This window comes from Burkholderia sp. 28_3 (genome assembly GCF_003253915.1).
GTDB classification, from domain to species: domain Bacteria; phylum Pseudomonadota; class Gammaproteobacteria; order Burkholderiales; family Burkholderiaceae; genus Burkholderia; species Burkholderia cenocepacia.
This window is the reverse complement of record NZ_QKZF01000003.1, coordinates 162,921-219,104: the sequence shown is the minus strand read 5'-3', so window position 1 is coordinate 219,104 and position 56,184 is coordinate 162,921. Positions and strand designations below refer to the sequence as shown.

Genomic DNA, 56,184 nt, shown 5'->3' with positions numbered 1-56,184 from the left:
GGGCCGTCGTGAAGCAGGTTACAGGCGGCCAGCAGCGTCGAGGCGCCGGCGAGTGTCAGCAGCGTATGAAACTTCATGGATATCCGTCGATCGGGTGAACGCCGCGTAGTCTGCAACGTCCCCGGGTCGTGCGCGGTATCCATTTGTAACCAATTGCACGCTGCCCGGCGGCCCGGCGCGATCGTGCGACGCCCTCGCCTACTGCCGCTCCTGCTTCACGCGGCTCACGAGTTGCGTCGGACTGACGAACTGCAGCGCGATCACGACCCATACGAGCGTGATGGCCATGTAGATCATCGCCATCGCGTCGATCGACTGCGGCGCGCGCACGCCGGTCGAGAACACCGCGTAATACAGCGCGACGACGAGCGTCTGCGTGCTCGGGCCCGCGGTGAAGAACGTCAGCTCGAACATCCCGATCGTGCGCACCAGCACGAGCAGCCCGGCCGCGAGCATGCCGGGCACCAGCAGCGGCAGCAGCACGTAGCGGAAATAGCGCCACGTGTTCGCGCCGAAGATGCGCGCGGCGGCTTCGAGGTTCGGATCGATCTGCTCGATGAACGGCGTCATCACGAGGATCACGAACGGCAGCGCCGGCACGAGGTTCGCGAGGATCACGCCCGGCAGCGTGCCCGCGAGTCCGATCTTGTACATCACGGTCGCCATCGGAATCCCGTACGTGACGGGCGGCACCATCAGCGGCAGCAGGAACACCAGCAGCGCGAAGCGCTTGCCGCGGAACTGCACGCGCGCAAGCGCATACGCGGCCGGCACGCCGAGCGCGATCGACAGCAGCACGACCGCGCCGACGACCTCGACGGTCACCCACAGCACGCTCGCGAGCTGGAAGTCTTCCCACGCCTTCGCATACCAGCGCAGCGTGAAGCCCTGCGGCAACGGCGTGCCGAACCAGCGCGTCGCGACCGAGTTCACCGCGACGGTCGCGATCAGCAGCATCACGTTCAGCAGGAAGAACGCCATCAGCCCCCAGACGAGCGCCTTCCATGCGCGGCCGGCAAGGTGGTTGCTCATCCGCTGCGGTTTTCCGGTGTCGACGGGCCGCGCGTCCGGCGCATCGTGTTTCGGCGGCCACGTGCGAGCGGCATGATTGTCGGTCGCCATCAGCCCTTGCCTCCCGTCACCGCGCCCGTATAGAAGAAGCGGCGCGCGCCGAGCATCGACGCGACCACCAGCAACTGCACGAAACCCATCACGATCGCGATCGCCGACGCGAGCGAATAGTCGTAGCTTTCGAACGCGGCTTCGGCGGCCGCGATCGAGATCACGCGGGTCGGCCCGGCGGGCGCGCCGAGCAGCACGGCCGACGGAAACACCGAGAACGCCTGCACGAACGACAGGCACGCGGCCATCGTGAGCCCCGGCACGAGCAGCGGCAGGTAGATCTGCCGGAACTGCTGCCACGGGTTCGCGCCGAGCGTCGCGGCCGCGCGCGCGAGCGTCGGGTCGATGCCGCTGATGTACGACAGCATCAGCAGGAACGCGAACGGAAAACCCGACACGATCAGCGACAGCAGCACGCCCCAGTAGTTGTGCGTGAGGCGCACTTCGTCGGTGTACAGGTGCAGCCCCTGCAGCGCCTGCGGGAACCAGCCGTTCGGCCCGAAATACGTGAGCATCCCGTCCGCGACGAGCACCGTGCCGAGCGTGACGGGAATCACGAGCAGCGTCGTGACGAATTTCTGGTACGGCGAATTGCGGCGCAGCGCGAACGCGACGGGCACCGCGATGCCGACGTTGAGCAGCGTCGCCGGCACCGCGAGCTTCAGCGTGACGAGCACGGTCGGCCACATCGCGGTGTCGGTGAAGAACTGCACGTAGTTCGCGAGCGCGCCGCCGCCGTTCGTCGCGTTCGTCGGCTGGAACGACAGCACGAGGCCGTACGCGAACGGATAGATGAACAGCGCGGCGATGAACGCGAGCGCCGGCGTGACGAGCCAGGCTTTCGCGTCGCGCGGCGCGCCGCCGGTCGCGAGCGTGCTCATGCGGCCTCCGGGCGCGACGTCGCCGCGCATGCCGGTTGGCGCAACCCGGTCATCGGACGTCTCCCGCATAGACCAGCGTGCGCGCCGGCGCGACGCGCAGCCGCAGCGGTTCACCTTCCGTGAACTCGCCGGCCATACGGGCCCAGACCGCACCGAACGGCGTGATCGCGCGGATCAGCGAGTCGCGGCCGCCGTATTCGACCGTCTCGACGGTCGCGTCGAACGTGTTGTCGGCACCGGCTTCCGCGCGCTCGATGTCGTCCGGACGCAGCGCGACCACGACCTCCTTCGCGTCGAAGCCGGCCATCGGCACACCGGTGAGGCGCACGCCGCCCGACGTGACGTTCACGTAATCGCCAGCCATTCCTGCGAGCGTAAACGGCAGCACGTTGCGATAGCCCATGAAGCGCGCGACATGCAGGTTGTGCGGGCGCGTGTAGACGTCCTTCGGCGACGCGACCTGCTGCACGACGCCCTCCTTCATCACGACGATGCGGTCGGCCATCGACAGCGCCTCGTCCTGGTCGTGCGTCACGTAGATCGTCGCGCGTTCGAGCTGCGTGTGGATGCGGCGGATCTCCGCGCGCATCTCGATGCGCAGTTTCGTGTCGAGGTTCGACAACGGCTCGTCCATCAGCACGAGCGGCGGCTCGATCACGATCGCACGCGCGATCGCGACACGCTGCTGCTGCCCGCCCGACAATTGCCCGGGCAGCTTGCCCTCGTGGCCGACGAGTTGCACCAGCTCGAGCGCCTGCTGCGCGCGCCGCCGCGTTTCCTGCTTCGGCACGCCGCGCATCTTGAGGCCGAAGCCGACGTTGTCGAGCACCGACATGTGCGGAAACAACGCGTAGTTCTGGAACACCATCCCGAAACCACGCCGCTCGGGCGGCAGCACGTCGATGCGCACGTCGTCGAGCCAGATGCCGCCGCGCGTGAGCGGCTGCAGCCCGGCGATGCAGTTCAGCGCGGTCGATTTGCCGCAGCCCGACGGGCCGAGCAGCGCGATGAACTCGCCGCGCCGGATCTCGAGGTCGAGCCCGTTCAGCGCGGCGACCTGCGCGCCTTCCGTATTGGTGAAACTGCGGCATACACCGTCGAGCCGCAACCGTTCGAAACTGTGCTTCATTGCGCGAACTCCATCGACGCGGGCGCCGCGGCGCCCGCCGGTTCAGGCGTCATTTCGATTTTTGCGACCCGATCTCGCGATCCCATTTCTGGAACGCGGCGACCATCGCCTGCGCGTTGAGCGGCTGCACGTGCGGACGGTCGGCGAGCAACTTCGCGTATTCGGGGCGGCCGAATTTCCTGATCACTTCCTGGCTGTGGGCGGGCGCCATTTCGAGCGTCACGCCCTTCACCGCCGGGCCCGGATAGAAGTAGCCGTCGTCGTAGGTCATCGCCTGCTGCGCCGGTTCGAGCAGGAAGTTCATCAGCTTGAACAGCACGTCCAGTTTTTCCTTCGGCACCCCCTTCGGGATCACCATGTAGTGCGCGTCGTTTACCCACGTCATGTTGTCGAACGCCTGGATCTTGAATTCGGCCGGCACGATGCCGAGCGCGCGCGGGTTGAGGTCCCAGCCGGTGACGGTCACGGTCATGTCGCGCGTGCCTTCGCCGAGCTCCTTCATCACCGCCGACGTGCCGCCCGGGTAATACGGCACACAATCGTTCAACTGTTTCAGGAACGCCCAGGTCTTGTCCCAGCCGTTGATCGGGTCTTGCGGATTCTTGTCGCCGAGCACGTACGGCAGCCCCATCAGGAACGTGCGGCCGGGGCCCGAATTCGCCGGGCGCGCATAGATCAGCTTGTTCGGGTGCGCCTTGCACCACGCGAGCAACTGGTCGGGCGTCTTCGGCGGGTCGCTGACCTTCGCCGGGTTGTATTCGAGCAGCGGGCCGGCCGGCATGTAGGTGACTTCGAGGCCATAGCCCTGCGCGAGATCCTGCATCTTGCGCGGGCCCGGCGCGTACTTGTCGAGCACGCCGGGGAGCGCCCCCGCGTTGTCGGGCAGGAGCTTTTGCCACAGGTTCTGCTCGATGCCGGCGGCCAGCGCGTCGGTGCCCGTCAGCACGAGGTCGATGTCGGAGCGCCCCGCCGCCTGCATCGCCTTGATCTTGCCCGGCAACTGCGGCGCGGGCGCATTCGTGAACGTGACGTTCGACACGAGGGTCGGGTTCTTCTCCTTGAACGCCTCGATGGCCTTCTGCGTGAGCTGCAGGTTGCCGGCCACGTCGACGATGTTCAGCGATACGGGGGCCGCCACGGCCGCGGCGGCCGACAGCGTGAAGCCCAGGGCGAGTGTGATCCGGCGGACACGGCGAGCGATCGGGGTGGTGTTCATGTCTCCTCACTTCGGTCGGTGGATGGGACCTTTCTTGTCAGGAAATCATGACGGCGTTATACGATGTCGGTCAACAAAAAACCACGGATTGCGGGGCGGGACTTTCCCTGACAAAAACCTTCCGTTTGTTAAGGAATTGTGTGGCGACCGGCTTGCCGGGGACCACGGGGTCGCGTGGTGCGGCGTGTTAAGACGTCGTACCTCAGCGCGTGGCGAAACGGTATCGCGTCGGGTCGCCTGGCGCCCAGGGCGGCCCCCGGCAGGCGCGCGCCGCCCCGGTCGGGCCGGCGCACGGCGGATGGATCTTCCGTCAGGCCGCGCCAAGCGTCGCCACTTCCCCGATCCACCGCTCCGCATCGTGCCACTCGCCGTAGCCGGATGCCGGGTTCAGGTGCCCGACCTCGCCGAGATCGACGAGCCGGCTGCCCCACCCGGCCGCCAGCGTCTCGACGCGTTCGAAGCGCGCGAGCGGATCGTTGCGGCTCGCGGCGACGATGCTCGGAAACGGCAGCGGCCCGGCCGGCACCGGGGTCCAGCCGTGCGCGGCGAGCGCGCCGGGCGTCGGATAGCCTGCGGGCATCGGCGTATCGAGATCGGCCGGCGCCGCGAGCAGCGCCCCGTGAATCGCGCGAGTGGCCTGCCGCGCCCAGTGCACGACGATCATCACGCCCGCGCTGTGTGCGACCAGCATCACCGGCCCGTCGATCGCGGCCAGCACCGCATCGAGTGCCGCGACACGCGCGGCGCGGCTCAGCTTGTCGGTGTCGAGCGGCGCGACGGAGCGTGCGTTCGGCAGACGTCGTTCGAGATGCGTCTGCCAGTGGTCTTCGACGTGATCGCGCAAGCCGGGCACGATCAGGATGGTGGGAGCGGTCGCCAGGGTCATGCAGCCTCCAGGAAGCGGTCAGGAAGAAGGTTCAGGACAGTCGTGTCGCGCGCCGTTCGCGTTCGACGCGCGCGAGATCGGCCGCATAGCTCGCGCGTCCGATCGCGAACAGCACGGCCGCCGCGAGCGGCACGGCCGGAATCCATTGCAGTGCGCCGACGAGCCCGGCGCGATCGGCCGCCCACCCCGTCAGCAGTGGACCCGGCGCCATGCCAAGCAGGTTGTTCGCGAGCGTGAGCGTCGCGAACGCCGACGCGTGGATCGCGGCCGGCGTGAGGTTCGCGACCATCGCGCCCGATGCGCCGGACGCGCCCGCGCCGACCAGCATGCCCGCGCAGATCAGCGCGAGCTGCGGCGGCCCGGGCGGCAACCGGAACGCGACCGCCAGACACACGCCGGTGAGCACGCAATACGCGATCGCGGTCAGCCATTTGCGCGAGCCGTCGGCCCGGCCGACGCGGTCGGTGACGATGCCGCAGCCGACCATCCCGACGCCCGCGAGCAGCACGAAGCCGGCCGCAAGCACGGCCGCGCGGTCGGGCGCCATCGCGTAGTAGCGGTTCAGGTAGCTCGGCAGCCACGCGAACAGCGCGCCCGGCACGAACAGGTGCAGCCCGCTGCCGAGATACGCGCAGATCACCGAGCGCGACGCGAACAGTCCCGACATCAGCGCCCGCACGCTGCCGCGCAGATCGCGCGGCGCGTCGGCCTCGCGCCGGCACGGTTCGACGCGGTACGCGGCGAGCCGCCGCTCGGTCACGACGCAGCGGTACGCGACGAGCAGCACGATGCCGAGCGCGGCCATCACGCCGAACGACCAGCGCCAGCCGAGATGCGCGCCGACCAGCCCGCCGAGCGCCATCCCGAACACCGAACCGAATGCGCCGCCGGCCATGAATGCGCCGGTGAGCGTCGCGCGCAGCCGGGCCGGAAAGATGCTGAGGATCAGCGCGACGCCGACGCTGCCGTACGCGGCTTCGCCGAGCCCGACGAGGCCGCGCGCGACCAGCATTTCCGCGTAGCTGGTCGACAGCGCGCAGCCGAGCGTCGCGACGCTCCACAACGCGGCCATCAGCACGATGCTGCGCACGCGCCCGAAACGGTCGGCGAGCACCGACAGCGGAAACGTCAGCAGCCCGACCAGCAGCGCGACGACGCCGGACAGCGAACCGAGTTGCGTGTCCGACAGCGCCCATGCGTGCTTGAGCAGCGGAAACACCGCGTTGAGCACCTGCCGCGACATGTAGTCCGACAGCAGCAGCCCGACGGTCAGCCCGAACACGAGCCACGCATACGCAGGCGCGCGCCGCTCGGTGGCCGTCCGGTCCTGCAGCGACGGCTCGATGTGATGAATCAACATGCGTGTCTCCTCCGGCACCGGGGCGGCAATGCGCCGGCGCGGCTTGCGCGGCCCCGCTCCGTGTCCCGGAGCTTGCCCTCGCGCGTCGCGCGAGGATGGGTGCCGCGCCACCTCGATCGGCGGGCGGCGCTCGCGGCCGCCCGGGACGCTGCGCGTCAGGCCGCGCGCAGCGGCACGCTCACCTGGCCCGGCCGGCGGTTCGGCGCCATCCCGAGCTGCGCGAGCGTTTGGTCGACGCCGTCGTACTGCACGCCGATCCGGTAGATCGCCTTCGCCTCCTTGCCGGTCGCGATCTCGCGGCCGAGTTCGCGGGCGATCCGCACGCACTGCTCGACCTGCTGCACCGACGTCATCCGCTTGCCCTTCTGGTCGATGATCGTGTCCTCGATGCCGCAGCGCGGATGCAGGCCGAGCGCCATCGCGACCGTGTTGATCGGCAGTACGTTCTTCATCAGCGATTCGAGCGTGATGCAGGCGCCGTCCGGGCAGCGCCGCACGAATTCCATGAAGTTGTACGGATTCGGGCCGTCGAAGCCGCCGCCGATGCCGACCCACGTGACGTTCAGCGGGCCGCGATAGACGCCGCGCCGGATGATCCGTTCGAGCGTTTCGAGCGCATGCATGCCGGTCAGCTGGAAATGCGGCTGGATGCCGGCCGCCTGCAGGCGGCGCAGGTGTTCGTCGACCCAGCCGGGGCCGGCGGGCACCGTCATCTCGCGATAGGCGTCCCACAGCGCGGCCTCGTTCAGCGACGTGCCGGCGATGTCCTTGCGGCTCATCAACTCGGTGATGTTCATCTGCACGGTGTTGATCGCGACCGTCACCTGGTCGGGCTTCGGCGTCAGCTCGGCGAGCATGTGGCGCGTGTCGTCGGACAGCCATTTCGCTTCGGCGCCGTCGCCTTCCGGCGCGAACGAGATCGAGCCGCCGACCTGCAGGATCATGTCCGGCACCGCTTCGCGCAGCCGGCCGAGCAGTTCGTTGAATTTCGACAGCCGCTTGCTGCCCTTGCCGTCGAGTTCGCGCACGTGCAGGTGCAGCACGGTCGCGCCTGCGTTGTAGCAGTCGACGGCCTTCTGCACGTGCTCGTCCATCGTCACCGGAATGTCTTCCGGAAAATCGGCGGGCATCCATTCGGGGCCGTACGGCGCGACCGTGATGACCACCTTGTCCTGGTTTTCCGGGTGCAGCGAATCGTCGAGAAATTGCATGTCGTCCTCCAGTGGGAATCGTTGTGGTTCGGGCGTACGAGGCCGTACCGGCGTGCGTACCCCGCCACGCCGGGCGGCGAGCCCGGCGCGTCGTGTCTCGGGTGGCGAATCGGTCGGCGCGCGGTGGCGCTCAGAACGGCACGTCGCCGACGATGCCCGCGCGCTCCATCCGGCGCACGCACGGCGGGTAGTCCATCACCGCGTAATGCTGCGTGCTGCGGTTGTCCCAGATCGCGACGCTGTTCTTCTTCCAGCGCCAGCGCACCTGGTATTCGGGGATATAAGCCTGGCTGATCAGGTACTGCAGCAACTGGCCGGCGCCGGGGTTCGCGTCCTGCCCGTAGCGCACGCGCGCCGGCGTGTGGAAGTTCGTGAAATGCGTGGCGAACGCATTCACGTACAGCACCTTCTCGCCGGTTTCCGGATGCGTGCGCACGACCGGATGCTCGGCGTCCGGATACTGCGCCTTCAGCGCGAGGCGCTTGTCGACCGGCATCGCCGCGCCGAAGCTCGCCTCGATGCTGTGACGCGCGCGCAAGTCGGCGATCTGCTGCTTCACGTGGTCCGGCAGGCGCTCGTACGCGAGCACCATGTTCGCCCACATCGTGTCGCCGCCAACCGGCGGACCCTCGATACAGCGCAGCACGCAGCCGAACGGCGGCGCCACGCGCCAGCTCGCATCGCTGTGCCACGCATTCTCGTAGCGGTCGTTCGGCTGGTCGGGCGACTTGTAGATCCGCACGAGCCCGGGGTGCTCGGGATCGCTGCCGGCGACCGGATGATCCTCGAGCTCGCCGAAGCGCCGCGCGAACGCGACGTGCTCGGCGCGCGTGATGTCCTGGTCGCGCAGGAACAGCACGCGATGCCGCAGCAACTGCGCGCGGATCTCGGCGAACAGGCCGTCGTCGTGCACGGCGTCGGCGAGGCTCACGTCCAGCAGTTCCGCACCGATCGCGCAGGTCAGGGGTTCGACTCGCATGCGCGCCTCCTCAGACGATGAACACCGACGAGCCGGTCGTCTTGCGCGATTCGAGATCGCGGTGCGCGTGCGCGGCGTCCTGCAGCGCATAGCGCTGGTTGATCTCGATCCTGATGCGACCGGCCGCGACGTGCGCGAACAGTTCGCCGGCCAGGTCGTTCTTCTCGGCCGGATCGGCGATGTAGTCGGCCAGCGCCGGGCGCGTCAGGTACAGCGAGCCCTTCATCGCGAGACGCTGCGGATCGAACGGCGGGATCGGGCCCGACGCGGTGCCGACGCACACCATCAGCCCGCGCCGCTTCAGCGAATCGAGCGAGCCTTCGAAGGTGTCCTTGCCGACGCTGTCGAACACGACGTCGACACCGGCGCCGTCCGTCAGTTCGCGCACGCGCTTCGCGACGTCCTCGCGGCTGTAGTCGATCGTGTGGTCGCAGCCGTGCGCGCGGGCGATCGCGGCCTTGTGTTCGCTGGAGACGGTGCCGATCACGTTGAGCCCGAGCAGCTTCGCCCACTGCGACACGATCAGCCCGACGCCGCCGGCGGCCGCATGCAGCAGGATCGTGTCGCCCGGCGCGAACGCATGGATGCGGCGCAGCAGGTAGGCCGACGTGAGGCCGCGCATCGTCATCGCGGCAGCCGTTTCGCACGCGATGCCGGCCGGCAGCCGGACGAGCGGCGCGGCGGGGATCAACCGTTCGGTGCTGTACGCGCCCAGCGTGTTCAGGAAGCCCGTGTAGGTCACACGGTCGCCGACGGCGACGTTCGTCACGCCGGGGCCGACGGCCTCGACCACGCCGGCCGCCTCGACGCCGATGCCGGCCGGCAGCGGCACCGGATACAGGCCGCTGCGGAAATACGTGTCGGCGAAGTTCAGGCCGACCGCCTCGTGCCGCAGGCGTACCTGGCCGGCGCCCGGATCGCCGACGTCGACCGCCTCCCAGCGCAGCACGTCGGGGCCGCCGGTTTCGTGGAATCGCACTGCATGTGCCATCTTGTTCTCCGTCAATCGTCAGTCCGATGCGCGTCGCGCATCGGCGGGTTCGTTCGTGTCCGGCGGCGTCGCGGGTGCGTTGTCCGCCGGGGGTTCGTCCAGTCCGGTCCAGTCGGCGTCGCCGAGGTAGCGCCGCGCGGCCGGGAAAATCACGCCTTCGATTCGCCCCATCTGCTCGAACGCGCCGTGCGCATAGCGGGCCAGCGCGGCGTCGAACGCGGCCGACGGCAGCCCGTCTTCGGCGAGCCGCGCGAGCGCGCCGAGGGCGTGCGTGTCGCGCTGGCGCTGACGGTCGAGTTCGTCCAGTTCGGCCGCGACGCACTCCGCACGAACGCGCAATGCCGCGAAGAGCCGCGCTTCGGTGGCCGTGCCGAACCGGGCGTTCTGCAGCGCGGCGAGCGCAGCCAGCGCGCGCCGTGCGTCGGCCGCTTGCCGATGCGGCTCGTTCGTCGCGTCGCCAAGCGCCGCCAGCGCGTGCAGCAGCCCCCCGGCCATGCGATGCGCATCGAGGCAGCGCGCGATCACGCGCGCCGCGGCGGGCGCCCGCCGCGACGGGCAGACGAGCACCGGCACGCCGCTCGTCGCGAGCAACTGCCGTCGCTGCGCGCGGGCCACCGCATCGGCGTCGGGCGGCAGCGCCGCGACGCCGATCAGGTCGCAGCCGAGTTTGCCGGCCAGCACGCCCGGCGACGCGTCGCCGGCCCCCGGATGGCCGGCCCCCGGATGGCCGGCCCCCGCGATCCCATGGGACAGGCCCTGCGCCCGCGCGGCGGCTTCCACTTTCGCACCGTGTCCGGGCAGCCGCGCTCCGGATAAACGCGAGTCCGGCGTGGCGGCGGGCAGCACGAACGTGACCCGCGCGCCGACCGCGCGCGCCAGTTCGAGCGCGTCGCCGATCGCGTCGATGCCGCCGGGCGCGTCGTCGACCGTCACGAGCAGATGGCGGTACATCGTGTCGCTCCGCTCAGCCGGCGGTCGGCGCGCTACGCGTCGCGCCGGTCGATACGATCTTCATGGGTGCCCTCCTCGTGGCGTTCGTCATGCATCGGAACCCATGCTATCGACGCCGCGCCGGGGCGGCCCCACTCGTCGCGGGGGGGATTGACGCACGAACGCGGTTCGACCGATCCTTGCCGCACGCCCACCCCGGACGCTGGCCCGCACGGCCCCGCCGGACTCCACTGCTGCCCCGATGGCCCACCCACCCGATCGCGCCGACGCGCCCCCCACCGAACTGGTCCTGAAGACGACCGCGCCGCGCGTGCCGGCGCAGTTGCTCGCGCGCGCACGGCTGAGCCTCGCCGCGCCGGCGTTCGACGGCCGCCCGGTCACGCTGGTGCAGGCGCCGGCCGGTTACGGCAAGACCTCGCTGCTCGCGCAATGGCGCCGCGAAACCGTCGCGCTCGGCCGCGCGGTCGTGTGGCTGTCGGCCGACGAGCGCGACGACGCGCCGCGGCTGCTGCAGGGGCTCGTGCAGGCGGTGCGGACCGGCTGCGCGCGGCCCGGTTTCGGGCGGCTGATCCCGGCCGGCGCGGCGCGTGCGCTCGACGGCCTGACCGCGTGGCTGGCCGAGGTCGCGCAACTGTCGATGGAGGCGCTGCTGATCGTCGACGACGCGGAGCGGCTGCCGCCCGCCGGCCTCGACGCGCTCACCTACGTGCTGCACAACGCGCCGCAGAACCTGCATGTCGTCGTCGCCGCGCGACGCGGGCTCGGTCACGCGGCCGGCGACCTGCTCGCGGGCGGCCAATGCACGCTGGCGGGCGCCGACTGGCTGCGTTTCACGCTCGACGAGACGATCGCGCTGGTCGGCGCGCGCTTCGCGCAACGGGTGGATGCCGACGCGTGCGCGCGGCTGTTCGAGCGCGTCGACGGCTGGCCGCTCGGGCTGCAGCTCGCGATGGCCGCGATGGCGCGCTCGGCCGATCCGCGCCAGGCGGTCGACGCGCTCGCCCAACGGGTGGACGGCACGCGCGACCGGCTCGTCGAGCTGTTGCTCGCGAACCTGTCGGCCGACGACACCGCGTTCCTGACGCGCACGAGCGTCGCCGATCGGCTGCATCCGTCGCTGTGCGCGGCGTTGCTCGACGACGTGCACGCGCCCGAGCGCCTCGCGCGGCTCGCCCGCGACACGCCGCTGTTCACCGCGTCGGACGATTCGGACTGGTGCCGGCTGCACCCGCTCGTGCGCGACACGCTGCGCGATCGGCTGGCTGCGCGTCCCGACGCCGAGCGCAGCACGCTGCACGCCCGCGCGGCCGCCTGGCTCGACGCGCACGGGATGACCGAGGAAGCCGCGCGCCACGCGTACGTGGCCGGCCAGTTCGAGACCGCGTACGCGCTCGCGCAGCGCTGCCTCGAGGATGCGATCAAGCAGGGCCGCATCAACGACGTGCTCGACTGGCTCGCGCTGCTGCCCGATACGGAGCTCGACAAGCGCCCGACGCTGCGGATCGCGGTCGCGTGGGCGCTGGCGCTCGGCGAGCGCCATGTCGAGGCGCAACGTCAGATCGCGGGCATCCTGGCCGACGACGGCACGCCGGCCGCGATGCGCTACGAATGCGCGCTGATCCTCAGTGCGGCCGCGTATTACGCCGACGAGATCGACCGCTTCGTCGCGCTGTTCGAGCCGTGGGCCGACTTCACGCCGCCGGCGGCGACGTGGCTCGCGCAAATGCACGCGAACCGGCTGTCGGCGCGCGCGATCATCGTCGGCGAACCGGCGCAGGCGCGCCGGTTCCAGCAGGCGGCGCCACGCGGCGAGACGGCGGCCGGGTTCGGCTACGTCGCGCGCTGGGGCGAGCTGATCACCGGCCTGAGCTACCTGCGCGAAGGCCAGATCCGGCTCGCGGACGACGTGCTGTCGCCGGCGCTGGCGCGCGCGGAAGCCGATCTCGGGCGGCGCCATCCGCTGACCTGCATGCTCGCGGCGATGTGCGCGGCGCTCGCGTACGAGGCCGATCGCGTCGACCAGGCCGCCGCGTTGCTCGCGAACCGGCTCGACGTGCTCGAACACGCGGGCACGCCCGACACCGTGCTGCTCGGCTATCGCACGGCCGCGCGCATCGCGTTGCTGCGCGGCGTCGAGCATCGCGCGATCGATTTGCTGGAGGCGCTCGACGCGATGGGCGTTGCCCGCCGGCTGCCGCGCCTGTCGGTCGCGAGCCTTGCCGAGCAGGTGCGCATTCACGCGGCGCGTTACCGCGAGGCAACCTGCCATGCGCTGGTCGAGCGGATCGACACGATCGCCGCGGTTGAATTTCCGGCGCACGGGCCGCTGTGGCGGCGCCCCGTCGTGCTGCTGCAGGCGAGCGCGCATGCGTACGCGGCGCTCGCCGCGCGCCGCTGGGACGACGCCTGTGCGGCGCTCGACGAAGCCGCCGTGCTGGCCCGCGAAATGAGCATGGGCCGCGAGCGCATCGAGATCATGGCGCTCAGCGCGTTCGCGCTCGAACAGTCGGGGCGCGGCGGCCGTGCGCTGCTCGACGAGGCGATGAACCTCGCGGACATGTTCGGGCTCACGCGCACGCTCGCCGACGCGCATCCGGCCGTCGCCGACTGGGCGCGCCGCGCCGGCGACGAGGCGGCCGCCGGCGACGGCCCCGCGCGGCACGCGCTGCCGCAGCCGCGCATCGTGCCGCCGGCCCCGCGCGGCGCGGCGAGCCCGCGCGCGGTGCCGAGCGTCGTGCTGACGCCGAAGGAGCGCGCGATCCTCGAGCTGCTCGCGCGCAACCTGTCGAACAAGGAGATCGCGGTCGCGCTCGCCGTCGGCGAGGAAACCGTGAAATGGCACCTGAAGAACCTGTTCGGCAAGCTGGACGCCAGCTCGCGCAAGCATGCGGTGCGCCGCGCGCTGGTGCTCGGGCTGCTCGAAAGCGCGCCCTGATGCCGGCCTGAACCCGTCACCCGCGGCTGCGCAGTCGCCTGTCCATCCCCTTTCGATTCTCCGCAACCCTGCCCCCCGCGCATGGGGGGGAGCGGCCGCCCGTCGTTGCGTAGTCTTTCCGCACGGCTCGCGGCGGCGCGCATGTCGCGCGTTCCCGCCTGCCCCGCTGCTTCCCCGCTTCACCCGGCCGGGCTCGATCCCGTCCGGTCCATGACGATTCTGGAGACTTCGATGAAGACGAAACTGGCCGCGCTCGCGGCGCTTGCCGGCTGTTCGACGCTCGCGCACGCGCAATCCTCCGTCACGCTGTACGGCGTGATCGACACGGGCCTGCTGTACCAGAGCACGTCGGCCGCGTCGTTCAGCCCGAGCGCGCCGAACACCGGCAAGGTGTTCCGCATGAAGGACGGCGGCATCTATTCGAGCTTCTGGGGCATCCGGGGCAGCGAGGACATCGGCGGCGGCTACAAGATCAACTTCAAGCTGCAGGGTTCGTTCGACAGCAGTACCGGCAAGCTGCAGCTGAGCGACACGCCGGGCGCCGTCGCGATCTTCAACCAGGTCGCGTCGCTCGGCGTGTCGGGCCCGTTCGGCACGTTCACGGCCGGCCGCCAGATCGTGCCGATGATCTACGCGATGGCCGACACCGACGTGCGCAATGCGCAGTTCTTCGGCAGCGTGCTGACCGCGTGGCTCGGCCTGAACACGGCCGCCGGCTGGCCGGGCACGAGCACCAACGGCGCGATCGGCGCGCTGTACGACAGCAATGCGCTCGTCTACCAGTCGCCGACGTTCGCGGGTGCGTCGATCGCGCTCGAATACGCGCCGGGCGGCGTCGCCGGGCAGTTTCAGGGCGGCACGCGCGAATCGGTCGTGCTCAGGTATGCGAACGACGGGCTGAACCTGTCGGCCGTCTACTACAACGGTCACGACACGAATCCGGCGCCGGGCGTCGCGCCGACCGGCGTCGACAACAATCGCTTCGTCTACGCCGGCGCGAAATACACGATCCGCGATTTCTCGGTGTCGGCGTCGTACGGCAACGGCAGGAATCCGTCGCATGCGGACAAGGTGAACCTCGACATGCTGTCGGCCGGCGTCGGCTATCGCTTCACGCCCGCGTTGCAGGTCACGTCCGCCGTGTACTACCTGAAGGATCGCAACCGTTCCGAAAACCGCTCGACGGCGGTCGTGCTCGCGGCCGACTACAGCTTGTCGAAACGGACGATGGTCTATGCGCAGGTCGGCCACGTGAACAATCGCGGCACGATGGACCAGATGCTCGTGTACGGGCAGCCGGTCGCACCGGGCGTCGGCACCACGGCCGCGATGGTCGGGCTGCGGCACAACTTCTGACGGCGCCGGGCGAGGCGGCACCGGGCGCGCGTGGTCGAGCCCTGCATCGATTCCGCGGATCGGCTACAGTGGGCGTTTTTCGGCGCGCTCCGGCCCGCCGCCGCGCCGTGGAACGTGTTCGGGCGCGGCAGCGCAACGCTGCGCGGATCATCCACTTCGACGAGCGAACCTTCATGCCCGACCTGTCCGCCTTCCCGATCACGAAAAAATGGCCGGCCCAGCATCCCGACCGTCTCCAGCTCTATTCGCTGCCGACGCCGAACGGCGTCAAGGTGTCGATCATGCTCGAGGAAACCGGCCTGCCGTACGAGCCGCACCTCGTGCGCTTCGACACGAACGACCAGTTTTCGCCCGAATTCCTGTCGCTGAACCCGAACAACAAGATTCCCGCGATCATCGATCCGAACGGCCCCGACGGCCAGCCGCTGCCGCTGTTCGAATCGGGCGCGATCCTGATCTATCTCGCGGACAAGACGGGTCAGCTGATCCCGAAGGATCTCGCGGGCCGCTACGAGACGATCCAGTGGGTGATGTTCCAGATGGGCGGCATCGGGCCGATGTTCGGCCAGGTCGGCTTCTTCCACAAGTTCGCCGGCCGCGATTATGAGGACAAGCGCCCGCGCCAGCGCTACGTCGACGAGTCGAAGCGCCTGCTCGGCGTGCTCGACGCGCATCTCGCGAACCGCCAGTGGGTGATGGGCGATACCTACACGATCGCCGACATCGCGATCTTCCCGTGGGTGCGCAATCTGGTCGGTTTCTATGAGGCGGGCGATCTGGTCGGGTTCAGCGAATTCCGGAACGTCAAGCGGGTGCTCGACGCGTTCGTTGCGCGGCCGGCAGTGGAGCGCGGGCTCAATATTCCGGCGCGCGGCTGAGCAAGCGGGCCGCCGTGTGCGGCCTGCCGTCGGCTCGGGCCCGCCGCGTTACGCGGCGGGCTTTTTTTGCCCGCGTGGTGCGCCGGCGTCACGCGTCCGCCGCTGCGCCTTTCAGCCCCGCCAGCAACTTCCCCAGCAGTTCCGACAACTGCACCTGTTCCGCCTCCGACAGCGCCGCCAGCAGCGCACGCTGGTTGTCGATGTGCGCAACAACCGCTTCATCGATCAGCGCCCGCCCGGCATCCGTCAGCGCGACGAGCGTGCCGCGCCCGTCGGCCGGGTTCGGCCGGCGCTCGACCCAACCCGCCTTCTGCAGCCGATCGATGCGCGCGGTCATCCCGCCCGACGACATCATCAACGCGTCGTACAGCGCGGTCGGCGTCAGCGCGAAAGGCGCACCGCTGCGCCGCAGCGTCGCGAGCACGTCGAATTCGCCCGGCTGCATGCCGTAGCGCGCGAACAGCGGATTGAGACGGTCGCGCGCGATCACGAGCGCGGCTTCCTGCAACCGCCCCATCACCACCATCGACGTTGCGTCGAGGTCCGGACGCTCGGCGCGCCATTGCGCGAGCGCATGCTCGGCTCGATCCATTAACCCTCCTCGGCTTGCCAGTTATCTTGACGTCGAGATAAATCGGCGTTTATCTTGATGTCGAGATACTTTACCTGAAAAACGCGCGGCGCCTCGCTGGCAGCCGCGTACCGATAGAGAGGGCCTTGCAATGAATCGCTTCACTTCCCCCGGATGGCGGCTCGCCGCGATCGTGCTCGTCGGGATGAACCTGCGGCCGGCGCTCGCCGCGGTCGGCCCGTTGCTCGACATGATCCAGCGCGCGACGGGGATCGGCGACGGCGCGGCCAGCCTGCTGACGACGATCCCGATCCTGCTGATGGGGCTCGGCGCACTGAGCGCGCGGCGCCTGCAGCGCCTCACCGGGATCGCGGGCGGCGTGTGGCTCGGTGTCGCGTTGATCGGGCTGGCTTGCGCGTCGCGCGTCGGTGCGCAGCATGCGTGGCTGCTGCTCGCGAGTGCGTGCTGCGCGGGCGTCGGGATCGCGATGGTGCAGGCGCTGTTGCCCGGCTTCGTGAAGGCGCATTTCGCAACCCGTATCGGCGGGGCGATGGGTGTCTACTCGACGTCGATCATGGGCGGTGCGGTGCTCGCGAGCGTCATCGCACCATTTGCCGCGGCGCGCTGGGGCTGGCTCGCCGCGCTTGCAGGCTGGGCGTTGCCGGCGGCGCTCGCCGCGCTGGCCTGGCCGCTGGCCAGCCGCGATGGCGACGCGCTTGCCGCCGGGCCGGCGTCGGTATCGAATGCGCGGCCGTCGCGTTCGCCGCGCGCATGGCGGCTCGCGCTGTTCTTCGGCATCGCGACCGGCGCATACACGCTGGTGCTCGCGTGGCTGCCGCCGTACTACATGCGGCTCGGCTGGTCGCCGACCGCGGCCGGCAGCCTGCTCGGCGGCGTGACGCTCGCGGAAGTCGTCGCGGGGCTGACGATTTCCGCGACGATCGACCGTCTGCCCGATCGCCGGCCCGCGCTGCATGCGGCGATCGCGTCGCTGTTCGTCGGGTTGCTGGTGATGCTGGCCGCACCGGAAGCGCTCGCATTGCCGGCCGCGCTGCTCCTCGGCGCGGGAATCGGCGCGCTGTTTCCGCTGTCGCTGATCGTCACGGTCGACCATGCGGCGACGCCGGCCGATGCCGCGTCGCTGACGGGGTTCGTGCAGGGTATCGGTTACTTGATCGCCGGCTTGTTCCCGTTCGCGGCCGGCATCGTGCGCCAGCATCTCGCCGACCTGACACCCGCATGGATGGCGATGGCGTGCCTCTGTGTCGTGCTGTTCGTGCTCGCGGCCGGGTTCGCGCCGAAACGGGTGCGGCAGATGGCGCGAGCCTGAGCGACATCGCGGACCAGCGGCGCGGGTGTCTGCATGCCCGGTGTCGTCCCGGTCATGCTCGCTCGCGCACCGGCAATATCCTCGCGGCCCGTCCAGATACTCGGCTCCACGGCGCTGGCGTGTTCAGCCTGCGCTCGCGTACAGCGTCGAATCCGCGAACCCTTCGGCGTCGAGCACGCGCCCGATCAGGATCAGCGCGGTGCGCTCGATCTGCGTGCCCTGCACCTTGCCGACGATGTCGGCCAGCGTGCCCGTCACGCGCGCCTCGTCGGGCCAGCTCGCGCGATAGATCACCGCCACCGGGCAATCGGCGCCGTAATGCGGCAGCACTTCGTCGACGATGCGCGCGAGATGGCGCACGCCGAGATGGATCGCGAGCGTCGCGCGGTGCGCGGCCAGCCCGCCGAGCGCTTCGCCTTCCGGCAGTGTCGTCTTGCCCGCGAAGCGCGTGAGGATCACCGTCTGCGCGATGCCGGGCAGCGTCAGCTCGACGCCGAGCGTCGCCGCGCACGCGGCCGTGGCCGTCACGCCCGGCACGATTTCGTACGGAATCCCGAGCGCTTTCAGGCGGCGGATCTGCTCGCCGATCGCGCCGTACAGCGACGGGTCGCCCGAATGCACGCGCGCGACGTCCTGCCCGTTCGCGTGCGCGGCGGCGAGCAGCGCGACGATCGCGTCGAGGTCGAGCTCGGCCGTGTTGACGACCTGCTCCGCGCGATGACCGTCGAGCACGGCAGCCGGCACGAGCGAGCCCGCGTACAGGATCACCGGGCACGTGCGCACGAGGCGCTGGCCCTTCACCGTGATCAGCTCCGGGTCGCCGGGGCCCGCGCCGATGAAATACACCGTCATCGAAATTTCTCCGTCAATTCGTTGAGTGGCCGCTGCGTCGCGTCACGCGCGCGCGGCCGGATCGAGCGCGTCGATGAGCGCTCGGACCGAGTCGAACGCGCGGTCGGCATCGGGCAGCGGCGGCCGGCGCAGCATCACGACCGGCAGCCCGCGTTCGCGCGCGACGTCGAGCTTGGCCTCGGTGGCCGCGCCGCCGCTGTTCTTGCTGACGACGACGTCGATGCCCGCCAGCGCGAACAGCGCGCGTTCGCCGTCGAGCGTGAACGGCCCGCGCGCGGCGACGACCTGCGCACGGGCGTTGCCGGGATGCGCGTCGAGGCAGCGGACGAGCCAGAACTGGTGTGGCGGGATCGCATCGAGATGCGCGAGCGGTTCGCGTCCGAGCGTGAACAGCGGGCGCCGGAACGGCGCGAGCGCGGCCTCGATGCCGGCCCAGTCGTCGACCATCCGCCAGTCGTCGCCCGGCTGCGGCGTCCACGGCGCGCGGCGCAGCGCCCACAGCGGCACGCCCGCGTCGCGCGTCGCCGCCGCGGCGTTCGCGCTGATTTGCGCGGCATACGGATGCGTGGCGTCGATCACGAGGCCGATGCCGGCGTCGCGCAGATACGTGGTGAGCCCGGCTGCGCCGCCGAACCCGCCGACGCGCACGTCGCAGCGCAGATCGTCGGGCGTCTTGCCGAGGCCGGCGAGACTGTAGACATGATGCGGGCCGAGCGCGCGCGCGATTTTCAGCGCGTCGCCAGTGCCGCCGAGCAGCAGGATGCGCGCGCTCATCGCGCCGCCCCGACAAAGCGGCCCTGCCGGTCGATCGCGAACATCTCGACCGCGACCGACGGCGGCACGATGTCGCGCGCCACCTGCAACGCATGCGCGCAGACCAGATCGCCGAGCGGCACGGCGTCGGCCTGCGCGAGTTTCAACGCTTCCTGGCTCGTGTTCGCCGCGCGCATCGCGGCCTGCAGCGCGTCGCTCGCACCGGCTTCGGCCGCCCACTGCGCGAGCAGCGGCAGGTCGATGCTCGAATGGCGGCTGTGCAGATCGAGATGGCCGGCCGCGAGCTTGCTCAGCTTGCCGAAGCCGCCACACATCGACAGGCGCGCGACCGGCGCGCGCCGCAGATGCTTGAGCACCGCGCCCGCGAAATCGCCCATCTCGATCAGCGCCATGTCGGGCAGCTGGTAGTGCGCGCGCATCGCGTCCTCGCTCGCGTTGCCCGTGCAGGCCGCGATGTGCGCGATGCCGTTCGCGCGCGCGACGTCGATGCCCTGATGAATCGACGCGATATAGGCCGAACACGAGAACGGCCGCACGATGCCGGTCGTGCCGAGGATCGACAGCCCGCCGACGATGCCCAGCCGCGGGTTCATCGTCTTCAGCGCGAGCACCTCGCCGCCTTCGACGCCGATCGTCACGTCGAAGCCGCCCGCGTAGCCGTGCTCGGCCGCAAGCGCCTCCAGGTGCGTGGTCATCATCTGGCGCGGCACCGGATTGATCGCCGGTTCGCCGACCGGCAGCGTCAGCCCCGCGCGCGTGACCGTGCCGACGCCCGGCCCGGCATGAAAGCGCACGCCGGGCGCCGCCGCGAGCGCGACGCGCGCGAAGATCAGCGCGCCATGCGTGACGTCCGGATCGTCGCCGGCATCCTTGATCGTGCCGGCTTCGGCGCCGTCGGCGGTCGTGCGGCAGAACTCGAGCCGCATCATCACGCGCTGACCCTTCGGCAGCACGATCTCGACCGCGTCGTCCGCGTGACCCGTGAGCAGCAGCCGCGCGGCCGCGAGCGACGTCGCGGTCGCGCAACTGCCGGTCGTGTAGCCGAAGCGCAGCGGCGCGGGCTGTTCGGGGGTTTCGTCGCGCATCACGCGTCCATTGGGTTCGACGGATGCGACGCGCCGGCCACGGCAGCCGCATCCGCGGCATCGGGCTTGCGCGCGTCGTACAGCGTGACCGGCAGCGGCTGCCGCCACGTGTCGAAGCGGCCGAGCGGTTCGGCATGCGCGAACGATACGCGCGTAAGCGTGCCGCCGTGCACATCGCGCCAGGCGGCGAGCGCCATCTCGCCCTGCAGCGTGACCGCGTTCGCGACCAGCCGCCCGCCGGGTTTCAGCGACGCCCAGCACGCGTCGAGCACGCCGGGCGCCGTCGCGCCGCCGCCGATGAAGATCGCATCGGGCGCGGCGAGCCCCGCAAGCGCTGCAGGCGCACGGCCCGCGACGAGTTGCAGGCCCGGCACGCCGAGCGTATCGCGGTTGTGTTCGATGAAGCGTTGACGCTCGGCATGCGCTTCGATCGCGATCGCCTGGCAGGATGGATGCGCGCGCATCCATTCGATGCCGATCGAGCCGCTGCCGGCGCCGACGTCCCACAGCAGTTCGCCGGGCGCGGGCGCGAGGCGGCCGAGCGTCATCGCGCGCAGGTCGCGCTTGGTGAGCTGGCCGTCGTGGCGGTACGCATCGTCGGGCAGGCCGGGCGTGAGCGCGCGGCGCGGTGCGTCGGGGCCCGCCTGGCAGTCGAGTGCGACGAGATTGAGCGCGGCGGTTTCGTCGACGTGCCAGTCTTGCGCGAGGCCATCGATCCGTCGCTCGAGCGGGCCGCCGAGGTGTTCGAACACGCTGATGCGCGTCGGCCCGAAGCCGCGCGCGGCGAGTTCGGCCGCGACGGCGGCCGGCGTGCGGCCGTCGGCGCTCAGCACGAACAGGCGCCGGCCCGGCAGCAGGTGGCGGGCCAGCGTCGCGAGCGGACGCCCGACCAGCGAGACCGCGCCGACGTCCTGCAGCGCCCAGCCGAGGCGCGCCGCGGCGAGCGACAGCGACGACGGCGCGGGCAGCACGCGCCATTCGTCGGGAGAAAGCTGGCGGGCGAGCGTCGCGCCGACGCCGAACAGCATCGGGTCGCCGCTCGCGAGCACGCACACCGGCGCGCCGCGGCGCGCGAGCAGCCCCGACAGGTCGAACGGCGACGGCCATGCTTCGCGCGTCGCGCGCAGTCGCGCGGGCAGCATGTCGAGCTGCCGCTTCGCGCCGACCACGTGCGCCGCATCGAGCAGCGCGCGCCGCGCGTGGCGTCCGAGCCCCGCGTAACCGTCGTCGCCGATGCCCACTACCGTCAGCCACGCCGTCATGCACCCTTCCCCATCGTTCGATTCCATCGTGTCGCCGCGCGGCCGTGAAAGCGCCGGTGCAGCCGTCCGCGTTGCAAAAAACGGCATGGTACCGTGTTCCACCCCGCGTTTCACCTGCCCGCCCGCGCGCGCGGCCGTTGCCCGCTTCGCTCGCCGCGAACCGCCAGCCGGTCGCGAATCGCGACCGAAATCGGGTATCCTACGGCCGTTCGTTCGCCGGTGCCCTTCGGGGCCGAAGAGGGAACACAGGGCGCCCCGCGCGCCGCTGTGGCTGCCCCCGCAACTGTAGACAGCGAGCCGATCTCCCTCCTCATGCCACTGGTTTCACCGGGAAGGCCGGGAGTCGGCGCCGACCTGTCAGCCAGGAGACCTGCCGGCCAGAAAGTGCGTGCGTGCCAGTCGGCGTCGGGCGGGGTGTACCGATGCGTTGGCCGCGGCGCCACACTGTTCCGGTATCCCGTTGAGTTCCGCCCCCGATTCGATTCCTGCGTCGCCCGTCGTGCGCCCGTCGGCCTGCCCGGGGCTCGTGCGCGTGGTCGCGGCCGCCGACGGCGGGTTGTGCCGGATCAAGCTGCCTGGCGGCCGGCTCGACGCGCGCCAGGCGCGTGCGATCGCCGCCGCCGCGCGCCGGTACGGTTCCGGCGCGATCGATGCGACCAATCGTGCGAATCTCCAGTTGCGCGGCATTCGCGACGGCGCGGCCGATGCGTTGACCCACGCGCTGCTCGAAGCGGGGCTCGGCCCGCGCGCAAACGCCGACGACACCGCCGCCGAGGCGGCCGCGCTCGCGGCGAGCGACGACGTCCGCAACGTGCTGCTCAGCCCGCTCGCCGGGCACGACCCGACCGCGCTCGTCGATAGCCACGCGCTCGCCGTGCCGCTGCTCGACATGCTGGCGAACGAGCCGCGCCGCGGCGAACTGTCGCCGAAATTCTCGATCCAGCTCGATGGTGGCGAAGCGGTCGCGGCGCTCGATCATCCGCACGACATCTGGCTCGCCGCGTGGCGCCGTGCCGACGGCGCGGTACGTCTCGCGGCGGGGCTGGCCGGCTGTCCGCCGGTGGCGCCCGGCGACCGGCCCGCGTCGGTCGACGTGTCGCCCGATCAGGGCGTCGCGCTGGTGCGCGCGCTGCTGCGCGCGTTCCTCGATCTCGCGCCGGCCGACGTCACGCGGATGCGCGCGTTGCTCGCGACGTGCAGCGAACGCACGCTGTTCGAACGCGCCCGGCGCTACCTGCCCTTTCCGCTCGCGGCCGATCCGGCGCTTGCCGGCTGGCGGCGCACGCATGCCGACCCGGCGTTGCGTTTCGGCGCGCAGCCGTCGCGCGACGCGGCCCGCTGCAGCGTCGGCGCGCAATTCGCGCTCGGGCGGCTCGACACGGCGCAACTGGAACGGCTCGCCGCGCTGGCCGAAGCCGACGGCGACGGCACGCTGTCGATGACGCCGTGGCAAGGCGTGTTCATGCACGGCGTGCCGAACGAACGTGCGGTGGCAATGCGCGAAGCACTCAAGTCGCTCGGCCTCGTAGGCGCGGCGTCCGAGCCGCTGGCGGCGCTCGTCGCCTGTACCGGCAGCGCGGGCTGCGCGAAAGCGCACGCCGACACGAAACACGACGCACTCGCGCTCGCCGCGCGCATCGGCCGGCCGCTCGACGTGCACCTGACCGGCTGCGCGCGCCACTGCGCGCTGCCGCATCCCGCGACGCATACGCTCGTCGCGGTGGCGCCCGCGCACTACGACCTTTACCGGCGCGACGCGGCCGCGGGCCTCGGCGCCCCGCTCGCGCGCCATCTGACGATTGACCAGGCCGCGGTCCGACTCATGGACGCGCGGCACAGCCAGGACACCACCGATGCTTGACTATATTCGCGACGGGCAGGAAATCTACCGCCAGTCGTTCGCGACGATCCGCGCCGAGGCCGACCTGTCGCAGGTTCCGCCCGATCTCGAGAAACTCGCGGTGCGCGTGATCCACGCGTGCGGGATGGTCGACGTCGTGTACGACCTGCGCTTCTCGGCCGGCGCCGGCACGGCCGGCCGCACGGCGCTCGCGGCCGGTGCGCCGATCCTGTGCGACGCGAGGATGGTCGCCGAAGGCATCACGCGCGCGCGGCTGCCCGCGGCCAACCGCGTGATCTGCACGCTCGGTGAGCCGGAGGTGCCCGAGCTCGCGCGCCGGCTCGGCAACACGCGTTCGGCCGCCGCGCTCGAACTGTGGCGCCCGCATCTCGCGGGCAGCGTCGTCGTGATCGGCAATGCGCCGACCGCGCTGTTCCACCTGCTCGACATGATCGACGCCGGCGCGCCGCGCCCCGCGCTGATCCTCGGTTTCCCGGTCGGCTTCATCGGCGCGGCTGAATCGAAGGCGATGCTCGACGCCGACAGCCGCGGCGTGCCGTACGTCGCGCTGCTCGGCCGGCGCGGCGGCAGCGCGATGGCGGCCGCCGCGGTCAATGCGCTTGCAACGGAGGTCGAATGACGACCGCGCGCGGACGGCTGTTCGGGGTGGGCGTCGGCCCCGGCGATCCCGAGCTGATGACGATCAAGGCGCTGCGCGTGCTGCAGGCCGCGCCCGTGGTCGCGTATTTCGTCGCGAAGGGCAAGAAAGGCAACGCGTACGGCATCGTCGAAGCGCACCTGCTCGACGGGCAGACGCAACTGCCGCTGGTCTACCCGGTGACGACCGAGGCGCTGCCGCCGCCGCTCTGCTACGAGACGGTGATCGCCGATTTCTACGACACCGCGGCCGAGATCGTCGCGGCGCACCTCGATGCGGGCCGCGACGTCGCGGTGATCTGCGAAGGCGACCCGTTCTTCTACGGCTCGTACATGTACCTGCACGACCGCCTCGCGCCGCGTTACGACACCGAGGTGATCCCCGGCGTGTGCGCGATGCTCGGCGGCACGGCCGTGCTCGGCCAGCCGCTCGTCTATCGCAACCAGAGCCTGTCGGTGCTGTCGGGCGTGCTGCCCGAGCATGAACTGCGCGAGCGGCTCGCGCGGGCCGACGCGGCCGTCGTGATGAAGCTCGGCCGCAATTTCGACAAGGTGCGACGCGTGCTCGACGAACTCGGGCTTGCGAAGCGCGCGCGGTACGTCGAGCGCGCGACGATGGCCAACCAGCGCATCGTACCGCTCGACGAGGTCGATCCGATGGCGTCGCCGTATTTCTCGCTGCTCGTCGTGCCGGGGGAAAAATGGCAAGGATGATGACGCCGCCCGCGATCGTGATCCTCGGCGCGGGCGCGCTCGATACCGCGCGGCGGATCCAGGCGCGTTACCCGGGCGCCCGTGTGCACGGTCTCGCGTCGCGCGTCGACACCGACGTGCCGTTCGACGAGCTCGGCGCGCACCTGCGCGAACTCTATGCACGCGGCTTGCCGATCGTCGCGCTGTGCGCGGCCGGCATCGTGATCCGCTGCCTCGCGCCCGCGCTTGCCGACAAGGGCGTCGAGCCGCCGGTGCTCGCGGTCGCGGAGGACGGCTCGGCCGTCGTGCCGCTGCTCGGCGGGCTGACGGGCGTCAACGTGATCGCGCGCGAGATCGCCGAATGCGTCGGTGTCGCGCCGGCGATCACGACGAGCGGCGAACTGCGCTTCGGCGCGTGCGTGCTCAATCCGCCGGAAGGCTATGCGCTCGCCGATCTCGCGCAGGGCAAGCGCTTCGTGTCCGACCTGCTCGCGGGCGCGTCGACGCGCATCGACGGCGCGGCGCCGTGGCTCGACGACGTCGCGCTGCCCCGTGATGCCGCGGCCGCGCACGCGATTCGCGTGACGCCCGATGCGTGGCGCGGCGCGCGCGACGAGCTTGTGATTCATCCGCGCAGCGTGGTGGTCGGTGTTGCCGCGGATGCCGTGCATGCAGGCGAAGCGCTTGCTGCGCGCATCGACGCCATGCTCGACGCACAGGGCCTCGCGCGGCTGGCGCTCGCGGCCATCGTCGCGCCGGCGTCGGCGATCGGCGACGCCGCGCTGGAAGCCGCGGCGAGCACGCTCGACGTGCCGCTGCGTTTCGTCGATAGCGATCGCGACGGCAACGCGGCAGCCGACGCCGCCACGCTGCTCGGTCGTGCGTTGCGCGTCGCACATACGCTTCGTGGCGAATCGCACGGTCTCGCGTGCGCGGTCGCATCGCATCCGGTCGACCCGGCCACGCTCGGCCGCGCACGCGGCCGCCTGACGGTGCTCGGCCTCGGCCCGGGCGCCGCCGCGTGGCTCACGCCGGCCGCGCGCGCGGCGCTCGCGGACGCGACCGACATTCTCGGCTATACGACCTACGTGAACATGGCCGGCCCGTTTCGGGCGGACCAGCGCGTGCACGGCACCGACAATCGCGAGGAAATGCAGCGCGCGCGCCATGCGTTCGAACTGGCGGCCGAGGGCCGGCGCGTCGCGGTCGTGTCGTCGGGCGACCCGGGCGTGTTCGCGATGGCCGCGGCCGTGCTCGAAGCGCTCGACGAAGCGCGCGACCCGCAATGGGCCGCGGTCGACCTGCGCGTGGAGCCCGGCATCTCGGCGTCGCTCGCGACGGCCGCGCAGGCCGGCGCACCGCTCGGCCACGACTTCTGCGCGATCTCGCTGTCGGACAACCTGAAGCCGTGGGACGTGATCGAGACGCGCCTGCAACACGCGGCGCAAGCCGATCTCGTGATGGCGTTCTACAACCCGATTTCGCGCGCGCGGCCGTGGCAGCTCGACCGTGCGCTCGACATCGTGCGCGCGCATCGCGCGGCCGATACGGTGGTCGTGCTCGGCCGCGACATCGGGCGGCCGGGCGCGACGCTTGCGACGACGACCCTCGGCGCACTGCGCAGCGACCAGGTCGACATGCGCACGATGGTGATCGTCGGCTCGTCGACGACGCGGCGCTTCGCGATCGGCAACGCACGCGAATGGGTCTACACGCCGCGCTGGTATCGCTGAACGTCGCGGCGCGCGTACCGAATCCGGCGGCGCTCGCGTGAATGCGCATGCATGCGAGCCGCTGACCGGCGCGTCGCCGGTTCGCTGGAACCGGTCCATGCACGCGCTGCCTCCCGGTCAGCCGGAAAAAGTGCCCGCTCCGCGTTTCGCAACGCGACCGAATCGGCAAGATCGTTACGTATCGGGAATCGAATAACAAAAAGAAGAACACCTAAATTCCCTATTCGACACGAATCCTCCAAGATAGGCACGCCGCCGACGGGACACGTGCCTGTCCCGCCGGCGGCGATACGCAGGCCAGCGTATCCCTCTTCCACTTGGAGAACACAGAATGAACAACAATGTGTTGCCGCGTTTCGTTCCGCGTGCGTTTGCCGCGGGTTGTCTGCTCGCGATGGCGAGCGTGTCGCACGGTGCCGGCGTCTATGCACCCTATGTCGACGTGACGCTCTATCCGACACCGCTGGTCGACCAGATCGGCGTGCGCCAGGGCATCCAGCAGTTCACGCTCGCATTCGTGGTCGCGGGCAACGGCTGCGTGCCGTCGTGGGGCGGTGTCCAGCCGATCGGCAACGGCGCGAGCGGCGGCCTGCTGACCGCGCTGTCCACGTCGATCGCGAGCTATCGCGCGAAAGGCGGCGAAGTCGCCGTGTCGTTCGGCGGCGCGAACGGCACGCCGCTGATGCAGGCATGCTCGACGGTCCCCGCGCTGAAGAGCGCGTACCAGACGGTGATCGACACGTACGGCCTCACGCACATCGACTTCGACATCGAGGGCGCGTCGCAGCAGGACACGGCTGCGGTCGCGCGCAACTTCCAGGCGGTCGCGCAGCTGCAGGCCGACTACGCGGCGAAGGGCAAGCCGCTGCACGTGACGCTGACGCTGCCGACGATGCCGACCGGGCTCACGCAGGACGGCGTGAACGTCGTCAACGCGGCCATCGCGAACAAGGCCACGTTCGATGCGGTCAACGTGATGGCGATGGATTACGGCCCCGCGAACCTCGATATGGGCGCCGCCGCGATCAGCGCCGCGCAGGCGCTCTACTCGCAGCTCGACACGGCGTTCAAGTCGGCCGGGCAGCCGAAGACCAATGCGCAGCTGTGGCAGATGGTCGGCGTGACGCCGATGATCGGCGTGAACGACGTGCAAGGCGAAACGTTCACGCTCGCGAATGCGCAGACCGTGCTGAACGCGGCAATCGCGAACGGCTGCGGCTTCTTCGGCAACTGGTCGGTCGGCCGCGATCAGGCGTGCCCGTCCGGCGGCACGTATGCGTCGCCGACCTGCTCGGGCGTCGCACAGCAACCGTACGCGTTCGCGACGATCTTCAAGAAGCTCGACGGCAAGTGGGGCGCGGGCGTCACGCAGGACCCGAACTACGGCGGCGGTTCGGACGGCGGCACGCCGCAGCCGGGCGCACCGTGGGCGGCCGGCCAGGTCTATACGGCCGGCGCGACGGTCACCTACCAGGGCACGACGTATCAGGCGCAGTGGTGGACGCAGGGCGACGTGCCCGGCCAGGCGGCCGTGTGGAAGCCGGTCGGCGGCGGCACGCCCGCGTGGTCGGCGACGACCGCCTACCAGGGCGGCACGTGCGTGACGTACCAGGGCGCGAAGTATTGCGCGAAATGGTGGACGCAGGGCGACAACCCGAGCGCGGGCGGCGTGTGGGTGAAGTCGTGACGCTGCGACGCGCTCGCGCGTGACGCGCGGCGGGCCGTTTCCGGCGTGTCAGCACCGAACGCCGGCGACGGCCCGCTGCCTGCGCCGTCGCACGCCGCGGCCCTACCCGCGCGCGTGCTCGGCCAGCAGCCGCGCCTTCGCGTCGACGAGCAGCGCCGCATGCGTGTCGCGATGCTGGCGAATCCGCTCGGTCGGCCCGACGACCGACAGCCCGTACCAGTCGCCGTCGAGCATCAGCGCCACCGCGATCGCCGACAGTTCGGGCGCGCTCTCGCCGAAGTTCTCGGCCCAGCCGAGTTCGCGAAACCGCGCGGTCTGCGCGACGAGCGCCGGCAGGTCGGCCACCGTCGCGTCGGTGAAGCGCTCGAACGGCAGTTGCCCGCCGAGCGCCTGCTGCGCGTCGCCCGCGAGTTCCGCGAAGATCGCCTTGCCGATCGAGTTCGCGTGCAGCGGCCGCAGCTCGCCCGGCTGGCGCGTATAGCGGATCGCCTGCTCCGATTCGACGACGTCGAGATACGTGACCGACGCGCCCTGGATCTTGCCGAGCACGGCGGTTTCGCGGCTCGCGTCGCGCAGTGCGACGAGGTGCGGATGCACGATGTCGACGACCGGATCGGGCGCGTCGATCGCCGCGGCGATCGTCTGCAGGCGCCGCGTCGGATAGTAGCCACCGCGCTTGCGCACTTCGTACAGGTAGCCGCGGCTCACGAGCGTGCGCGCCATCGCGAGGCAGCTCGACGCCGGCACGTTGAGCAGGCGCGCGAGTTCGGTGAGCGGCAGCGGCCGCCGTTCGGCGGCGAACAGCTCGAACAGGTCGAGCGTGCGGGCAACGAGTTTGACGTCCATGACGAGCGCTTGATTCGGAACGGGAAACCGCGCGCCGGGCGGGCCGCCGGGTCGCTACGGTCAGTACGACTTCGGCAGCCCGAGCACCTTCTCCGCGATGTAGCACAGGATCAGTTGCGGACTCACGGGCGCGAGCCTCGGAATCATACACTCGCGCAGGTAGCGCTCGACATGGTATTCCTTCGCGTACCCCATCCCGCCGTGCGTCGCGATTGCCGTCTGGCAGGCCTGGAACGCGGCTTCCGCGCCGAGGTATTTCGCCGCGTTCGCCTCCGCGCCGCACGCCTGGCCCGCGTCGTAGCGCGTCGCGGCCTTCATCACCATCAGCCACGCGGCCTCGAGCTGCATCCACGCCTGCGCGAGCGGATGCTGGATCGACTGGTTCTGCCCGATCGGCCGACCGAACACCACGCGCTCGCACGCATACTGCGTCGCGCGGCGCAGCGCGGCCTGCCCGAGCCCGATCGCCTCCGCGGCGATCAGGATGCGTTCCGGGTTCAGCCCGTGCAGCAGATAGCGAAAGCCGTCGCCTTCGTTGCCGATCAGGTCGTCGCGCGACACGCGCAGGTTGTCGATGAACAGCATGTTCGAATCGACCGCCTTGCGGCCCATCTTCTCGATCTCGCGCACTTCGACGCGCGAACGGTCGAGGTCGGTATAGAACAGGCTCAGCCCGTCGGTCGGCTTCGCGACCTGGTCGAGCGGCGTCGTGCGCGCGATGATCAGCATCTTGTTCGCGACCTGCGCGGTCGAGATCCAGATCTTGCGCCCGCTCAGCACGTAGTGATCGCCGTCGCGGCGCGCCTGCGTGCTCAGGTGCGTGGTGTCGAGCCCGGCGTCGGGTTCGGTCACCGCGAAGCACGCCTTGTCGTGCCCGGCGATCAGCGGCGGCAGGAAGCGCGTCTTCTGCGCGTCGTTGCCGAACACCTGCACCGGGTTCAGCCCGAAGATGTTCATGTGAACGGCCGACGCGCCGGACAGGCCGGCGCCCGACGCGCTGATCGTGCGCATCATCAGCGCCGCCTCGGTCATCCCGAGCCCGGCGCCGCCGTAGGCCGGGTCCATTGCGATGCCGAGCCAGCCGGCCTCGGCGAGCGCCGCGTGGAAATCGGCCGGAAATCCGCCCGCGCGATCGCGTTCGAGCCAGTAGTCGTCGCCGAAGCGCTCGCAGATTTTCTCGATCGCGCTTTCGATCGCGCGCTGGTCGTCGGTCAGGTCGAACTGCATGGACTGCTCTCCCGGGAAGCGTGAACGGCCGCGCCGCTCACAATGGAAACACGCCCGTCGCGACCGCGGCGAAGACCATCAGCACGGTGGCGGCGAACAGGAACGGAATCGTGAATTTCTGGTGCTCGGCGAGCTCGACGCCGGTCAGCCCGACGATCAGGAACGTCGCGGGCGTGAGCGGGCTCACCGGAAAGCCGGTGGTCATCTGGCCGAGCAGCGCGGCCTGCGCCATCTGGATCGGCGGCACGCCGAGCAGCTTGCCGCTTTCCGCGAGCACCGGCAGCACGCCGAAGTAGAACGAATCGGGATCGAACAGCAGGCTGAGCGGCATCGACAGCAGCCCGAGCACGAACGGCATGTGGCGCGCATGCTCGACGGGCACGTGCGCGACGACGACCTCGGCCATCGCCTTCAGCATCCCGGTGCCGGACATGATGCCGGTGAACGCGCCGGCCGCGAGCAGCACGCTCGCCATCATCAGCGCGGCCTTCGCATGCGCGTCGATCCGTTCGCGCTGCGCCTGCACGTCCGGGTAATTGATCACGAGCGCGGCGACCGTGCCGAGCATGAACATCACCATCGGGTCGACGATGCCCGACACCAGCGTGACGAGCACGACGAGCGTCAGCGCGACGTTGATCCCGAAGCGGCCCGGCCGACGCAACGCGCGTTCGGCGTCGGTCAGCTCGCGCGGCGCGATCGCGAGCGAAGCCGCGCCGGCGCGGTCGAGCCCGAGCCGTTTCGCCTCGCGCGCGCCGAGCACGTACGCGGTGCCGAACACGAACGCGAGCCCGACGATCTGCACCGGAATCATCGGCGTGAAGATCGCCGAGCCGGGAATGTGCAGCGCGGCCGACGCGCGCAGCATCGGCCCGACCCACGGCAGGAAGTTGACGCCGGCCGCCATCGACGCGACGCACGCGAGAATGCGTCGATCCATTCCGAGCCGCGTATAGAGCGGCATCATCGCGGGCAGCGTGACGAGAAACGTGACGGCGCCCGAGCCGTCGAGATGGATCAGCAGCGCGAGCAGCGCCGAGCCCATCACGATGCGCGGCGGATGGCAGCCGATCACGCGCAGCACGCCGGCGATGATCGGGTCGAGCATCCCCGCGTCGGTGAGGATTCCGAAAAATAGAATCGCAAAAACGAACATCCCGGCGATCGGGCCGATGTTCTGTACGCCGTGCACGACGAACTTGCCGGTCTGCAGCCCGAAACCGGCCACGAGCGACGCGGCCACCGGCACGACGATCAGCGCGACGAGCGGCGACAACCGCTTCGTGATGATCAGGCCGAACAGCGCGACGATGGCGACCGCGCCGATCCATGCGAGCATGATGCGTCTCCTCTGCAGCCGGTGCGCAGGGCGTGCCGATGCGCGGGCCGGCGTGATGTCCGAATGATGGTGTGCGGCGCGCGCCCGTGCCCCGCGATGCGGCACGGCCGGCGGCCGCGATGCCGGTCAGCGCCGGCGGTGGTCGTGATCGTCGCCGTCCGCGAACACCTGCGCCGCATGTTCGTTCAGTGCGGGCGGCGGCCGCCGGTACGTGGCCGGCGTGCGGCCGAGCTTGATCGGCGACGCGATGCCGCGATGCCGGCCCAGCTCGACCTTCATCTGCCGATGCGCGACATGCGGATGGTCGAGCGCCGCGTCGAGCCCGAGCACGGGCGCGCACGGCACGCCGCGGCGCATCAGTCGTTCGGCGAGCGCGGCGCCGTCGTGCGCGGCCAGCGCCGTTTCGAGCAGCGTGCGCAGTGCGGTGCGATGCTGGCTGCGCGCGCGGTTATCCGCGAAACGCGGATCGTCGAGCCAGTCGCGCGTGCCGAGCACGTCGCACAGCGCGGCGAACTGTCCGTTGTTGCCGACCGCGAGGAAGATGTCGACGCCCGCCGTCGGGAAGCTGTCGTACGGCGTGATGTTCGGATGCGCGTTGCCGGTGCGCACGGGCGCCTTGCCCGAATGAAAGAAGTTCGGCGTATGCGGATGCAGGATCGACAGCGCGCAGTCGAACAGCGTCGACTCGACGAACTGGCCGCGGCCGCTGGCGTCGCGTTCGCGCAGCGCCATCAGCACGCCGAGTGCCGCGTTCAGCCCCGTGACGAGATCGACGATCGGCACGCCCACTCGCAGCGGCGCGCCGCCGGCTTCGCCATTGACGCTCATCAGCCCCGCGAGCGCCTGCACGGCCGCGTCGTAGCCCGGCAGCCCGCCGAGCGGGCCGTCCGCGCCGAAACCCGACACGCGGCAATAGACGAGGCGCGGAAACCGCGCATGCAGCGCGTCGAAGCCGAGCCCCCAGCGCTCCATCGTGCCGATCTTGAAGTTCTCGACGACCGCGTCCGCGTGTTCGAGCAGCCCGAGCAGCCGCTCGCGATCCGCCGGCTGCGTCAGGTCGAGCGCGATGCCGAGCTTGTTGCGGTTCACGCCGAGGAAGTACGACGCGGTGTCGCCGTCGAACGGCGGGCCCCACGTGCGCGTCTCGTCGCCGGACGGCGGTTCGATCTTGATCACCTCCGCGCCGTGATCGGCGAGGATCTGGGTCGCATACGGGCCGCCCAGCACCCGCGACAGATCGATGATGCGCAATCCCGCCAGCGCGCCCTGCTGCTCGTGTTCCGCCATGCGTCTCGCTCCTGGTTTCCGGTTGATCGGACGGCCGGTTCCGGCGGCCCGGCACTGGCGCGGGGCTTCTCCGGGTTCGGCGAATAATTCTTGTATGTGAATTTATATTCACACTCAAGAATTATATTGTCAAGCCCGGATGGGACCCGGCTGCCGCGCGGAGAACGTCGTCGCGCGCAAGGGGGGACGACACCGAACGCGGGCGGTTGCGGGGGCGCCCCGCCGTTCGCTAAGCTGGCGGGCAACGTTCACCCCCATCAGTAACGAGGCGGAATATTCATGAAACGGTTGTGGCTGGCGGCCTTCCTGCTCGCATCGACGCTGGGCATCGCGCACGCGCAAAACCAGACTTTCCACTTCGGCGAGGGACAAACCGGGGTATCGGGCGCGGCGCCGCATGCTGCCGCGCCGGTGTCTCGGCCCGCGCCCGCACGCCGGCACGTCACTGCGCCGTCGCCGCATCACCGGCGTGCCGTTCACAAGCGCCGTCATTCGCGCCACGCGAAGCCTGCGCGCAGCGGGATCCATACGCACGCGTGAGCCGTCGCCCGTGGCGCGACCGCGGTGCACGCAACTGTCACGAACGGCCGGTAACATCGGCGCGGCGGCGTGCATGCCGTGGCAGCCGGCCGCCGACCCTCGCGCGGCCGACGCGCCTTTTTCTCCACGATTCAGTACCTGTTTTGCCGAACATGAGCATCGGGCCGGATACCGTCGCCGTCATCAAGGAACGCGCCACGATCGTGTGCCGCCAGCGCAGCAGCGTGCTGCTGGTCGCCCGCACCGCGGCGCGCTGGTCGCTGCCCGGCGGCACGATCCGGCGCGGCGAGACGCCGCTCGAGGCCGCGCGGCGGGAACTCGCGGAGGAGACGCGGCTGGAGGGGCTCGCGCTCGACTACGCGGTGCAGTTCGGCGGGCTGACGAAGCTGCATCACGTGTTCGTGGCCGACGTGCCGGCACACCTGACGCCGCGGGCGAGCAACGAGATCGCCCGCTGCAAGTGGTTCACCATCGACCGGCTCGACACGCTGCGGGCGAGCGTGCCGACGCGCAAGATCATCGAGCTGCTGCGGCTCGACTGTTTTTCGGCGTTCGCGAGCGGGCCGCTTCGCTGAGGTCGACGCCGGCTCGGGCTCCGATTGCGGCGACTACGCGCGCAGGAACGGGCCGGCCTTGCGTTCGAGCAGCGCGACGAGTTCGGGCTGCATGAACGCGTAGCGATCGGGAATGTCGAGGCAGACGATCTTCCGGTGCTTCAGATGCGCGCCGAATTGCGCCGACAGTCGCGCCTTGTGCGCACGCTCCATCACGAACACGATGTCCGCCCAATCGAGTTGCTCGGCCGAGAGCCGCACGTCCGCATCGGGCGCGAGGCCCGCGGAGTCGGTGTCGATGCCGGGCCACGCGGCGAACACCGCTTCGGCCGTCGGGCTGCGCAGCCGGTTGCGGCTGCAGATGAACAGTGCCCGTGTCATGTCGCTGCGCGGCGCCCGAGGGGGCTCAACCTTGCGGAATCGTGCCCGGCCGCACGTACGCGAGCATGTGCGGCACGTAATCGGCCTTGCCGAGCTCGACACCGTGATGGCGCAGGATCGCGTACGCGGCGATCGCGTGGAAGTAGAACTGCGGCAGCGCCCAGTCGCGCGCGTACTGTTCGCCCGTCATGTCGAACGCGATCCCGTTCGGCAGTTCGAGCGCGATCGGCAGCGCTGCGCCGCCATCGAGCGCATCGGGGGCGAGTTCGCCGAGAAAGGCGAGCGTGCCGGCGATGATCGCCTGCGCATCGGCCGGCGAACCGGGTTGCGCATCCGCATTCCAGCCCGCCTCGCGCAAGGCCAGCAACGCCGCCGGCAGCGGTTCGCCGCGCAGCCGGTGAACCGGCTCCATCGCCTGGAAACACGAGAAGCGCACCTGGGCGGCGAGCGGATACATGTCGGGCGCCAGCCTCAGCGTCATCGCCGCGTCGGGGTCGTCGCCGGCGGCCTGCCGGTGTGCGACGGCCTTGTCGAGCCACGCGGACTGCGCGCGCAGCATCTGGGTGTAGGTCGGAACGAGAAGTTGGGTGGGTGACACGCATGCGCTCCTGTGTTGGGGTTCTCGCCCCACGATAGCAGCGTCGGCGCGAACCTGCATCCTGGCCAGGCGCCGACGTGTGCCGTTACGGCTTGCCGTGCCGCGCCAGGAACCGGTCGAGCTGCGACGCGAACGTCTTGCCGTCGCGCGCGCTGAACGGCGCCGGCCCGCCCGTGTCGATGCCGGCGCTGCGCAACTGGTCCATCATCGCGCGCGTCGACAGGCGCTCCTCGATGTTTTCGCGGCTGAACCAGTTACCGCGCGGGTCGAGCGCATGCGCGCCCTTGTCGAGCACGGCGGCGGCCAGCGGGATGTCGGCGGTGATCACGAGATCGCCGGGCTCCGCCAGCTCGACGATGCGCGCGTCGGCCACGTCGAAGCCGGCCGGCACCTGCACGGCCTTGATGAACGGCGACGGCGGCGTGCGTAGAAACTGGTTCGCGACCAGCGTCACGCAGATCTCGGCACGACGCGCGGCGCGGAACAGCATGTCCTTGATGACGGCGGGACACGCGTCGGCATCGACCAGTACTTGCATGGCGGGGGTTTCCAGTGGGCAAAAGCAGAAGCGGCGATCATAGCGCACCGCCGTGCCGGCCATCAGCCGGCGCGATCCGTGCCAAGCGCGTCGGCCGTCACCCACTGCGCGCCCCACGCCGCGGCGAGCCGCGCGCCCTGCCCGATCCGCACGGCCGCGTCGTCGAAGTCGACGAACACGACGTGATCGGCCGCCGCCGGCCTGGCCGGCATCTCGCGCGTGCGCCCGTCGGACAGCACCCACAGCCAGCGCTGCTTGCCGGGCTCGCGGCGCGCAGCGCTGGCCAGCAAGCGTGCGGCGGCCGCGATGCCGTCCGCGAGCGGCGTGCCGCCGCCGCCGTCGACCGGCTCGAGCCAGCGCGCGTTCCACCAGCGCGGCACGGCCGGGCCGAAGCGCCGCGCGGCGCCTTGACCGCCGAAGCAGATCACCGCGGTTTCGACCCGCGCCCGCGCGGCCTGATCGAAATACGCGACGATCAGCCCCTTCGCGAGCGCGAGCCGCTCGTGCGACAACATCGACGCCGAACAGTCGAGCACGAAGCAATGCAGCGCACGCGGCGTGCCCGCGCGTTTCCCGAACCGCAGATGCTCGCGATGCAGCGGGCCGCCGCGTTTCGCGGCGAGCGTCGCCGGCCACGCGACGGCCGTGCCGGCGCGCACCGTGCCCGGCACGCGTGCGGCTGCGCCTGACTGCCATCGAGGACCGCGAATCGCGTTCGCGGCGGCGCCGGCTCGATGGCTCAGCGTTTTTTTAGCGGCAGCGGCACCACGCTTTTCACGTCGCGCAGCCCGGCCGGTTCGGGCGGCAGGTAGCCCCAGTCGCCCTGCGATGCGGACGCATCGCCTTTCGTGTCGCCGGTCTCGCCCGGCCGGTCGTCGGGCCGCTGGCGCGGGTTCGGCGGCGAACGATCGTCGCGTTCGTCATCGTGCTGCGACGATGGGCGCGACGACTGCTGCGACGACGGCGGCCCCGCATGGCGCCGGTGCCGCAGCACGGCTTCGGCCACGCGCGCCACATGCGACACCGTCACCGCGTCGGCCTGTTCCAGTGCGGCCAGCGCGCGCGCGGCGCGCAGCATCACGAGATCGGCCCGCAACCCGTCGACGGCGGCGTCGATGCACAGCGTGCTGACGCGCGTATGGACCGCATCGTCGAAATCCAGCGCCGGCAGCCGCCCGCGCGCCGCATGAATCCGGTCCGCGAGCGCCCGCTGGGCCGCCGCATGACGCGCGCGAAACGCATCCGGATCGAGATCGAACGCAAGCCGCGCCTTCACGATCCGCTCGCGCTGGGCGGCGTCGAAGCAGTTCTCGAGCTCGACCATCAGCCCGAAGCGGTCGAGCAACTGCGGGCGCAGCTCGCCCTCCTCGGGATTCATCGTGCCGACCAGCACGAAACGCGCATCGTGCGCGTGCGACACGCCATCGCGCTCGACGATGTTCACGCCGCTCGCGGCGACGTCGAGCAGCGTATCGACGAGCCCGTCGGCGAGCAGGTTCACTTCGTCGACGTACAGCACGCCGAGATGCGCGCGCGCCAGCAGGCCGGGCCGGAAGCGCACGCCGTTTTCGGCCAGCGCATGCGCGAGATCGAGCGTGCCCGTCACCTGCTCGTCGCTCGCCGACAGCGGCAGCGTGACGAACTGCCCTTCCGGCAGCAACTCGGCGAGGCCGCGCGCGGCCGTCGATTTCGCGGTGCCACGCGGGCCGCTGACGAGCACGCCGCCGAGCGACGGGTCGATCGCGGCCAGCAGCAGCGCCTGCTGCAACGCGTCCTGCGCGACGAGCGCCGCAAACGGAAAAACCGCGCGGGCGCGGGGCGTCGTCGGATCGGTCATCGCCGTCCTCCTTCCTGGCGTTGTTCGCTGGCGAGCCAGACCGCTTCGATCCGCTCGCGATAGGGGCCCGGCTGCTGCCACAGCCCGCGCTGCATCGCTTCGACGAAGCGTTCGCAGATGCCGTGCAGCGCCTTCGGGTTGTGCCGTTCGAGGAACGCGCGGGTGGCGTCGTCGAACAGGTACGCGTCGGCGACGAGCGCGTACTGGTGATCGGACAGCACGCGCGCGGTCGCGTCATAGCCGTACAGGTAGTCGACGGTCGCCGCGAGTTCGGCCGCGCCCTTGTAGCCGTGACGCTTCACGCCGTCGAGCCATTTCGGGTTGACGACGCGCGAGCGGATCACGCGGGCGATTTCCTCGCGCAGCGTGCGCATCTTCGGCGCGACCGGGTTCGCATGGTCGCCGTGGTAGATACTCGGCTGCTGCCCGGACAGGTGCCGCACGGCCGCCGTCATCCCGCCCTGGAACTGGTAGTAGTCGTTCGAATCGAGGATGTCGTGCTCGCGGCTGTCCTGGTTCTGCACGACGACGTCGATCGTCGCCAGCCGCTCGCCGAACACGTCGGCCGCGGCGTCGCCCGCGCTGTTTTGCGCGTACGCATGGCCGCCCCATTGACGATAGGCGTCCGCGAGATCGGCGTCGGTCTGCCAGCGGCGCTGGTCGATCAGGTCCTGCAGGCCCGCGCCGTAGCTGCCCGGCCGCGCGCCGAACACGCGCCAGCCGGCGCGCCGGCGCGCTTCGTCGGGCGCCACGCCCTGCGCGATCCACTTCCCGCGTTCGCGCTCGATGCGTGCGCGAATCGGGTTCAACGCTTCGGGTTCGTCGAGCGCGGCAACGGCCTGCACGGCCGCGTCGAACAGGTGCATCAGGTTCGGGAACGCGTCGCGGAAGAAGCCCGACACGCGCAGCGTCACGTCGATGCGCGGCCGGTCGAAGATCTCGATCGGCAGGATCTCGAAGTCGGTCACGCGATGGCTGCCGTGCGCCCATTTCGGGCGCACGCCGATCAGCGCGAACGCCTGCGCGATGTCGTCGCCGCCGGTGCGCATCGTCGCCGTCCCCCACACCGACAGCCCGATCGCGCGCGGATAGTCGCCGTGATCCTGCAGATGACGCTCGATCAGCTGCTGCGCGGATTTCAACCCGAGCGACCACGCGGCCTGCGTCGGCACCGCGCGCGTATCGACCGAGTAGAAGTTGCGGCCGGTGGGCAGCACGTCGGGACGGCCACGCGACGGTGAACCGCTCGGCCCCGGCGGCACGAAGCGGCCGTCGAGCCCGCGCAGCAGCTGACGCATTTCCTCGCCGCCGCACGCGTCGAGGGCGGGCAGCAGCATCGTGCGCACGCGTTCGAGCACCGCGAGCGTATGCCGCCATGCGCCGGGCGGCGGCATGTCGATACCGGGTTCGTCGGACGCGGCTCCGCACACGGCGTCGAGCCAATGCTGCGCAAGCCGTTCGAGCCGCTCGCGCGTATCGCCCGCATGCCGCCACGGCGACGCGTCGAGCGTTTGCAGGACGGCCGGCCGCGGCCCGGTCCACGGCGCGGCCCAGTCGGCCGCGAGCGGATCGAAAGCGTCGCCGAGCGCGAGATCGCGCGCGAGTGCGCCGATCAGCCCGGCGCGTTCGCCCTTGCCGTCGCCGACCGGAAAGCGTGCGAGCGCGAGCAGCGTGTCGCGCCGCTGGCGCGCGACCGGCGACGCGCCGAACACGTGCAGCCCGTCGCGAATCTGCGCTTCCTTCAACTCGCACAGCCACGCGTCGACCCGCGTGAGCAGCGCATCCTCGTCGCCCGCATCGCGCGGCGGCGACACGCTCAGTTCGTCGTGCAGGCGATGCTCGGCGATCGTCGCGAGGATCGTCTTGCGCAACAGCTTCGCGCGCCGCGCATCGACCATCAGCGCTTCGTAGTATTCGTCGACCTGCCGTTCGAGATCCTGCAGCGGCCCGTAGTTTTCCGCGCGCGTGAGCGGCGGCATCAGGTGATCGACGATCACCGCCTGCGCACGGCGCTTCGCCTGGCTGCCCTCGCCCGGATCGTTGACGATGAACGGATACAGGTGCGGCAGCGGCCCGAGCGTCAGGTCGGGCCAGCACGCGTCGGACAGCGCGACGCTCTTGCCCGGCAGCCATTCGAGATTGCCGTGCTTGCCGAGATGGATGACCGCGTCGACCTGATACGCATCGCGCAGCCAGAAATAGAACGCGAGATACGCATGCGGCGGCACGAGATCCGCATCGTGGTAGCTCGCGTAGTCGTTCTCGCCGCGCGAGCGCGACGGCTGGATGCCGACGAACACGTTGCCCGCGCGCCAGCCGGCGATCGTGAAGCGCTGCTGCCTCAGCGTCGGATCGGCTTCAGGCGGCCCCCAGCGTGCGTTTAGCGCATCCCGCACGGTGGCCGGCAGCCGCGCGAAACGCGCGACGTAGTCGGCCAGCGCGTAACTCTGAAACGCGGGACGCAGCGTGCGCACGGCGGGATCGTTGGTCACGCCTTCGGTGAGTTGCGCGATCAGCGCGTCGCCGTCGGGCGGCAGGTCGGCCACCGTGTAGCCCGCGTCGCGCAGCGCCGCGAGCACGCGCAGCGCGGAGGCCGGCGTATCGAGCCCGACGCCGTTGCCGATCCGCCCTTCGCTTTGCGGATAGTTCGCGAGGATCAGCGCGATGCGCTTGTCGGCGTTATCGAGCGTGCGCAGCCGGCACCAGCCGCGCGCGAGCGCCGCGACGAACGCGATCCGTTCCGCATCCGGCTGGTAGCGCACGACGTCGACCTCGGTATGCGGGCAGCGATACGCGAGCCCCTTGAAGCTCACCGCGCGCGTGACGATGCGCCCGTCGACTTCGGGCAGCGCGATGTGCATCGCGATGTCGCGTGCGTGCAGGCCCTGGTTGTCGGCCACCCACGCGTCGCGATTGCCGCCGGACAGGATCACCTGCAGCACCGGCGCGTCGCCGGCCAGCACGTCGGGCTCGGGGCTGTCGATCGCGCCGGCCGCGAACGCGGTGGTATTCAGCACGAGCGCGACGCCGTGCGTGTCGCAGAGCTGCGTGATGACCTCGCGGCTCACCGCGTCCTTCAGCGACGTCACCGCGATCGGCAGCGGATTCAGCCCGTGGTCGATCAGTGCGTCGGCCAGCGCGTCGAACACCGCCGTGTTGGCGGCCTGCCAGTGCGCGCGATAGAACAGGATCGCGACGACCGGCGCGCCGGGCGTCCAGCGCGATCGCCAGTCGTCGACGCTCGCGCGGTCGCGCGCCGGGTGATACAGCGCGGCGGCGGGCAGCGGCCGCGGCGGTTCGGGTTCGTCGCCGAAGCCGAACGTGTGAAACGCGATGCTGCGCAACAGCGCGTCGGCGTTGTGCACGCCGCCTTCGCGCAGATAGCGCCACCACAGCCGGCACAGCTCGGGCCTGACCGTGCTCTTCGCGACGAGGTTCGGGTCCTCCTGCAGGTCGCCCGAGAACATCGCAAGCTGCTGCCCGCGCTTCGACGCGAGCGACACGGCCTGCTCGATCCCGTACGGCCAGTACGCTTCGCCACCGAGATGATCGATCACGACCGTCTTCGCGTGCCGCAGCACGTCGTCGACGTAGAAATCGACCGACGCCGGCTGGCGCAGGAACGTGACGTTCGCGAGCCGCACGCTCGGGAACCCTTCGGGCAAGTGCGGCACGACGCTCGCGAGCAGCGACAGCGTCGTGTCGGCCGAACTCAGGATCACGATGTCGGCCGGCTGCTGGTCGATCCGGACGACGCCCTGCGTATCGTCGACGAAGCCGCCCGGCGTGGTACGCAGCAGATGCATCGTGCGTTACGCCTGTTGCGGCTCGGCCGCGCACGCGGCGTCGAACGCGCGTTGCAGCGCGGCCGCGTCGAGATCCTCGCCGATCAGCACGAAGCGGCTCGCGCGGGTTTCGCCGTCCTGCCAGCGGCGGTCGAAATAGCTGTCGAAGCGGCGGCCGACGCCCTGGATCACGAGCCGCATCGGCGCGCCGGGCAGCGCGGCGAAGCCCTTCGCGCGGTAAATCGTGTGCGCTTCGACGACACGTTGCAGCGCGGCGATGGTCGCTTCGCGCGTGCCGGCGTCGCCCGATACCACCACCGAATCGAAATCGTCGTGATGGTGATCGTGATCGCCGTCGTCGGCCGAGCCGTGATGGTCGTGACGCAGGTGGATCGTTTCCTCCGACGCCGATTCGAGGCCGAGCAGCAGCGCGAGGTCGAGCTCGCCGCGCGTCGCGCGCACGATCTTGACCTGCGGCGGGATTTCGTCGCGGATCGCGGTTTCGATCTGCGCGAACTCGGCGTCGCCGACGAGGTCGGCCTTGTTCACGATCACGAGATCGGCGGACGACAGTTGATCGGCGAACAGTTCGTGCAGCGGCGATTCGTGGTCGAGGTTCGGATCGGCGCGGCGCTGTGCGTCGACGGCCTGCGGGTTTTCCGCGAACTGGCCGCTCGCGGCGGCCGGCCCGTCGACGACGGTCACGACCGCGTCGACCGTGAAGCTGTTGCGGATCGTCGGCCAGTTGAACGCCTGCACGAGCGGCTTCGGCAGCGCGAGGCCCGACGTCTCGATCAGCACGTGATCGATGTCCGCGCGGCGCTCGACGAGCGCTTCCATCACCGGATAGAACTCTTCCTGCACGGTGCAGCACAGGCAGCCGTTCGCGAGTTCGTACAGCTGGCCCGTTGCCTCGCCCTGCGCGCCGTCGGCATCGTCGCAGCCGATCCCGCAGCCCTTGAGGATTTCGCCGTCGATGCCGAGCTCGCCGAATTCGTTGACGATCACCGCGATGCGGCGGCCTTCGGCGTGCTGAAGGATGTGGCGCATCAGCGTCGTCTTGCCGCTGCCGAGAAAGCCCGTGACGATCGTGACGGGCAGCTTGCGTAGGGTCATGGTAGGTCCGGTGTCGAAGAGGGAATCAGGACGGGATCGTCGCGTCGTCGGCGGCGCGGCAATTCAGCGGGCGGTGCGCGGGAAGCTCGCCGCGTGATCCGCGCGGACAGCCGCGCGGCGGGCGGGACAACGAATCGGACATGGTGCTTCCTTGCGAACGGTCGACATCGTGAATGCCAACACGGCTGCCGCGTGCGTAGCCCGTGTCGCCTGCTGTTCGCCGTGCCGGCCCGGGCGCGTTCGCGCGGCGGGCGGATCGGGGCAAACAGCGGGAAACACCGGGCGTCGGGCCTGCGGCGGCCGTGGACGATGCGCCGCCTCCCCGCGGCGCTGAACCCCAAACGTTTAGGCCGGTATCCGGGCTGACGAACACGCCGCTTCGCCTTCCCGGATACGCGCGGCATCCAGTGGCGGTCGTCCGCATGCGCGCGGCATGCGGCGAAGCGGCGCTGCGTGGCGCTTGCGCGCGACGCGTTCGCTTACCGTTGCGGGGGCAGCACAGGTTGGCTCGACTGCGGCGCAGGCAGGCTCCCTGTTTCCCGTTTAACTGCGCACGCCGGAGCGGCGCGCGCGAGCACCAAAACGCGTGCGAGTGTAGGCGGCGGTGCGGGGAGCGTCAAGGCGAGCGGCCGGCGACGAACGCGAATGATTGTCGTTTTCAACTACACGAGATAAACTTCACCCGAGAACAACACGAACCACCGCGCAACGGCCATGTGAGGCAATCACTCAGTCATCCTCAAATTTCCATGTCGAAACGACAGATATCCGGGCGGCGTTTTCCTGTGCTGGCCCTGTCGCTGTGCTCGATTGCCGGCGTTGCTTCCTGCCCTGCCGCGGCGGCCGAGTTCGACGACGAACTGCCAGCGGTCGAGGTGCACAGCCGCCGTCATCCGAATGATCCGCGTGCGGAAAGCGTGAGCACGGCGACCCGCACCGCGAGCGATCCGCGCGACGTACCGCAAACCATCGACAGCGTCTCGGTCGAGGAAACGCTGTCCTATGGCGGCCGCACGCTTGCCGACGCACTGGCCGGCGTGCCCGGTGTGTCGAATACGTCGGACACGCGCTTCGATTCGTTCCGCATTCGCGGCTTTTCCAGCGCGGGCGACTTGCTGCTCGACGGCATGCGCGACGATGCGCAATACGTACGCAGCCTCGGCAACATCGAACGCGTCGAGGTGCTGAAGGGGCCGGCTGCCGCGCTGTACGGGCGCGGCAGCGGCGGCGGCGTCATCAACCGGATCACCAAGCAGCCGTTGCCGGAAAACTTCGGACATGTGTCGGCGACGACCGGCAGCTACGGACGGCTCGGCGCGTCGGTCGATCTCAACCGGATGCTGTCCAGCGCGTGGAGCATGCGGCTCAATGCGGGACACGAACACGCCGGCAGCTTCCGCGACCACGTCGACGGTACGCGTCAGTTCGTCGCGCCGTCGATCAAGTGGCACGACGCGCGGCGAAGCTGGCTGCTGCAGTTCGAATACGACACGTACCGACGCGTGCCCGATCGCGGCATGCCGGCGCCGGTCGCCGCCGTCGATGCGGCCGGCAAGCCGCTCGCGTTCTCGCTGCCGTCCGCGCCACGCGCAACCTTCTTCGGCGCGGCGGGCCGCGACACGATCCGCGACGAGACCATGAACTGGCGCTCGGTCTTCACGCATGCGCTCGACGGCGACTGGGAATTGCGCCATACGCTCGGCGTGCTGGATTTGCGCAGCACCTTCGACAATACCTACGTCACGCAAAGCTACGTCGCGAAGCCGCGCGACTACCGGCGCGTGCAACGCGCACGTTACCTGCAGGACATGACGCAGCTCAACGTGCAGACCGGCGTCGAACTGGGCGGCAAGGTCGCGACCGGTCCGGCGCTGCATCACCTGCTGTTCGGCATCGAATACGGCTGGCAGAAGCGCACGCCGGCGCTCTGGCAGGCCGACGCGGCGCCGGTTCCGGTGACCGGACCGGATCGCTTCGCCCTCGTCGGCTCGACGCCGCGCCCGTACGCGATGAACCGTCACCGTGTCAGCGACTACGCGCTGTTCGCGCAGGATCGCGTCGACCTCGGGCGAGCGTGGAAGCTGCTCGGCGGCCTGCGCGCGGAACGTTTCGACGTCGATTCGACCAACGCGCTGAACGGTCTGCATGCGCGGCGCACGACGACGGCATGGAGCCCGCGGCTCGGCGTCGTATGGTCGCCGGTCGGCGCGCACAGCCTGTATGCGTCGTACAGCAAGAACTTCGCGCCGGTCGGCGGCGACCTGATCGGCATCACGCCCGACGCGCGCGGCAACGCCAACGATCTCGGCCCGCAATACACGCGCCAATACGAGATCGGCGTGAAAAGCGACTGGCGCGATGGCGCGCTGAGCACGACGCTCGCGCTGTTTCAGCTCGACCTGTACAACCGCCGCATCGCCGACCCGGTTCGCCCGGGCTTTTTCGACCTCACCGGCCTCGAACGCAATCGTGGCCTGGAACTGGGCGTCGCCGGCCGGCTCACGGGCGACTGGTTCGTCCGCGGCGGCATCGGCTGGCAACACGCGCGGGTGGTCGACGCCGAGCCGAAGTATGCGGGCAAGCGCTCGGCGGGCGTGTCGGCGTCGAACGGCAGCCTGTTCGTCAGCCATGCGCCGCTGCGCGGGTTTTTCGCCGAACTCGGGGTCGTGTACGAGGGCGCGCGTTACGCCGATCGCGACAACCTGCTCGAACTGCCCGCGTACCTTCGCTGGGACGGCAAGGCCGGCTATCGCACGCGCGACCTCGAGGTGACGCTGGCGGCCGTCAACCTGGCCGATCGCGACTACTACGCGAATGCGACGGGCCTCGCGCAGATCGTGCCCGGCGCGCCACGCACGTTCACGCTGACGGCGGCATACAAGTTCTGACCTCGCGGGCGGCGCCGGCGCCCCGCGCAGCCGCTCCGCCGGGCGGCTTGCGCGTTGCAGGCCTGTGCTATCGTATGCGCCGCGTTCGGTGCTCGCATGCGCATTCGGTGCATGCAGTTAAACGGGAAACAGGAGGCGGACATCCGCCCGGCCTGTGCTGTCCCCGCAACGGTACGCCGCCCGCGCCACGCGCTTCCTCGCGCGTGCGCCCAGGCCGCCCGCGATGCCACTGCCCTTCAACCGGGCGGGAAGGCTGCGGTCTGGCAAGCGGCCAGCCCGGATACCGGCCGACGCAAGGGGCGAGCGCGCTGCTCGCCGAACGCCCGATCCGCGGGGGACGGACCGGGTGCGCATTCCCCCGCGTTCGCGCGGGTTTCGCCCGATCCGCCATGCACTGCCTGTCCGCCGGCCGCCGATGCGCCGCCCGCCTTTCCTGTTCCACTGTTTCGACACGGTGCGCGCCGTGCCGCGCGCGATGAGCCGCGCCTGGCTCGTCGGCGCCGGCCCCGGCGACGCCGATCTGCTGACGCTCAGGGCCGTGCGCGCGATCGGCGCGGCCGACGTGCTGCTCGTCGACGATCTCGTGAACCCCGACGTGCTGCGCCATGCGCGCGCCGATGCGCTGATCGAGCACGTCGGCAAGCGTGGCGGCCATGCGTCGACGCCGCAGGAAGCGATCGTCGCCGCGATGCTCGCGCACCTGCGCGCGGGCCGCAGCGTCGCACGGCTCAAGGGCGGCGATCCGTTCGTGTTCGGCCGCGGCGGCGAGGAGCTGATCGCGCTCGGCGCGGCGGGCTTTCCGGTGGAAGTCGTCAGCGGCATCACCGCGGGCATCGCCGCGCCGGCCGCGCTCGGCATCCCGGTCACGCACCGCGGCGACGCGCAGGGCGTGATCTTCGTCACGGGCCACGGCGCGGGGGCCGACGAGCCCGACTGGCGCGCGCTCGCGGCCACACGCATGACGATCGTGGTCTACATGGGTATCCGCCGGCTCGACGCGATTGCCGCGGCGTTGCGCGACGGCGGCCTGCCCGGCGACACGCCGTGCGCGGCGATCGAGAACGCCACGCGGCCCGAACAGCGCCACGTCCACGCGACGCTCGATACGCTCGTCGCGCGCGTCGGCGAAACCGGCATCGGATCGCCGGCGATCGTCGTGATCGGCCGCGTCGCGGCGCTCGCCGACGATCCGGCGGTGCGTGCGGCGCTCGGCGGCCACGCATGATGCGCGTCGCGCTCGGTGTCGGTTTTCGCGCCGGCGTCACGGCCGCGCAACTCGATGCCGCGATCCGCGCCGCGCTCGCGCGCTATCCGGCCGCCGAACCGGCGCTCGTCGCGACGCTCGTCGACAAGGCTCGCGCCCGTGCGCTGCGCACGCTGTGCGCGCGCCGCGGCTGGCCGCTCGTCGCGTTCGACGCGGCGCAACTCGCGAGTCGTCCGGAACTGGCCGCGAGCGGCCCGTCGGACGCCGCGCTGGCCCGCTTCGGCATCGCGGGCGTGGCCGAGCCGTGCGCGCAGCTCGCCGCGCCGCATGGCCGGCTGCTCGGCCCCAAATCCATCCGGGACGGCGTGACGGTCGCGCTTGCCGGCCCGCTCTGAAAACCCTTGTTTCGCTTTCGACAGGACGATTCCCGATGAAGACCGATTCCGAATCCCATCAGCGGATGGCCGAACGCCGCCGCGCCGGCCACGAGAAAAAGCAGGCCGCCGCCACCCAGGAGAAAGGCCTGCTGATCGTCCACACCGGCAACGGCAAGGGCAAGAGCACGGCCGCGTTCGGGATGGCCGTGCGCGTGCTCGGCCACGGCATGCGGCTCGGTGTCGTGCAGTTCATCAAGGGGGCGCTGCATACGTCCGAGCGCGACTTCCTCGGCGCGGTCGCGGAATGCGATTTCGTGACGATGGGCGACGGCTATACGTGGAACACGCAGAACCGCGACGCCGACATCGCGACCGCGCGCAAGGGCTGGGACGAGGCGCGCCGGATGATCGAAAGCGGCGACTACCGGATGGTGATCCTCGACGAGCTGAACACCGTGCTCAAGTACGAATACCTGCCGCTCGACGAAGTGCTCGCCACGCTCGTCGCACGTCCGGAGTCGGTGCACGTCGTCGTCACCGGGCGGCACGCGCCCGATGCGCTGATCGATGCGGCCGACCTCGTCACCGAAATGCGGCTCGTCAAGCATCCGTACAAGGAGCAAGGCGTGAAGGCGCAGCGCGGCGTGGAGTTCTGAGCATGCCGGCCTGCCCCGCGCTGTTCGTCAGCGCGCCCGCGTCCGGCCAGGGCAAGACGTCGGTGACGGCCGGCCTCGCGCGGCTGCACCGCCGGCTCGGCCGTCGCGTACGCGTGTTCAAGACCGGGCCCGATTTCCTCGATCCGATGCTGCTCGAACGGGCAAGCGGCGCGCCGGTGCACGCGCTCGACCTCGGGATGGTCGGCGAGGCCGGTTGCCGGGCGCTGCTCGCCGACGCCGCGCGCGACGCGGACCTGATCCTGATCGAAGGCGTGATGGGCTTGTTCGACGGCACGCCGAGCAGCGCCGATCTCGCGGCCGCGTTCGGCGTGCCGGTCGTCGCGGTGATTTCGGCGAAGGCGATGGCGCAGACGTTCGCGGCAATCGCGTTCGGGCTCGCACGGTTCCGGCCGGAGCTGCCGTTTCACGGCGTGCTGGCCAACCGCGTCGGCTCGGCGCGGCACGCTGAGCTGCTGCAACAGGCGCTGCCCGCGGATCTGCGCTGGCTCGGCCACGTGCCGGCCGATGTGGGCATCGCGCTGCCGGAGCGCCATCTCGGCCTGCATCAGCCGGCCGACATCGACGATCTCGACGCGCGGCTCGAGCGCGCGGCCGATGTGCTCGCGCAGACGGCGCTGGCCGAGTTACCGCCGGCCGTCGCGTTCGCGGAGCCGGACGTGGCCGCGCCGCTGCCGCGTGCGCTGGCCGGCAAGCGGATCGCGGTGGCGCGCGATGCGGCGTTTTCGTTCATCTATCCGGCGAATCTCGCATTGCTGGACGCGCTCGGTGCGCAGTTGCGGTGCTTTTCGCCGCTTGCCGACGAACCCGTGCCCGACGAGTGCGACGCGCTGTTCCTGCCGGGCGGCTATCCGGAACTGCATGCGGCGACGCTGGCGGCGAATGCCGCGCCCGCACGGACGATTCGCGCGCATGCGGCCGCTGGCCGGCCGATCGTCGCGGAATGCGGGGGGATGGTGTATCTGTGCGAATCGCTGACCGACGTGGACGGCTTGACGACGCCGATGCTCGGCGTGCTTCGGGGCCATGCGACGATGCAGCGCCGGTTCGCGGCGCTCGGCATGCAGCGACTCGATACGCGCACCGGACCGATGCGCGGACATACGTTTCACTATTCGCGGCTGGAGACGCCGCTGGTGCCGGTCGCGACCGCCGCCCGCCCCGACGGCGAGGCCGGCAGCGGCGAAGCCGTCTATCGCAGCGGCGCGATCGTCGCGACGTACATGCACATGTACTGGCCGTCGAATCCGGCTGCGGTCGTGGCGTTGTTCAGCGGGGAAGCGTTCTAGACTGATCGGTGCCGTGTCCGCGTCGACGTGGCGCAATGCTGTCGGTATCGAGCAGCGCTTTGCAGCGATTACGGCAGCCGACGTGCGCAGCTACAGATGTCGTTCGATGTCCATCGGTTGATGCGGGACACGGATGACGTCGAGGGTTTCATCCATTTCGCTTCTCCAAAGCGGGGCCGATAGTCGGCCCGGTGCCGCATCTCTTGCATCCCCAGTCACACCAGAAACGCCTCGGCCAACTTCACCCAGTACGACGCGCCGGTCGGCAGCGCCGCATCGTTGAAGTCGTAGCCGGGGTTGTGCACCATGCAGCCGCCCTCCCCGTCGCCGTTGCCGATGATCAGGTAGCAGCCCGGCCGCTTCTCGAGCAGGAACGCGAAATCCTCGCTGCCGGTGAGCGGCACCATGCCGTCGATCAGGTTGGCTTCGCCGACCCATTCACGGGCAACGCCGCGCGCGAACGCCGTCATCTCCGCATCGTTCACGAGCACCGGATAGCGGCGCTGGTAGTCGATCGTCGCGCTCGCGCCGAACACGGCCGCCTGCGCATGCACGACCTCCTTGATGCGCGTTTCGAGCAGGTCGCGCACGTCGGGCTTCAGCGCGCGCACCGACAGGCGCATCTGCGCGCGATCGGGGATCACGTTCGGCGCTTCGCCCGCGTGGATCGCGCCGACCGTGATGATCGCCATGTCGAGCGGCGACACGTTGCGCGACACGATCGTCTGCAGCGCCAGCACGATCTGCGCGCACACGACGACCGGATCGATCGCCCGATGCGGCACCGCGCCGTGGCCGCCGCGGCCCTGCACGTCGATGACGACGGTATCCGACGACGCCATGAACGAGCCCGGCAGAAAGCCGAATTTGCCGGTCGGGAAGCCCGGCATGTTGTGCATCGCGAAGATCGCGTCACACGGGAATTGCTCGAACAGCCCTTCGTCGAGCATCTTCTTGGCGCCGCCGAGCCCTTCCTCGGCCGGCTGGAAAATCAGGTTCAGCGTGCCCGAGAAGCGGCGTTCGCGCGCGAGGTGCTTCGCGGCCGCGAGCAGCATCGCCGTATGGCCGTCGTGGCCGCATGCGTGCATCTTGCCCGCGATCGTGCTCTGGTACGGCAGGCCCGTCGCCTCGTGGATCGGCAGCGCATCCATGTCCGCGCGCAGGCCGAGGCGCCGCTTGCCGTCACCGACTTTCAACTGGGCGACGACGCCGGTGCCGCCGAGCCCGCGATGCACGGTGTAGCCCCACGACTGCAACTGCTCCGCGACGAGATCGCTCGTCGCGAATTCCTCGAAACCCAGCTCGGGATGGGCGTGGATGCGATGCCGGATCTCGATCATTTCGTCGGCGAGGCCTGCGGGGATCACGCTGTGCGTCACGGTGTCGTCTCCTGATGTGCGATGGGGAACATGCAGGCAACGATAGTCGATTCGACGGCAACCGGGCAGACGGAAAGTCGTCGTGGTGGCAACTCATGGTTGCTACCTGTTGCAAGGCCGCGCACGCCGTCGCATCGACGCCGCGCGCCCCGCCCCGTCACGGCAACCGGAAGGTGTCGAAGAACGTATCGCGCTCGATCACCGTGAGCGCCGCGCGCTTGTGCGGGAAATCGAATTCCTTCAGCGTGTAGAACCCGAGCCGGTGCATGTACGCGATATGCCGCACGTGATCGACGCGCGGCTCGCCGACGAGCCGCTGCGTACGCGGTTCGTCGACGAACATGTAGTGCAACACCCCGCTCCACCATGCGTGCAGCTTGCCGGCGCTCTGGAAACGCGAATCGCCGATCAGCAGGTGCAGCCCGCGATCGTAGTCGTGCGCGTCGTAGAACGGCGCGAGGCGGTCCTCCTTCGCCCAGTAGAACTCGAAATAGCCGAACGGCGTGTCGTCGAAATAGCCGATCATCGGGTGCATGTGCGGATCGGCCAGCCGTTCGGCCAGATACGCCGCGTGCTCGTCGCGCGTGCCGCGCTGGTCCCAGAAATGCGCGACGCGGTCGAGGTTCATCCAGCCGCTGAACAGGTCCGCGTGGGCGTCGATGTCGACGGTGCGCAGGCTGAACGTCATCCCGACCTGCGGCATGCTGCGCGCATAGATCTCGCCGGCCGGCGACGGCGGCCGCACCGGATGCCGATGGCCGTTCGTGATCGCGTAGCGCAGCGGCATTCCGCCCGACGCGGGCGCCTTCAGCCACGGCCGCGGGTTCTGCCAGAACGTCGTGCGCGACACGGTGAGCCGCAGCGTGTCGCCCGCGACCTGCGCGCCGTCGATCACGCCTTCGCGCACCGCCCGCGCGACGTACGATGCGACGGCCGTCGCATCGGCGCCGCCGAGCGGCACCGAGATCGTCGCCGCGTCGTGCCGCGTGTCGGTGTTGAACAGCGCGACGAACGTCGCGAGCAGCGCGTCCGGCGCGTCGTCGGGCCGCCACGCGTCGAGCGCATGCTCGACGACGGCCGCCGCCTGCCCGTGCGCGGCGCTGTCGAGCGCCGCGGCCACTTCACCTTCGACGGCGTTGGCTGCGCCGGCCGGTTTCGTCAGCGTGTCTTGCATCAGCATGCTCCCGCGTCATGGCGATCGGCGAGGACGTGCAGCCCGCGCTCGAGCGCCGGAAACAGGCTGCGCTGGAAGTTGTTCCAGCGCAGCTCGAGAATCGTGTCGTCCGGCGCGATCGGCGTGTCGAGCACGTCGCAGATCACCTCGCCGGAATCGATACCGTTGTCGACGTAGTGGAACGACGCACCCGTCATCGTCACGGGTTCGATCGACGACGTCGCGCCGGTGGCCCAGTCGACGCGTTCGCCGCGCGCACCGTGCAGCGCGTCGAGCGTCGCCCATGCGCCGCGCCGCTGGTACGGCGAACCGTCGGCCGTGATGCCCGGGTGGATGTTCGCGATGCGCCGGTGAAAACGCGCGCCCGGCCGCACGAGTTCGTCGAGGATCACGAGCAGCCCGTCGAGCACGACGATGTCGGCGTCGAGTTCGAGCAGGCGCTCGAGCAGGCGGCGCTCGAACGCCTGTTTGCCGGCCACGCGCTCACGTGCGTCGCGCGGCAGCCGCCGGTACGTCGACGGGATCGAACAGAACAGCGCGTCGACCGGCCGGCCCTGCACCGTCAGGCCTTCCGGCAGGATCCACGGGCGGCCCGGCGTGCGCGCGAACCCGTAGTCGGCCACTTTCGCGCGGTCGGCAGGCGAGCCTTCGTCGTCGTCGACGATCACGCCCTGGAGCGTGTAGCGTTCGCCGAGCGGCGAATCGTTCAGACGCTCGACGAGGAATTCGAGCGGCGCCTTCATGTAGCGCGTGCCGCCGCGATAAGCGACCGGCTGGCCGGCGCGATCGGCCGCGCCGTTGCGCAGCGACTGGATGTAGACGAGATTTTTCTTCGGCATGGATGCGTCGTGGAAAAGCGGACGGCGCCGCCGCGGCCCACCTGCACCGGCCGCGAGGCCGGCCGGCGCGCCGCGGCGCGCGACGTCACCAGTTGTATTTCGCGGTTGCGATCACGGTGCGGTCGGTCCCGAAAATGCAGACGTTCATCGACTGGCAACCGCTGATGTAGTGGCGATTGAACAGGTTCGTCCCGTTCACCGCGAAGCGCCAGTTACGCGTGTCGTAATGCACGCCCGCGTCGAACAGCGTGACGCTCGATACCGTCAGCGAGTTGTCGGCCGCACCGGCCGACGCGCTCTGGTAGCGAATGCCGCCGCCGAGGCCGAAGCCGGCGAGCGGCCCCGTGTGCCAGGTCCAGTCGGTCCACAGCGACGCCATCTGGCGCGGCCGCGGAATGTCGACCGGCCAGTTGTTCAGCGTGACGTCGTTGGCCTGGATGACCTTCACGTCCTGGTAGACATAGGACGCGACCACCGACAGGTTCGGCGTGACCTTGCCGGTCGCGCTCAACTCGATCCCGCGCGAGCGCACCTCGCCCGACTGCACCGACTTCGTGCCGCCCGGATCCTGGCTCGGCAGCGCCGGCGTGATCCCGTTGGTCTGATTGATCTGGTAGATCGCCGCGTTCAGCATCAGGTTCTTGCCGGGCGGCTGCCAGCGCAGGCCGGCTTCGATCTGCTTGCCGCGCGTCGGTTGCGGCAGCCCGCCGCCGAGCAGGTTCACGCCGATCAGCGGATTGAACGACGTCGCGTAGCTGATGTACGGCGACAGCCCGTAATCGCCCTGGTACGTGAGGCCGACGCGGCCGGTGAACGCCGTGACGTCCGCCTTCGTCGACGTACCCGCCGCGCGGTCGTCCTGCCGCATGTTGACCCAGTCCTCGCGGCCGCCGAGCGTCAGCGTCCAGCGGTTCCACTTGATCTGGTCCTGCGCGTACAGCCCGAACGTGTTCATCGTCGTGTACGTGTTGGTGCGGCTCGTGGCGTCCGGATCCGAGAACACGCCCATCGTGACGGGCGTATACACCGGGTTGTAGAGGTTCAGCGTCGGCGCGGCGGCGAGCCATTCGCTGTCGGTCGCGGTTTGGCGGTTGTACTGGAAGCCGAGCAGCAGCGTATGTTGCAGCGGGCCCGTCGCGAAGCGGCCCTCGAGGTTGTTGTCGATGTCGAAGCGGCTGTAGTTCATCTGGAACAGGCCGGCCCAGCGCGATACGTCGGTCAGGCTGTCGCCGGCGAAGCCGTTGGCGAACACTGACGCATTGTCGAGCGACAGGTGCATCAGGCGCGTGTTCTGACGGAACGTCCAGGCCGGCGTCAGGTTGCGCTCGAACTGGTAACCGATCGACCACTGCTTCTTGCGGTAGTAGTTGAAGTTGCCGTCGCCTTCGTAGATGTCCTTGTTGATCTGGCCGTTCGGGTTCGGCAGCACGGTGCCCTGCGCGGGCAGGAAGTTCGACGAGATGTCGCCCCAGTCCTGCAGGTAGGTCGCGGACAGCGTCAGCGACGTATCGGCGTCCGGGCGCCAGCGGAACGACGGCGCGAGCGCGACGCGCTGGTCGTTGTTCGGGCCGGTCAGCGCGTTGCCGTCGCGCGCGACGCCGACGAACCGGTACGCATACTTGCCGTCCGGGTCGAGCTTGTCGCCGACGTCGATCATGAACTGCTTGCGCGCGTAGTTGCCGATCTGCACGCCCGCTTCGCGCACGCGCTCGCCGTCGGCGAGCTTGGTGTGCACGTCGATGATCGCGCCCGGATCGCCCGCGCCGTACAGCACCGAGGTCGGCCCGCGCAGCACGCTGATGCTGTCGATCATGTACGGATCGACGCGCCAGCTCGCGAGGTTGATCGTGTTCGGCACCTGCAGCCCGTTCACGTAGGCGGTCGGCGTGAAGCCGCGCAGCGCCGCGTACCAGTCGGAGCGGTTGTCCGAACCGTACGACGAGAAGCCCGGCACGTAGCGCAGCGCCGCGTTCACGTCGGTGGCGCCGGTCATCTCGATCTGCTGCGCGGTGACGACGTTGATCGTCTGCGGGATCTCGTTGAGCGGCGTGTCGGTCTTGGTGCCGGTCGTGCTGCGCTTCGCGACGAGCCCGACCGTGCCGTCTCCTGCCGAGGCCGCGTTGACGGTGATCGCCGGCAGCGTGCCGTTTTGCGCGCCGGTCGACGGATTCGTCGTCGCGCCGTTTTGCGCACTGCTGGCCGACGCCGCGGCGCCCGCGTTCACGGCCGGCGCCGTCTGGGCGTATGCGTGCCCTGCCGCCGCCGTACCGAACGCCACGCTTGCCGCGGCTGCGATCGCACGCAAACGCGTGCCTGTTGCCCACTCCATCTTCTTCTGCTCCAGTTTTTTCATGCGGTCTCCGACCGCGCCTTTGTCAAAGAGCGAAAGCCATCCGGCCTGCGCTCACCCCGTTATTCAGTCGTTTTTCGTGCGTGGCCCGGGCCACGCCTTCATCGTGCGCGGGCGCGATCCCGTTTTCGAGCGACGCGCAGATTTCGTCCGCACGGCGCGCCAGGACCGACAGCAGCGTGTCGGACAGGCCGTGGCTGTCTTCGCAGCAGCCTTGCAGGTAGATGCGCGGCGCGAAGTGCTCGGGCGTCGCGAGCAGGTAGTCGCGCGTCACGTCGCCGCGCGTGAGCGCGTCGCCCAGATGCGGCGCGAGCCCTTCGAGCAGCGCCGAATGCGTGTCGCGGCGGTAGCCGGTCGCGAGCACGAGCGCGTCGAAGCGCTCGACGCGCGTGGCGCCGCTCATCCGGTCGCGCAGCGTCAGCTCGATACGGCCGTCGGCGGTGCGCACCGCGGCCTCGATCGCGCTGTTCGCGAGCAGCGCGTGACGCGGCGTGCCGTCGATGCGCTGCAGGTACAGCATTTCGTAGATCTGTTCGATCAGCGGCCGGTCGACCACCGCGTAGTTCGTGTCGCGATAGCGCTCGAGCAGCGCGCGACGCGCGTCCTGCGGCTGCGCGTAGACGACGTCGGTGAATTCGGGGCTGAAGATTTCGTTGACGAACGGGCTGTCGTCGGCCGGTTTCAGGGCGCCGGCGCGCATCACGAGGTTCGCGTCGACGTGCGGGAAACGGCGCGCGAGGTCGATGAACACCTCGGCCGCGCTCTGCCCGGCGCCGATCACCGCGACGCGGCGGCGCTCGCCGTCGGGCGACGCGACGAGCCGGTCGATGTCGGTCAGGTACGACGACGAATGGATCACGCGGTCGCGGCCGAGCGCGGCGAACGCATCGGGAATCGCCGGCGTGCCGCCGACGCCGACCGACAGCGCGCGCGTGACGCGCTGGCGCTCGTGGCCGGCCGCGTCGCGCGACAGCACGCGCAGCGCGTCGATCCTCGCGCCGTCGCCGCGCACCGGCTCGATTCCCAGCACCGTTTCGCTGTAGTGGACGCGATCGTCGAACGCGTCGGCTACCCAGCTCAGGTAGTCGTGGAATTCGACGCGGGTCGGATAGAAGTTCTTCAGGTTGACGAATTCGTTCAGCCGGCCGCGTTCGAACAGGTAGTTGATGAACGTGTAGCGGCTTTTCGGATCGCGCATCGTGACGAGATCCTTCAGAAACGAGATCTGCATCCGGCAGTCGTCGAGCAGCATCCCGCGATGCCAGCCGAATGCCGGCTGACGCTCGACGAAGCAATGGGCGAGCGTGTGCGCGCCGCCGCGCTCCGCGAGGCGCACGGCCAGCGCCAGATTCGACGGCCCGAAGCCGACGCCGATCAGGTCGAATACGGTTTCTCTCTGCATGTCTCAGCTCCCTTGTCGGTGAATCCGGCCCGTCAGACGTGACGGCCGGAGAAGAACGTCTCGCGCAGCGTGCGCATCCACAGCGGCTGCGCGTCGGCCAGCGCGAGACGGCGCTGCCGCGCGAAGCCATGCCGCGCGAGATGGTCGGCAACCCGCGTGTGGCCGGCCGGCACGGCACAGC

At 70.2% G+C, this 56,184-nt stretch carries 49 protein-coding genes and 3 riboswitches (2 of these 52 running past the window's edge); of the genes, 16 read left to right on the top strand and 33 right to left on the bottom strand.

The genetic code is table 11. The features are described 5' to 3' along the window. The 11 genes from DFS13_RS08980 to DFS13_RS08930 all read right to left on the bottom strand — a co-directional run. Positions 1 to 77, bottom strand: the 5' portion of a protein-coding gene (locus DFS13_RS08980; RefSeq protein WP_006497262.1) for a hypothetical protein. Its footprint begins 361 nt before the window's first position; the window shows 77 of its 438 coding nt (coding positions 1–77); it begins with the start codon at positions 75 to 77; its stop codon lies off the left edge, out of view. A gap of 121 nt (positions 78 to 198) precedes the next feature. Next, positions 199 to 1,122, bottom strand: coding sequence for an ABC transporter permease (locus DFS13_RS08975; protein ID WP_058901471.1), 924 nt, complete (start codon positions 1,120 to 1,122; stop codon positions 199 to 201). Continuing rightward, complete coding sequence (locus DFS13_RS08970; protein WP_006483578.1) at positions 1,122 to 2,003, bottom strand: ABC transporter permease; 882 nt, start codon at positions 2,001 to 2,003, stop codon at positions 1,122 to 1,124. The genes DFS13_RS08975 and DFS13_RS08970 overlap by 1 nt, the downstream gene beginning before the upstream one ends. Positions 2,004 to 2,052: 49 nt before the next feature. Further along, entirely contained in the window at positions 2,053 to 3,132 is a 1,080-nt protein-coding gene (locus DFS13_RS08965) for an ABC transporter ATP-binding protein (protein WP_060211466.1), read from the bottom strand. A 49-nt stretch (positions 3,133 to 3,181) separates the two neighbouring features. Continuing rightward, complete coding sequence (locus DFS13_RS08960) at positions 3,182 to 4,348, bottom strand: ABC transporter substrate-binding protein (RefSeq protein ID WP_048986534.1); 1,167 nt, start codon at positions 4,346 to 4,348, stop codon at positions 3,182 to 3,184. A gap of 310 nt (positions 4,349 to 4,658) precedes the next feature. Further along, the gene (locus DFS13_RS08955) at positions 4,659 to 5,234 is read right to left on the bottom strand and encodes an alpha/beta hydrolase (RefSeq protein WP_111441654.1); all 576 of its coding nucleotides are present in this window, start codon (positions 5,232 to 5,234) and stop codon (positions 4,659 to 4,661) included. Between the two features lie 31 nt (positions 5,235 to 5,265). Continuing rightward, positions 5,266 to 6,594, bottom strand: a complete 1,329-nt coding sequence (locus DFS13_RS08950; protein WP_069352067.1) for an MFS transporter — start codon at positions 6,592 to 6,594, stop codon at positions 5,266 to 5,268. Between the two features lie 155 nt (positions 6,595 to 6,749). Beyond that, positions 6,750 to 7,805, bottom strand: a complete 1,056-nt coding sequence (locus DFS13_RS08945) for a 3-keto-5-aminohexanoate cleavage protein (protein WP_062884523.1) — start codon at positions 7,803 to 7,805, stop codon at positions 6,750 to 6,752. 130 nt (positions 7,806 to 7,935) lie between these two features. Next, positions 7,936 to 8,784, bottom strand: a complete 849-nt coding sequence (locus tag DFS13_RS08940; RefSeq protein WP_006490883.1) for a TauD/TfdA family dioxygenase — start codon at positions 8,782 to 8,784, stop codon at positions 7,936 to 7,938. 10 nt (positions 8,785 to 8,794) lie between these two features. Next, positions 8,795 to 9,775: a quinone oxidoreductase gene (locus DFS13_RS08935; protein ID WP_006490884.1), complete on the bottom strand. Its 981-nt coding sequence runs from the start codon at positions 9,773 to 9,775 to the stop codon at positions 8,795 to 8,797. Between the two features lie 18 nt (positions 9,776 to 9,793). Next, positions 9,794 to 10,726, bottom strand: a complete 933-nt coding sequence (locus DFS13_RS08930; RefSeq protein ID WP_111441653.1) for a universal stress protein — start codon at positions 10,724 to 10,726, stop codon at positions 9,794 to 9,796. Between the two features lie 241 nt (positions 10,727 to 10,967). On the opposite strand from DFS13_RS08930, the gene DFS13_RS08925 reads away from it, so the two are divergent. From DFS13_RS08925 to DFS13_RS08915, 3 genes are all read left to right on the top strand, one after another. Further along, positions 10,968 to 13,661 carry a LuxR C-terminal-related transcriptional regulator gene (locus DFS13_RS08925; RefSeq protein WP_109341327.1) on the top strand — a complete coding sequence of 898 codons (2,694 nt, stop codon included), beginning with the start codon at positions 10,968 to 10,970 and terminating at the stop codon, positions 13,659 to 13,661. A 231-nt stretch (positions 13,662 to 13,892) separates the two neighbouring features. After that, a complete protein-coding gene (locus DFS13_RS08920; RefSeq protein WP_111441715.1) occupies positions 13,893 to 15,017 on the top strand; it encodes a porin in 1,125 nt (374 codons plus the stop codon). Between the two features lie 173 nt (positions 15,018 to 15,190). Beyond that, positions 15,191 to 15,895, top strand: coding sequence for a glutathione S-transferase N-terminal domain-containing protein (locus tag DFS13_RS08915; protein ID WP_034201775.1), 705 nt, complete (start codon positions 15,191 to 15,193; stop codon positions 15,893 to 15,895). 88 nt (positions 15,896 to 15,983) lie between these two features. Here DFS13_RS08915 and DFS13_RS08910 read toward each other — a convergent pair whose 3' ends face one another. Continuing rightward, positions 15,984 to 16,487 carry a MarR family winged helix-turn-helix transcriptional regulator gene (locus DFS13_RS08910; protein ID WP_006496425.1) on the bottom strand — a complete coding sequence of 168 codons (504 nt, stop codon included), beginning with the start codon at positions 16,485 to 16,487 and terminating at the stop codon, positions 15,984 to 15,986. Between the two features lie 130 nt (positions 16,488 to 16,617). On the opposite strand from DFS13_RS08910, the gene DFS13_RS08905 reads away from it, so the two are divergent. Then, a complete protein-coding gene (locus DFS13_RS08905) occupies positions 16,618 to 17,796 on the top strand; it encodes an MFS transporter (protein WP_111441652.1) in 1,179 nt (392 codons plus the stop codon). A gap of 123 nt (positions 17,797 to 17,919) precedes the next feature. Here the strand turns inward: DFS13_RS08905 and cobM are convergent, their stop codons facing one another. From cobM to DFS13_RS08885, 4 genes are read right to left on the bottom strand one after another with little or no spacing between them, the layout of a single operon-like run. After that, positions 17,920 to 18,648 carry a precorrin-4 C(11)-methyltransferase gene (gene cobM, locus DFS13_RS08900; protein WP_058901464.1) on the bottom strand — a complete coding sequence of 243 codons (729 nt, stop codon included), beginning with the start codon at positions 18,646 to 18,648 and terminating at the stop codon, positions 17,920 to 17,922. Between the two features lie 42 nt (positions 18,649 to 18,690). Next, entirely contained in the window at positions 18,691 to 19,422 is a 732-nt protein-coding gene (locus tag DFS13_RS08895; protein ID WP_111441651.1) for a cobalt-precorrin-6A reductase, read from the bottom strand. Then, entirely contained in the window at positions 19,419 to 20,507 is a 1,089-nt protein-coding gene (locus DFS13_RS08890) for a cobalt-precorrin-5B (C(1))-methyltransferase (RefSeq protein ID WP_077190184.1), read from the bottom strand. The genes DFS13_RS08895 and DFS13_RS08890 overlap by 4 nt, the downstream gene beginning before the upstream one ends. After that, complete coding sequence (locus DFS13_RS08885; RefSeq protein WP_034201779.1) at positions 20,507 to 21,769, bottom strand: bifunctional cobalt-precorrin-7 (C(5))-methyltransferase/cobalt-precorrin-6B (C(15))-methyltransferase; 1,263 nt, start codon at positions 21,767 to 21,769, stop codon at positions 20,507 to 20,509. The genes DFS13_RS08890 and DFS13_RS08885 overlap by 1 nt, the downstream gene beginning before the upstream one ends. Positions 21,770 to 21,969: 200 nt before the next feature. Beyond that, a riboswitch (cobalamin riboswitch) is annotated at positions 21,970 to 22,162 on the top strand. Between the two features lie 106 nt (positions 22,163 to 22,268). Between DFS13_RS08885 and cobG the strand changes: the two genes are divergently transcribed. The 5 genes from cobG to DFS13_RS08860 all read left to right on the top strand — a co-directional run bounded on the left by cobG (position 22,269) and on the right by DFS13_RS08860 (position 28,379). Further along, positions 22,269 to 23,630: a precorrin-3B synthase gene (cobG, locus tag DFS13_RS08880; RefSeq protein WP_181461610.1), complete on the top strand. Its 1,362-nt coding sequence runs from the start codon at positions 22,269 to 22,271 to the stop codon at positions 23,628 to 23,630. Continuing rightward, the gene (locus DFS13_RS08875; protein ID WP_006491059.1) at positions 23,623 to 24,249 is read left to right on the top strand and encodes a precorrin-8X methylmutase; all 627 of its coding nucleotides are present in this window, start codon (positions 23,623 to 23,625) and stop codon (positions 24,247 to 24,249) included. The genes cobG and DFS13_RS08875 overlap by 8 nt, the downstream gene beginning before the upstream one ends. Then, positions 24,246 to 24,980 carry a precorrin-2 C(20)-methyltransferase gene (locus DFS13_RS08870; RefSeq protein ID WP_048986541.1) on the top strand — a complete coding sequence of 245 codons (735 nt, stop codon included), beginning with the start codon at positions 24,246 to 24,248 and terminating at the stop codon, positions 24,978 to 24,980. The genes DFS13_RS08875 and DFS13_RS08870 overlap by 4 nt, the downstream gene beginning before the upstream one ends. Beyond that, a complete protein-coding gene (cobJ, locus tag DFS13_RS08865; RefSeq protein ID WP_111441649.1) occupies positions 24,977 to 26,692 on the top strand; it encodes a precorrin-3B C(17)-methyltransferase in 1,716 nt (571 codons plus the stop codon). Before DFS13_RS08870 ends, cobJ begins: the two co-directional genes overlap by 4 nt. 331 nt (positions 26,693 to 27,023) lie before the next feature. Then, positions 27,024 to 28,379 carry a chitinase gene (locus DFS13_RS08860; RefSeq protein WP_111441648.1) on the top strand — a complete coding sequence of 452 codons (1,356 nt, stop codon included), beginning with the start codon at positions 27,024 to 27,026 and terminating at the stop codon, positions 28,377 to 28,379. Between the two features lie 102 nt (positions 28,380 to 28,481). On the opposite strand, the gene DFS13_RS08855 is transcribed toward DFS13_RS08860, so the two are convergent. From DFS13_RS08855 to DFS13_RS08840, 4 genes are all read right to left on the bottom strand, one after another. After that, positions 28,482 to 29,225: an IclR family transcriptional regulator gene (locus DFS13_RS08855; RefSeq protein ID WP_006496436.1), complete on the bottom strand. Its 744-nt coding sequence runs from the start codon at positions 29,223 to 29,225 to the stop codon at positions 28,482 to 28,484. Between the two features lie 60 nt (positions 29,226 to 29,285). Beyond that, the gene (locus DFS13_RS08850; RefSeq protein WP_006482987.1) at positions 29,286 to 30,452 is read right to left on the bottom strand and encodes an acyl-CoA dehydrogenase family protein; all 1,167 of its coding nucleotides are present in this window, start codon (positions 30,450 to 30,452) and stop codon (positions 29,286 to 29,288) included. Positions 30,453 to 30,489: 37 nt separating this feature from the next. Beyond that, positions 30,490 to 31,791: a CitMHS family transporter gene (locus DFS13_RS08845; protein ID WP_111441647.1), complete on the bottom strand. Its 1,302-nt coding sequence runs from the start codon at positions 31,789 to 31,791 to the stop codon at positions 30,490 to 30,492. Between the two features lie 126 nt (positions 31,792 to 31,917). Continuing rightward, a complete protein-coding gene (locus tag DFS13_RS08840) occupies positions 31,918 to 33,078 on the bottom strand; it encodes a CaiB/BaiF CoA-transferase family protein (protein ID WP_111441646.1) in 1,161 nt (386 codons plus the stop codon). Between the two features lie 279 nt (positions 33,079 to 33,357). Between DFS13_RS08840 and DFS13_RS08835 the strand changes: the two genes are divergently transcribed. Beyond that, positions 33,358 to 33,618 carry a hypothetical protein gene (locus tag DFS13_RS08835; protein ID WP_111441645.1) on the top strand — a complete coding sequence of 87 codons (261 nt, stop codon included), beginning with the start codon at positions 33,358 to 33,360 and terminating at the stop codon, positions 33,616 to 33,618. 152 nt (positions 33,619 to 33,770) lie between these two features. Further along, positions 33,771 to 34,193, top strand: a complete 423-nt coding sequence (locus DFS13_RS08830; protein WP_034178420.1) for an NUDIX hydrolase — start codon at positions 33,771 to 33,773, stop codon at positions 34,191 to 34,193. Between the two features lie 33 nt (positions 34,194 to 34,226). Here DFS13_RS08830 and DFS13_RS08825 read toward each other — a convergent pair whose 3' ends face one another. From DFS13_RS08825 to cobW, 7 genes are all read right to left on the bottom strand, one after another. Beyond that, positions 34,227 to 34,553 (bottom strand): low molecular weight protein tyrosine phosphatase family protein, encoded by a 327-nt coding sequence (locus DFS13_RS08825; RefSeq protein ID WP_006496440.1) that lies wholly within the window; start codon positions 34,551 to 34,553, stop codon positions 34,227 to 34,229. A gap of 25 nt (positions 34,554 to 34,578) precedes the next feature. Beyond that, positions 34,579 to 35,211, bottom strand: a complete 633-nt coding sequence (locus DFS13_RS08820; RefSeq protein WP_020979853.1) for a DUF1993 family protein — start codon at positions 35,209 to 35,211, stop codon at positions 34,579 to 34,581. A 25-nt stretch (positions 35,212 to 35,236) separates the two neighbouring features. Further along, complete coding sequence (locus tag DFS13_RS08815; protein ID WP_006492939.1) at positions 35,237 to 35,689, bottom strand: YaiI/YqxD family protein; 453 nt, start codon at positions 35,687 to 35,689, stop codon at positions 35,237 to 35,239. A 62-nt stretch (positions 35,690 to 35,751) separates the two neighbouring features. After that, on the bottom strand, positions 35,752 to 36,360 hold the full coding sequence (locus DFS13_RS08810) for a VWA domain-containing protein (RefSeq protein WP_111441644.1): 609 nt from the start codon (positions 36,358 to 36,360) through the stop codon (positions 35,752 to 35,754). A 68-nt stretch (positions 36,361 to 36,428) separates the two neighbouring features. Further along, positions 36,429 to 37,526: an ATP-binding protein gene (locus DFS13_RS08805; protein ID WP_111441643.1), complete on the bottom strand. Its 1,098-nt coding sequence runs from the start codon at positions 37,524 to 37,526 to the stop codon at positions 36,429 to 36,431. Next, positions 37,523 to 41,332 carry a cobaltochelatase subunit CobN gene (gene cobN, locus DFS13_RS08800; RefSeq protein WP_111441642.1) on the bottom strand — a complete coding sequence of 1,270 codons (3,810 nt, stop codon included), beginning with the start codon at positions 41,330 to 41,332 and terminating at the stop codon, positions 37,523 to 37,525. The genes DFS13_RS08805 and cobN overlap by 4 nt, the downstream gene beginning before the upstream one ends. A gap of 6 nt (positions 41,333 to 41,338) precedes the next feature. Next, entirely contained in the window at positions 41,339 to 42,427 is a 1,089-nt protein-coding gene (cobW, locus tag DFS13_RS08795) for a cobalamin biosynthesis protein CobW (protein WP_048986551.1), read from the bottom strand. Between the two features lie 330 nt (positions 42,428 to 42,757). Further along, positions 42,758 to 43,024: riboswitch (cobalamin riboswitch) on the bottom strand. 152 nt (positions 43,025 to 43,176) lie between these two features. Here cobW and DFS13_RS08790 point away from each other — a divergent pair. The 5 genes from DFS13_RS08790 (at position 43,177) to DFS13_RS08770 (ending at position 48,859) form a co-directional block, all read left to right on the top strand. After that, complete coding sequence (locus DFS13_RS08790) at positions 43,177 to 45,315, top strand: TonB-dependent siderophore receptor (RefSeq protein WP_111441641.1); 2,139 nt, start codon at positions 43,177 to 43,179, stop codon at positions 45,313 to 45,315. A gap of 69 nt (positions 45,316 to 45,384) precedes the next feature. Next, positions 45,385 to 45,622, top strand: a riboswitch (cobalamin riboswitch). A 108-nt stretch (positions 45,623 to 45,730) separates the two neighbouring features. After that, complete coding sequence (gene cobA / locus DFS13_RS08785; RefSeq protein ID WP_230205685.1) at positions 45,731 to 46,540, top strand: uroporphyrinogen-III C-methyltransferase; 810 nt, start codon at positions 45,731 to 45,733, stop codon at positions 46,538 to 46,540. Continuing rightward, on the top strand, positions 46,537 to 46,914 hold the full coding sequence (locus DFS13_RS08780) for a cobalamin biosynthesis protein (RefSeq protein WP_006496449.1): 378 nt from the start codon (positions 46,537 to 46,539) through the stop codon (positions 46,912 to 46,914). Before cobA ends, DFS13_RS08780 begins: the two co-directional genes overlap by 4 nt. A gap of 35 nt (positions 46,915 to 46,949) precedes the next feature. Continuing rightward, on the top strand, positions 46,950 to 47,552 hold the full coding sequence (gene cobO, locus DFS13_RS08775) for a cob(I)yrinic acid a,c-diamide adenosyltransferase (protein ID WP_006476035.1): 603 nt from the start codon (positions 46,950 to 46,952) through the stop codon (positions 47,550 to 47,552). 2 nt (positions 47,553 to 47,554) lie between these two features. After that, positions 47,555 to 48,859, top strand: a complete 1,305-nt coding sequence (locus DFS13_RS08770) for a cobyrinate a,c-diamide synthase (protein ID WP_111441640.1) — start codon at positions 47,555 to 47,557, stop codon at positions 48,857 to 48,859. A 215-nt stretch (positions 48,860 to 49,074) separates the two neighbouring features. Here DFS13_RS08770 and DFS13_RS08765 read toward each other — a convergent pair whose 3' ends face one another. The 6 genes from DFS13_RS08765 to DFS13_RS08740 form a co-directional block, all read right to left on the bottom strand. After that, complete coding sequence (locus DFS13_RS08765; protein WP_069352056.1) at positions 49,075 to 50,238, bottom strand: M20 aminoacylase family protein; 1,164 nt, start codon at positions 50,236 to 50,238, stop codon at positions 49,075 to 49,077. Positions 50,239 to 50,395: 157 nt separating this feature from the next. Next, entirely contained in the window at positions 50,396 to 51,412 is a 1,017-nt protein-coding gene (locus DFS13_RS08760; RefSeq protein WP_111441714.1) for a GNAT family N-acetyltransferase, read from the bottom strand. Beyond that, positions 51,412 to 52,251, bottom strand: coding sequence for a N(5)-hydroxyornithine transformylase PvdF (locus DFS13_RS08755; RefSeq protein ID WP_034201792.1), 840 nt, complete (start codon positions 52,249 to 52,251; stop codon positions 51,412 to 51,414). The genes DFS13_RS08760 and DFS13_RS08755 overlap by 1 nt, the downstream gene beginning before the upstream one ends. Positions 52,252 to 52,336: 85 nt before the next feature. Next, complete coding sequence (locus DFS13_RS08750) at positions 52,337 to 54,604, bottom strand: TonB-dependent siderophore receptor (protein WP_111441639.1); 2,268 nt, start codon at positions 54,602 to 54,604, stop codon at positions 52,337 to 52,339. A 22-nt stretch (positions 54,605 to 54,626) separates the two neighbouring features. Continuing rightward, a complete protein-coding gene (locus DFS13_RS08745) occupies positions 54,627 to 56,003 on the bottom strand; it encodes a lysine N(6)-hydroxylase/L-ornithine N(5)-oxygenase family protein (protein WP_062910648.1) in 1,377 nt (458 codons plus the stop codon). 32 nt (positions 56,004 to 56,035) lie between these two features. Then, positions 56,036 to 56,184, bottom strand: partial view of a GNAT family N-acetyltransferase gene (locus tag DFS13_RS08740; RefSeq protein ID WP_046337228.1) — the 3' portion only. The gene runs 889 nt beyond the window's last position; only the last 149 of its 1,038 coding nucleotides appear in the window; the start codon falls outside the window, past its right edge; the stop codon is at positions 56,036 to 56,038.

What these genes read in the sequence shown, in the direction of transcription:
- DFS13_RS08975 (WP_058901471.1), bottom strand. Translation starts at nt 1,122, where the DNA reads ATGGCGACCGACAATCATGCCGCTCGCACGTGGCCGCCGAAACACGAT.
- DFS13_RS08970 (WP_006483578.1), bottom strand. Translation starts at nt 2,003, where the DNA reads ATGAGCACGCTCGCGACCGGCGGCGCGCCGCGCGACGCGAAAGCCTGG.
- DFS13_RS08965 (WP_060211466.1), bottom strand. Translation starts at nt 3,132, where the DNA reads ATGAAGCACAGTTTCGAACGGTTGCGGCTCGACGGTGTATGCCGCAGT.
- DFS13_RS08960 (WP_048986534.1), bottom strand. Translation starts at nt 4,348, where the DNA reads ATGAACACCACCCCGATCGCTCGCCGTGTCCGCCGGATCACACTCGCC.
- DFS13_RS08955 (WP_111441654.1), bottom strand. Translation starts at nt 5,234, where the DNA reads ATGACCCTGGCGACCGCTCCCACCATCCTGATCGTGCCCGGCTTGCGC.
- DFS13_RS08950 (WP_069352067.1), bottom strand. Translation starts at nt 6,594, where the DNA reads ATGTTGATTCATCACATCGAGCCGTCGCTGCAGGACCGGACGGCCACC.
- DFS13_RS08945 (WP_062884523.1), bottom strand. Translation starts at nt 7,805, where the DNA reads ATGCAATTTCTCGACGATTCGCTGCACCCGGAAAACCAGGACAAGGTG.
- DFS13_RS08940 (WP_006490883.1), bottom strand. Translation starts at nt 8,784, where the DNA reads ATGCGAGTCGAACCCCTGACCTGCGCGATCGGTGCGGAACTGCTGGAC.
- DFS13_RS08935 (WP_006490884.1), bottom strand. Translation starts at nt 9,775, where the DNA reads ATGGCACATGCAGTGCGATTCCACGAAACCGGCGGCCCCGACGTGCTG.
- DFS13_RS08930 (WP_111441653.1), bottom strand. Translation starts at nt 10,726, where the DNA reads ATGTACCGCCATCTGCTCGTGACGGTCGACGACGCGCCCGGCGGCATC.
- DFS13_RS08925 (WP_109341327.1), top strand. Translation starts at nt 10,968, where the DNA reads ATGGCCCACCCACCCGATCGCGCCGACGCGCCCCCCACCGAACTGGTC.
- DFS13_RS08920 (WP_111441715.1), top strand. Translation starts at nt 13,893, where the DNA reads ATGAAGACGAAACTGGCCGCGCTCGCGGCGCTTGCCGGCTGTTCGACG.
- DFS13_RS08915 (WP_034201775.1), top strand. Translation starts at nt 15,191, where the DNA reads ATGCCCGACCTGTCCGCCTTCCCGATCACGAAAAAATGGCCGGCCCAG.
- DFS13_RS08910 (WP_006496425.1), bottom strand. Translation starts at nt 16,487, where the DNA reads ATGGATCGAGCCGAGCATGCGCTCGCGCAATGGCGCGCCGAGCGTCCG.
- DFS13_RS08905 (WP_111441652.1), top strand. Translation starts at nt 16,618, where the DNA reads ATGAATCGCTTCACTTCCCCCGGATGGCGGCTCGCCGCGATCGTGCTC.
- cobM (WP_058901464.1), bottom strand. Translation starts at nt 18,648, where the DNA reads ATGACGGTGTATTTCATCGGCGCGGGCCCCGGCGACCCGGAGCTGATC.
- DFS13_RS08895 (WP_111441651.1), bottom strand. Translation starts at nt 19,422, where the DNA reads ATGAGCGCGCGCATCCTGCTGCTCGGCGGCACTGGCGACGCGCTGAAA.
- DFS13_RS08890 (WP_077190184.1), bottom strand. Translation starts at nt 20,507, where the DNA reads ATGCGCGACGAAACCCCCGAACAGCCCGCGCCGCTGCGCTTCGGCTAC.
- DFS13_RS08885 (WP_034201779.1), bottom strand. Translation starts at nt 21,769, where the DNA reads ATGACGGCGTGGCTGACGGTAGTGGGCATCGGCGACGACGGTTACGCG.
- DFS13_RS08875 (WP_006491059.1), top strand. Translation starts at nt 23,623, where the DNA reads ATGCTTGACTATATTCGCGACGGGCAGGAAATCTACCGCCAGTCGTTC.
- DFS13_RS08870 (WP_048986541.1), top strand. Translation starts at nt 24,246, where the DNA reads ATGACGACCGCGCGCGGACGGCTGTTCGGGGTGGGCGTCGGCCCCGGC.
- cobJ (WP_111441649.1), top strand. Translation starts at nt 24,977, where the DNA reads ATGATGACGCCGCCCGCGATCGTGATCCTCGGCGCGGGCGCGCTCGAT.
- DFS13_RS08860 (WP_111441648.1), top strand. Translation starts at nt 27,024, where the DNA reads ATGAACAACAATGTGTTGCCGCGTTTCGTTCCGCGTGCGTTTGCCGCG.
- DFS13_RS08855 (WP_006496436.1), bottom strand. Translation starts at nt 29,225, where the DNA reads ATGGACGTCAAACTCGTTGCCCGCACGCTCGACCTGTTCGAGCTGTTC.
- DFS13_RS08850 (WP_006482987.1), bottom strand. Translation starts at nt 30,452, where the DNA reads ATGCAGTTCGACCTGACCGACGACCAGCGCGCGATCGAAAGCGCGATC.
- DFS13_RS08845 (WP_111441647.1), bottom strand. Translation starts at nt 31,791, where the DNA reads ATGCTCGCATGGATCGGCGCGGTCGCCATCGTCGCGCTGTTCGGCCTG.
- DFS13_RS08840 (WP_111441646.1), bottom strand. Translation starts at nt 33,078, where the DNA reads ATGGCGGAACACGAGCAGCAGGGCGCGCTGGCGGGATTGCGCATCATC.
- DFS13_RS08835 (WP_111441645.1), top strand. Translation starts at nt 33,358, where the DNA reads ATGAAACGGTTGTGGCTGGCGGCCTTCCTGCTCGCATCGACGCTGGGC.
- DFS13_RS08830 (WP_034178420.1), top strand. Translation starts at nt 33,771, where the DNA reads ATGAGCATCGGGCCGGATACCGTCGCCGTCATCAAGGAACGCGCCACG.
- DFS13_RS08825 (WP_006496440.1), bottom strand. Translation starts at nt 34,553, where the DNA reads ATGACACGGGCACTGTTCATCTGCAGCCGCAACCGGCTGCGCAGCCCG.
- DFS13_RS08820 (WP_020979853.1), bottom strand. Translation starts at nt 35,211, where the DNA reads ATGCAGGTTCGCGCCGACGCTGCTATCGTGGGGCGAGAACCCCAACAC.
- DFS13_RS08815 (WP_006492939.1), bottom strand. Translation starts at nt 35,689, where the DNA reads ATGCAAGTACTGGTCGATGCCGACGCGTGTCCCGCCGTCATCAAGGAC.
- DFS13_RS08805 (WP_111441643.1), bottom strand. Translation starts at nt 37,526, where the DNA reads ATGACCGATCCGACGACGCCCCGCGCCCGCGCGGTTTTTCCGTTTGCG.
- cobN (WP_111441642.1), bottom strand. Translation starts at nt 41,332, where the DNA reads ATGCATCTGCTGCGTACCACGCCGGGCGGCTTCGTCGACGATACGCAG.
- cobW (WP_048986551.1), bottom strand. Translation starts at nt 42,427, where the DNA reads ATGACCCTACGCAAGCTGCCCGTCACGATCGTCACGGGCTTTCTCGGC.
- DFS13_RS08790 (WP_111441641.1), top strand. Translation starts at nt 43,177, where the DNA reads ATGTCGAAACGACAGATATCCGGGCGGCGTTTTCCTGTGCTGGCCCTG.
- cobA (WP_230205685.1), top strand. Translation starts at nt 45,731, where the DNA reads ATGCGCCGCCCGCCTTTCCTGTTCCACTGTTTCGACACGGTGCGCGCC.
- DFS13_RS08780 (WP_006496449.1), top strand. Translation starts at nt 46,537, where the DNA reads ATGATGCGCGTCGCGCTCGGTGTCGGTTTTCGCGCCGGCGTCACGGCC.
- cobO (WP_006476035.1), top strand. Translation starts at nt 46,950, where the DNA reads ATGAAGACCGATTCCGAATCCCATCAGCGGATGGCCGAACGCCGCCGC.
- DFS13_RS08770 (WP_111441640.1), top strand. Translation starts at nt 47,555, where the DNA reads ATGCCGGCCTGCCCCGCGCTGTTCGTCAGCGCGCCCGCGTCCGGCCAG.
- DFS13_RS08760 (WP_111441714.1), bottom strand. Translation starts at nt 51,412, where the DNA reads ATGCAAGACACGCTGACGAAACCGGCCGGCGCAGCCAACGCCGTCGAA.
- DFS13_RS08755 (WP_034201792.1), bottom strand. Translation starts at nt 52,251, where the DNA reads ATGCCGAAGAAAAATCTCGTCTACATCCAGTCGCTGCGCAACGGCGCG.
- DFS13_RS08750 (WP_111441639.1), bottom strand. Translation starts at nt 54,604, where the DNA reads ATGAAAAAACTGGAGCAGAAGAAGATGGAGTGGGCAACAGGCACGCGT.
- DFS13_RS08745 (WP_062910648.1), bottom strand. Translation starts at nt 56,003, where the DNA reads ATGCAGAGAGAAACCGTATTCGACCTGATCGGCGTCGGCTTCGGGCCG.